The organism is Streptomyces sp. NPDC060035 (assembly GCF_042736635.1).
GTDB lineage: Bacteria > Actinomycetota > Actinomycetes > Streptomycetales > Streptomycetaceae > Streptomyces.
Genome location: NZ_JBHWVO010000007.1, coordinates 229,200 through 286,870, shown reverse-complemented (window position 1 = coordinate 286,870; position 57,671 = coordinate 229,200). Strand labels below are relative to the sequence as shown.

42 protein-coding genes and 2 tRNA genes (2 of these 44 cut by a window edge) are annotated in these 57,671 nt (G+C 69.1%); 33 read left to right on the top strand and 11 right to left on the bottom strand.

Annotated features, from left to right (window positions below; all coding sequences use genetic code 11):
• Positions 1-331: the 3' portion of a hypothetical protein gene (locus ACFWBQ_RS14365; RefSeq protein ID WP_385487644.1), read on the top strand. The gene continues 122 nt to the left of window position 1, outside the view; the window shows 331 of its 453 coding nt (coding positions 123-453); its start codon lies off the left edge, out of view; its stop codon occupies positions 329-331.
• Between the two features lie 80 nt (positions 332-411).
• On the opposite strand, the gene ACFWBQ_RS14360 is transcribed toward ACFWBQ_RS14365, so the two are convergent.
• Positions 412-2,475 (bottom strand): N-acetylmuramoyl-L-alanine amidase, encoded by a 2,064-nt coding sequence (locus tag ACFWBQ_RS14360; protein ID WP_385487779.1) that lies wholly within the window; start codon positions 2,473-2,475, stop codon positions 412-414.
• Positions 2,476-3,280: 805 nt separating this feature from the next.
• On the opposite strand from ACFWBQ_RS14360, the gene ACFWBQ_RS14355 reads away from it, so the two are divergent.
• Together ACFWBQ_RS14355 and ACFWBQ_RS14350 are read left to right on the top strand one after the other, a co-directional pair.
• A complete protein-coding gene (locus tag ACFWBQ_RS14355; RefSeq protein ID WP_385487642.1) occupies positions 3,281-4,030 on the top strand; it encodes a hypothetical protein in 750 nt (249 codons plus the stop codon).
• Positions 4,031-4,110: 80 nt separating this feature from the next.
• Positions 4,111-4,647: a hypothetical protein gene (locus tag ACFWBQ_RS14350; protein ID WP_385487640.1), complete on the top strand. Its 537-nt coding sequence runs from the start codon at positions 4,111-4,113 to the stop codon at positions 4,645-4,647.
• Positions 4,648-4,751: 104 nt separating this feature from the next.
• On the opposite strand, the gene ACFWBQ_RS14345 is transcribed toward ACFWBQ_RS14350, so the two are convergent.
• On the bottom strand, positions 4,752-8,129 hold the full coding sequence (locus ACFWBQ_RS14345) for a BTAD domain-containing putative transcriptional regulator (protein WP_385487638.1): 3,378 nt from the start codon (positions 8,127-8,129) through the stop codon (positions 4,752-4,754).
• A 627-nt stretch (positions 8,130-8,756) separates the two neighbouring features.
• Between ACFWBQ_RS14345 and ACFWBQ_RS14340 the strand changes: the two genes are divergently transcribed.
• From ACFWBQ_RS14340 to ACFWBQ_RS14330, 3 genes are read left to right on the top strand one after another with little or no spacing between them, the layout of a single operon-like run.
• Positions 8,757-9,056, top strand: coding sequence for a trypco2 family protein (locus ACFWBQ_RS14340; RefSeq protein ID WP_385487636.1), 300 nt, complete (start codon positions 8,757-8,759; stop codon positions 9,054-9,056).
• On the top strand, positions 9,053-11,845 hold the full coding sequence (locus ACFWBQ_RS14335; RefSeq protein WP_385487634.1) for a trypsin-like peptidase domain-containing protein: 2,793 nt from the start codon (positions 9,053-9,055) through the stop codon (positions 11,843-11,845). The genes ACFWBQ_RS14340 and ACFWBQ_RS14335 overlap by 4 nt, the downstream gene beginning before the upstream one ends.
• A complete protein-coding gene (locus ACFWBQ_RS14330) occupies positions 11,835-13,019 on the top strand; it encodes a DUF6801 domain-containing protein (protein WP_385487632.1) in 1,185 nt (394 codons plus the stop codon). The genes ACFWBQ_RS14335 and ACFWBQ_RS14330 overlap by 11 nt, the downstream gene beginning before the upstream one ends.
• A gap of 439 nt (positions 13,020-13,458) precedes the next feature.
• Here the strand turns inward: ACFWBQ_RS14330 and ACFWBQ_RS14325 are convergent, their stop codons facing one another.
• The gene (locus tag ACFWBQ_RS14325) at positions 13,459-16,680 is read right to left on the bottom strand and encodes an FG-GAP-like repeat-containing protein (RefSeq protein WP_385487630.1); all 3,222 of its coding nucleotides are present in this window, start codon (positions 16,678-16,680) and stop codon (positions 13,459-13,461) included.
• A 271-nt stretch (positions 16,681-16,951) separates the two neighbouring features.
• On the opposite strand from ACFWBQ_RS14325, the gene ACFWBQ_RS14320 reads away from it, so the two are divergent.
• Together ACFWBQ_RS14320 and ACFWBQ_RS14315 are read left to right on the top strand one after the other, a co-directional pair.
• Positions 16,952-17,137 (top strand): hypothetical protein, encoded by a 186-nt coding sequence (locus tag ACFWBQ_RS14320; protein WP_385487628.1) that lies wholly within the window; start codon positions 16,952-16,954, stop codon positions 17,135-17,137.
• Positions 17,138-17,196: 59 nt separating this feature from the next.
• Complete coding sequence (locus tag ACFWBQ_RS14315) at positions 17,197-17,913, top strand: carbon-nitrogen hydrolase family protein (protein ID WP_385487626.1); 717 nt, start codon at positions 17,197-17,199, stop codon at positions 17,911-17,913.
• A gap of 169 nt (positions 17,914-18,082) precedes the next feature.
• On the opposite strand, the gene ACFWBQ_RS14310 is transcribed toward ACFWBQ_RS14315, so the two are convergent.
• The gene (locus ACFWBQ_RS14310; RefSeq protein WP_385487624.1) at positions 18,083-19,549 is read right to left on the bottom strand and encodes an MFS transporter; all 1,467 of its coding nucleotides are present in this window, start codon (positions 19,547-19,549) and stop codon (positions 18,083-18,085) included.
• 180 nt (positions 19,550-19,729) lie between these two features.
• Here ACFWBQ_RS14310 and ACFWBQ_RS14305 point away from each other — a divergent pair, with 180 nt between their 5' ends.
• The 7 genes from ACFWBQ_RS14305 (at position 19,730) to ACFWBQ_RS14275 (ending at position 28,356) form a co-directional block, all read left to right on the top strand.
• Entirely contained in the window at positions 19,730-20,719 is a 990-nt protein-coding gene (locus tag ACFWBQ_RS14305; RefSeq protein WP_385487622.1) for a LysR family transcriptional regulator, read from the top strand.
• 307 nt (positions 20,720-21,026) lie between these two features.
• Complete coding sequence (locus ACFWBQ_RS14300; protein WP_385487620.1) at positions 21,027-23,333, top strand: rhamnogalacturonan lyase; 2,307 nt, start codon at positions 21,027-21,029, stop codon at positions 23,331-23,333.
• A 1,047-nt stretch (positions 23,334-24,380) separates the two neighbouring features.
• Entirely contained in the window at positions 24,381-25,112 is a 732-nt protein-coding gene (locus ACFWBQ_RS14295) for a ferritin-like domain-containing protein (RefSeq protein WP_385487618.1), read from the top strand.
• A 517-nt stretch (positions 25,113-25,629) separates the two neighbouring features.
• Positions 25,630-26,442 (top strand): hypothetical protein, encoded by an 813-nt coding sequence (locus ACFWBQ_RS14290; protein ID WP_385487616.1) that lies wholly within the window; start codon positions 25,630-25,632, stop codon positions 26,440-26,442.
• A 311-nt stretch (positions 26,443-26,753) separates the two neighbouring features.
• Positions 26,754-26,863: transfer RNA gene (locus ACFWBQ_RS14285), tRNA-Ser, on the top strand.
• Positions 26,864-27,012: 149 nt separating this feature from the next.
• Positions 27,013-27,429 carry a hypothetical protein gene (locus tag ACFWBQ_RS14280; RefSeq protein WP_385487614.1) on the top strand — a complete coding sequence of 139 codons (417 nt, stop codon included), beginning with the start codon at positions 27,013-27,015 and terminating at the stop codon, positions 27,427-27,429.
• A gap of 96 nt (positions 27,430-27,525) precedes the next feature.
• Positions 27,526-28,356 carry a tyrosine-type recombinase/integrase gene (locus ACFWBQ_RS14275; RefSeq protein ID WP_385487777.1) on the top strand — a complete coding sequence of 277 codons (831 nt, stop codon included), beginning with the start codon at positions 27,526-27,528 and terminating at the stop codon, positions 28,354-28,356.
• Positions 28,357-28,435: 79 nt separating this feature from the next.
• Here the strand turns inward: ACFWBQ_RS14275 and ACFWBQ_RS14270 are convergent.
• Positions 28,436-28,508: transfer RNA gene (locus ACFWBQ_RS14270), tRNA-Arg, on the bottom strand.
• 285 nt (positions 28,509-28,793) lie between these two features.
• On the opposite strand from ACFWBQ_RS14270, the gene ACFWBQ_RS14265 reads away from it, so the two are divergent.
• The 10 genes from ACFWBQ_RS14265 to ACFWBQ_RS14220 all read left to right on the top strand — a co-directional run bounded on the left by ACFWBQ_RS14265 (position 28,794) and on the right by ACFWBQ_RS14220 (position 41,941).
• On the top strand, positions 28,794-29,243 hold the full coding sequence (locus tag ACFWBQ_RS14265; protein ID WP_385487612.1) for a phosphotransferase family protein: 450 nt from the start codon (positions 28,794-28,796) through the stop codon (positions 29,241-29,243).
• 18 nt (positions 29,244-29,261) lie between these two features.
• Positions 29,262-29,465, top strand: a complete 204-nt coding sequence (locus tag ACFWBQ_RS14260; RefSeq protein WP_385487610.1) for a hypothetical protein — start codon at positions 29,262-29,264, stop codon at positions 29,463-29,465.
• Between the two features lie 498 nt (positions 29,466-29,963).
• Positions 29,964-30,182 (top strand): FxSxx-COOH cyclophane-containing RiPP peptide, encoded by a 219-nt coding sequence (fxsA, locus tag ACFWBQ_RS14255; protein WP_385487608.1) that lies wholly within the window; start codon positions 29,964-29,966, stop codon positions 30,180-30,182.
• Positions 30,179-31,399: an FxsB family cyclophane-forming radical SAM/SPASM peptide maturase gene (locus tag ACFWBQ_RS14250; protein ID WP_385487606.1), complete on the top strand. Its 1,221-nt coding sequence runs from the start codon at positions 30,179-30,181 to the stop codon at positions 31,397-31,399. The genes fxsA and ACFWBQ_RS14250 overlap by 4 nt, the downstream gene beginning before the upstream one ends.
• An 8-nt stretch (positions 31,400-31,407) precedes the next feature.
• Positions 31,408-32,469 carry an aKG-HExxH-type peptide beta-hydroxylase gene (locus ACFWBQ_RS14245; RefSeq protein ID WP_385487604.1) on the top strand — a complete coding sequence of 354 codons (1,062 nt, stop codon included), beginning with the start codon at positions 31,408-31,410 and terminating at the stop codon, positions 32,467-32,469.
• Positions 32,470-32,642: 173 nt separating this feature from the next.
• Complete coding sequence (locus ACFWBQ_RS14240; RefSeq protein WP_385487602.1) at positions 32,643-34,007, top strand: TIR-like protein FxsC; 1,365 nt, start codon at positions 32,643-32,645, stop codon at positions 34,005-34,007.
• Positions 34,004-38,224 carry an FxSxx-COOH system tetratricopeptide repeat protein gene (gene fxsT, locus ACFWBQ_RS14235; protein ID WP_385487600.1) on the top strand — a complete coding sequence of 1,407 codons (4,221 nt, stop codon included), beginning with the start codon at positions 34,004-34,006 and terminating at the stop codon, positions 38,222-38,224. Before ACFWBQ_RS14240 ends, fxsT begins: the two co-directional genes overlap by 4 nt.
• Before the next feature lie 102 nt (positions 38,225-38,326).
• Positions 38,327-38,953: an RNA polymerase sigma factor gene (locus ACFWBQ_RS14230; RefSeq protein ID WP_385487598.1), complete on the top strand. Its 627-nt coding sequence runs from the start codon at positions 38,327-38,329 to the stop codon at positions 38,951-38,953.
• The gene (locus ACFWBQ_RS14225; RefSeq protein ID WP_385487596.1) at positions 38,950-40,086 is read left to right on the top strand and encodes a CU044_5270 family protein; all 1,137 of its coding nucleotides are present in this window, start codon (positions 38,950-38,952) and stop codon (positions 40,084-40,086) included. The genes ACFWBQ_RS14230 and ACFWBQ_RS14225 overlap by 4 nt, the downstream gene beginning before the upstream one ends.
• A gap of 106 nt (positions 40,087-40,192) precedes the next feature.
• The gene (locus tag ACFWBQ_RS14220; RefSeq protein ID WP_385487775.1) at positions 40,193-41,941 is read left to right on the top strand and encodes a class I adenylate-forming enzyme family protein; all 1,749 of its coding nucleotides are present in this window, start codon (positions 40,193-40,195) and stop codon (positions 41,939-41,941) included.
• A 12-nt stretch (positions 41,942-41,953) separates the two neighbouring features.
• Here ACFWBQ_RS14220 and ACFWBQ_RS14215 read toward each other — a convergent pair whose 3' ends face one another.
• A complete protein-coding gene (locus tag ACFWBQ_RS14215; RefSeq protein ID WP_385487594.1) occupies positions 41,954-43,231 on the bottom strand; it encodes a M6 family metalloprotease domain-containing protein in 1,278 nt (425 codons plus the stop codon).
• 304 nt (positions 43,232-43,535) lie between these two features.
• Here ACFWBQ_RS14215 and ACFWBQ_RS14210 point away from each other — a divergent pair, with 304 nt between their 5' ends.
• Complete coding sequence (locus ACFWBQ_RS14210) at positions 43,536-44,153, top strand: TetR/AcrR family transcriptional regulator (protein WP_385487773.1); 618 nt, start codon at positions 43,536-43,538, stop codon at positions 44,151-44,153.
• Between the two features lie 206 nt (positions 44,154-44,359).
• Entirely contained in the window at positions 44,360-45,892 is a 1,533-nt protein-coding gene (locus tag ACFWBQ_RS14205; protein ID WP_385487592.1) for an MFS transporter, read from the top strand.
• A 73-nt stretch (positions 45,893-45,965) separates the two neighbouring features.
• Here ACFWBQ_RS14205 and ACFWBQ_RS14200 read toward each other — a convergent pair whose 3' ends face one another.
• A complete protein-coding gene (locus ACFWBQ_RS14200) occupies positions 45,966-46,478 on the bottom strand; it encodes a MarR family winged helix-turn-helix transcriptional regulator (protein ID WP_385487590.1) in 513 nt (170 codons plus the stop codon).
• Positions 46,479-46,646: 168 nt separating this feature from the next.
• On the opposite strand from ACFWBQ_RS14200, the gene ACFWBQ_RS14195 reads away from it, so the two are divergent.
• The gene (locus ACFWBQ_RS14195; protein WP_385487588.1) at positions 46,647-47,429 is read left to right on the top strand and encodes a dioxygenase; all 783 of its coding nucleotides are present in this window, start codon (positions 46,647-46,649) and stop codon (positions 47,427-47,429) included.
• Here the strand turns inward: ACFWBQ_RS14195 and ACFWBQ_RS14190 are convergent.
• Positions 47,377-47,958, bottom strand: coding sequence for a GNAT family N-acetyltransferase (locus ACFWBQ_RS14190; RefSeq protein ID WP_385487586.1), 582 nt, complete (start codon positions 47,956-47,958; stop codon positions 47,377-47,379). The genes ACFWBQ_RS14195 and ACFWBQ_RS14190 overlap by 53 nt on opposite strands.
• Positions 47,959-48,105: 147 nt before the next feature.
• Here ACFWBQ_RS14190 and ACFWBQ_RS14185 point away from each other — a divergent pair, with 147 nt between their 5' ends.
• The gene (locus ACFWBQ_RS14185; protein ID WP_385487584.1) at positions 48,106-49,107 is read left to right on the top strand and encodes a sigma-70 family RNA polymerase sigma factor; all 1,002 of its coding nucleotides are present in this window, start codon (positions 48,106-48,108) and stop codon (positions 49,105-49,107) included.
• Between the two features lie 114 nt (positions 49,108-49,221).
• On the opposite strand, the gene ACFWBQ_RS14180 is transcribed toward ACFWBQ_RS14185, so the two are convergent.
• Entirely contained in the window at positions 49,222-50,211 is a 990-nt protein-coding gene (locus ACFWBQ_RS14180) for a helix-turn-helix transcriptional regulator (RefSeq protein ID WP_385487582.1), read from the bottom strand.
• A 61-nt stretch (positions 50,212-50,272) separates the two neighbouring features.
• On the opposite strand from ACFWBQ_RS14180, the gene ACFWBQ_RS14175 reads away from it, so the two are divergent.
• Positions 50,273-51,829: an MFS transporter gene (locus ACFWBQ_RS14175; protein WP_385487580.1), complete on the top strand. Its 1,557-nt coding sequence runs from the start codon at positions 50,273-50,275 to the stop codon at positions 51,827-51,829.
• A gap of 105 nt (positions 51,830-51,934) precedes the next feature.
• Here ACFWBQ_RS14175 and ACFWBQ_RS14170 read toward each other — a convergent pair whose 3' ends face one another.
• Positions 51,935-52,681 carry a DUF6227 family protein gene (locus ACFWBQ_RS14170; protein ID WP_385487578.1) on the bottom strand — a complete coding sequence of 249 codons (747 nt, stop codon included), beginning with the start codon at positions 52,679-52,681 and terminating at the stop codon, positions 51,935-51,937.
• Between the two features lie 122 nt (positions 52,682-52,803).
• On the bottom strand, positions 52,804-53,859 hold the full coding sequence (locus ACFWBQ_RS14165; RefSeq protein ID WP_385487576.1) for a P1 family peptidase: 1,056 nt from the start codon (positions 53,857-53,859) through the stop codon (positions 52,804-52,806).
• A gap of 179 nt (positions 53,860-54,038) precedes the next feature.
• Between ACFWBQ_RS14165 and ACFWBQ_RS14160 the strand changes: the two genes are divergently transcribed.
• The 3 genes in view from ACFWBQ_RS14160 to ACFWBQ_RS14150 are tightly spaced (at most 6 nt apart) and all read left to right on the top strand, a layout consistent with a single transcriptional unit that may run on beyond the window.
• The gene (locus tag ACFWBQ_RS14160) at positions 54,039-55,199 is read left to right on the top strand and encodes an MFS transporter (RefSeq protein ID WP_385487574.1); all 1,161 of its coding nucleotides are present in this window, start codon (positions 54,039-54,041) and stop codon (positions 55,197-55,199) included.
• Positions 55,196-57,520, top strand: a complete 2,325-nt coding sequence (locus ACFWBQ_RS14155; RefSeq protein WP_385487572.1) for a molybdopterin oxidoreductase family protein — start codon at positions 55,196-55,198, stop codon at positions 57,518-57,520. The genes ACFWBQ_RS14160 and ACFWBQ_RS14155 overlap by 4 nt, the downstream gene beginning before the upstream one ends.
• 6 nt (positions 57,521-57,526) lie before the next feature.
• On the top strand, positions 57,527-57,671 hold the 5' portion of the coding sequence (locus ACFWBQ_RS14150) for a 4Fe-4S dicluster domain-containing protein (RefSeq protein ID WP_385487570.1). It continues 458 nt past the right edge of the window; 145 of the gene's 603 nt are visible here — the first part of the coding sequence; it begins with the start codon at positions 57,527-57,529; its stop codon lies beyond the right edge, outside the window.

The window sequence follows — 57,671 nt, the reverse complement described above, 5'->3', positions numbered from 1 at the left end:
GCTCGTCGGGGGTGGCGGCAACAGCGTGGGCGGCTACGGCGTACGGGTGCTGGACGCGTACGAGACGGACCCCGACGTGTGGCGGACCCGGTTGATCCAGGTGCTGACAGGTTCCGGGGTGCAGGCGGACGAGGCGATCCTCGCGGCGGCCCGCGCCGTGCTCCGCGCGGAGCGCCCGACAGGGCACATCGGCGTGGACACCTGCGGCGCCCAGGGGTTGCCGGCCGGGGACGGCACCACACGGCGCAGCGAAAGGCCGGGGCCCGGCGCCCCGTCCGCTCACGCACCGGTCACGCGAACGGCCCCGGACGAGGAGTCCGAGGCCGCATAGAGCGCCTCCCTGAGGGAGAGATCAGAAATCCCAGGTCAGCGGCTTACTGCGACGTGCCCCGGGCGGGATTCGAGTCGGCGCTATTTGAGGTAGACGAGGCCGTCGGTGGTGATGGCGGGACGACCGGATGTGCCGACCACGACGATCTTGATGGTGTGTTTGGCACTGGCGGTCCAGCTCTTGGCCCAGATCGCGTCGCGGTACTTGGTGGTGGCGGACTTGAGGTCGACGGTGGCGGCCTTGACACCGTCGACGTAGACGTACGCCTGGCCGGAGGTGGAGGCACGGGAGACCACCCAGGCCGCCGACCTGCCGGTGAAGGTCCAGGTCAGGCTCGCGTTCTTGGTGGAGCTGGAGTAGGACCTGCCGCCCAGGTAGCTGGTGGAGGACTTGGCGGTCCAGGTGCCGGACCTGGCGGCGGAGGTTTCCTGCAGGATCACCGGGGTGCCCGTGGCGGTGGCGGTCGCGGTGTTGCCGGCCCGGTCGTAGGCCGTCATGGTCCAGGCGGTCGCCACTGCGGACTTCGCGGTGTGGGCGGCGCTGTAGGTGGTCGGGCCGTACGTCCTGGCCACGGGGGCGGTCAGCCGTACCTCCTTCAGCGCGGCGCTGTCGGCTGCCTTCCAGCTCAGGGTGAGCGGGACGGCGGTGGTGCTGACGGTGCCGGTGCGCAGGGAGAGGGAGGGCTTGGCCGTGAAGGTGGGGACGGTGGTCTCCGCGACCACGGTCGCGGCCGCTGTCGTGGCGGTCTTGCCGGACTGGTGGACCGCGCGGACGGCGACCTTGTGGGTGCCCACGGTGAGGGTCGCCTTGGCGGAGGTCGCGGTGCCGGCAGCGGTGGTGGCCACCTTGCCGTCGACGAGCAGCTCGTACTTCGAGATCAGTGAAGCCGGTGTGGTGGCCGACCAGTTCACGGTGACGGAGGCCTTGGTGTAGTACGTCGTCCCGGACAGGCCGGCGCCGGTGACGGACTTGATCGCCAGACCCGTGACTGGGCCGGCCGCATAGGAGCGGATCGTGGCGAGTTGGGTGTAGAAGGCGTTGCCGGGGCACTGGGTGTTGTAACCGTCCCGGTGACCGTGGATGACCGGGAAGGTCAGCTGAGCGCCCTTGGCCCAGGTCTTGCCGAAGAAGTTGACGCCGCTGTCGCCCGCGGTGAGTGTGGTCGTACCGGCCGGGTTCACGCCGTACTGGCCGAGCTTCCACGCGGCGATACGGGCCACCGAGACCATCGCGGCCTGCGGCGGGGCCGCGTCGGTGTAGGTGCCGAGTACGGAGATGCCCGTCGTCTCGGCGTTGAATCCGTAGGCGTGCGCGCCCATCACGGGCCGGTCGATGCCGCCCTTGCGGCCCTCGTAGATCTTGCCGCACTTGTCGACGAGGAAGTTGTAGCCGACGTCTTTCCAGCCGAGCTGCTTCACGTGGTAGGCGTAGATGCCGCGCACGACCGCCGGACCCTGCTCACAGGTGTAGGTGTTGGACTCGGCGGTGTGGTGCACCACCACAGCCTTTATCGTGCCGCCGGGCAGGTAGCCCGGCTCCTCCGGACTGATCGACTCGTCCGCACCCCAGCCGGCGCGGGAAGTGACCGGCGGCTGCGGCGCGGTGGACGGCGGCGCGGGCGGCACCGTCACCGTCGGCGTGGGGCTCACCGTTTCGGACGGGGAGCCGGACGGCGACGGTGAGCTGCCGGGCGTCTCGGACGCGGCCGGCGGCTCGCTCACGGAAGGTTCGGCGGGCGGCTCACTGCTCGCGGGATCCGTGGGCGCGGTCGGGCTCTGCGTCGGCTCACCGGAGTCCGACGGCGAGTCGGTGGGCAGGGGATCATCGGTCTCCTCGACGGCGAACGCCGCAGGTTCCATGCCGGTGACCTTGCCGCTTCCGGGGTCGACCATGTCCAGACGCAGACCCTTGGGAAGCTTGGCCGATGTCGATCCGTCCCCCGCACGTACGCGGACCTCGACACCATCGGAGGAGCCGACCCAGGCGGGCTCGGTACCGCCACGCGCCGCACCGCTCTCGCCCTGACCGCTGTCACCGTCCAGCCGCAGCCAACGCGACCACTGGCCCGAACGCGCCCCGCGCGTACGGACCTCGACCGCACCGGTGACATGCGCCCCGGGATCGGTCCACGTCACGCCCAGCATGCTGAACGGCTCGGTGTCGCGCTTCGGGAGCGACGCGCCGCTCGAGTCGGCCTCCAGGTCCGCCGACCTCACCTGCGTCTCAGGAGGGCCGCTCCGGGGCGCCTCGGCCCCGGAGTCCATGCCGGTTATTCCCTGGAGCACCAGCACTCCGGACACGCCGACCGCCACAGCGGCAGCCGTACCCCATACATGACGCTGCTTCACGCAGCTCCCACCCCTCAGCTCACCCCATGAAGTGGGCCGATCTTCACAACCGGCTCAGCGGCGTGGCTCAGGCCCGCGAGGAATCTATCTGTCCCGGGCCCGCTGCCGCCATGGATGAGAGCAAGGCTGTGGTGCCATCCGTGGGGTTGCAACAGACTTTTCCCCAAGCCCGTCGATGCACACTTCATGATTGATATGGATAAACAGTGCAATCCATTGAGTTGGATGTGGGTGGGATCACATGGAGCGTGAGGTACTCCGATATGCGAGCTCGAGTCCTCTTGCCGTGGTGGTGGATCCTTTCTCGCCTCGCTACATTCACGACAGCATCACGGATGTGATGCCGATGAGCAGGTGGGAGCGAGCGGAATCGAGGATGGTTCCTGGACCCGCGCCGACGCGGCGAGATCCGTACCGCCCGCCCCGTGCTGTGGACCCGAATCCCGGCCTCCTCGGCTTCCCCGGGATCATCGGCCGAGCGCTCGGCGTGCCGTCGTGCGGCCACTGGAACAGGATCGTTACCCCTTGCCTCTCCTCCGGCGCGACCTGCTCCGGCTAGGTTCGCGACGCATCTCACGGGCGAACTCCAGGAGGACACGGCATGCGGCTCGGACGCGGCGTCATCACAGGCATGACCACCGCGGCCCTGTTTCTCGTCACGGCCACCGGCTGCGACGATCCGGACGCATCGCAGAGCCGCCCCATGCCCGCCGCGCCCCCCGTTGCCGTTCCGGCTCCCTCGTCGACACCGGGGCGAAGCGGCTCCGCCGAGCCTTCGGCGTCCCCTTCGCCGAGCGCCGAGCGTACGGCCGGCAGCAGCGCGCCCAGCTCACCTGGTCCGCCGCGCACGGTCGCCACCGTGGCTCCTTCCTCCGTACCGACGTTCCTCTCCATGGCCGTGGCCACGACCGGCGGCAGAATCGGACTCGTGCGTGGCGGAAACGCTCAAGAACTGACGCTCACCCTCCGCAACGGCAACAGCCGTGCGTACGACCACCTGCGCCTGGTCTTCCAGATGGAGATCCTCGTGGACGGAACCCCGGGCGCCGAACGCCCTCCGCAGGACGGATTCACGCTGGAGCGGTGGGACGGCGCGACAGGCACATGGCGCCGCGAGGAGCTGCGGATCGCCAACGACGCACTGCCCTACAGCTCGTACGCCGGCGGATTCCGCCTGGCCCGGGACGCCGAGCGAACCGAGCGCTACCGCCTGCGCGCGCTGGACGCCGGGCCGACCGGAAGCACCCCCCTGATGGTGAACCTGATCGACACCGGCGCACCCGAGGGAGCACCGCTCCACCGGGTACGCCCCGCGTCCTTCATCGTCCCCCACACCACGCGCCGGGACTGATCGCGACTGCCCGACGCGGACGGCGCCAAGGGGTGGGGCCGGGAGGGCTCCGAGGTGTCCGCTCGTGCACACCTCACGCTGTGGGGGCTCCGGATGATCGGGGTGTCGCCCTGACCTACGATCCTGTCCGCATCGACCGCCGGTCGTGCCTGTGTCCCGCGGAAGTGTTGGGGTGGCGCGTGTTGCGTTCCTACCGGGCAGTCCTGGCCCTCGTTCCCGTCGCCTTCGCCCTCGTCGCATGTGGCAGGCCGGCCTTCGCGCCGGTCCCTGACGGCAAGCCGGCCGAGCTGCCCCGATCCCGGACAGCGAGCACCTGGGGCGACGGCACGGGCGGCAGGCTGGAGCTGAAGCCGGATGGAACGTTCACTGCCGATGACGTCTGCGGTAATGACGACATCTCTGCCTACGGGCCGGAGAACGAACCCAGGTCGGGATCGGGTACCTGGTACGACGACGGCTGGGAGGGACAGAGCACCGTCACGGTGTCGTTCGAAGCCGACGGGGGGACCTCCGCGTACGAGGCCCTGAGAGACGGCAGGACACTGAAGCTCTGGACTTACGTGGGTGACCCCGACGAAGGCGCTGCGCTCTGTATTTTGACCCAGGGGAAAGGCTGAATCGGCCCCTGACCGGCGACTCGGTCGGGGCCACCTCTGTTCCGGTACCCCTGGAGTGACCGTCCTTCCCGGAGCGGGGCGGTGACAGGCGCCTTATGCAAACGTCACCAGTCGAGGTTTTTGTACCCCTCCGCCGGCACACCCACATCCGAGAGGATGTCCAACGCCTGCTGCCTCATGGGTTCAGCGGCTGCGGCGTCGGTCTTCCGCAGGGTGCGGGCGAGTGTCACGAGGGTGCGGGCTTCGCCGAGTCGGTGGCCGGTCTCACGGTGGATGGCCAGTGCCTCCCGGCCGAGAGAGACGGCTGTGGCATACGCCGACTCGGATTCCACTGTGCCGCACAGGACGGTCAGGGCCTGCCCCTCCACCACTCGGAAGCCGTACTCACGTGCCAGGCGCAGCGCCTGCTCGGCATGGCGGCGGGCCTCGTCGTGGTGGCCCACCTGTCGGTGTGTGAGGGAAAGCCCCAGGAGGCTGTCCGCCTCTGCCCGTCTGAATCTCGCCTTCCGGGCCAGGGCGAGGGCTTGTGTGTCAGCCTCAAGGGATCGGTCGAAGTGGGCCAGATTTCGGTGGGCAGCCGCGAGCGTGTTGAGGATGCCGGACTGAATCCAGGGCCGTCCCGGGTACTTGAACATGGCGAAGGCACGCTCTGCTTGTATCAACGCCTCGTCGTGGTGGCCGAGTTCGATATTGATCTTCGCGACGGCATCGAGCATCATCGCGCGGCCGTTGCGGTATCCGGCCCTCTCGTCAGCGGTCACCTTGGGATCGAGGACGTCGAGGCCGTCGGCGAGACGGCCGAGTTCCCAGTAGACCGCGCCCAGAATCTGCAGCGCCAGGCTGTCGTCCCACCAGCCGACCTCCGCATTGCGGCTGATGACCAGTTCGAGGTGATCCGCAGCGTCGCCCAGTCGGCCCAGATCCCGGGAGACCATACCGAGTCCGAGCAGCCCGAACGCTTCAAGGTAACGGTTGCTGGTTTCACTGGTGATCCGCAAGCCGGCGGTGAGGCGCTCGTGCGCACTGTCGAGGCGCGCCGTGCTCCATTCCACGCAGCCTCCGACGCCGAGAGCCGCAGCCTCCCCCGCCGGCCAACCGAGCTCCCGACTGATGTCCAGTACGCGTGTGTTGCAATCCGTCGCCTGCTCGGCATGTCCCCAGTCCCACTGGATCACTCCAAGGTGGTGGTGCATGGCTGCCTGGCCGAACAGGTCGCCTTCGGCGGTGGCCGCGTCCAGTGCCGTCTGTGCGGTGGCCTGCCAGGTCGCCCGCGGCAGATGGAGCCAGAAGTAGCCGAACAGTGCGCCGGTCAGGTGCCAGGCGACGGGGCGGGGGCCGTGGCGGCCGGCATGGTTGATGACCGCGAGCAGATTGGCCCGCTCCGCATCCAGCCACTGCGCGCCTCCGGCAGTGGCCGGCAGGCCCGGGTGATCGCCGGGGCCGAAGTCGCTGGGCAGCTCCGGGAAGAGCCAGGTCCCCGCGACGGCGCGAGTGGCGTTCAGGTACCAGATCAGGACGCGGTTCAACGCGGCGTCACGATCCTCCGCGCCTTCCTCCGCCTGCGCCCGCTCCTGTGCGTATGCGCGAAGGAGATCGTGGAATCGGTATCGGCCGACCGTCACCGGCTCGATCAGGTGCGCGGCGGCCAAGGCACTGAGCAGGCGTCGGGCCTGCAGCGGCGGTGTGTCCAGGAGGGCTGACGCGACCTCTGCGGTGAACTCCGGTCCGGGGAACAGGCCCAGCAGGCGGAACAGCCGGCGTGCGGCAGGCGTCAGAACTCGGTACGACACGGAAAAGGCCGCCCGCAAAGGGGAGTTGTCGTCTCCGTCCGGCTCCAGTGCCTCCAGCCGGTTTCCCTCGGACATCTCGGTGACCAGGTCGGCCAGGCGCAGGCCCGGATCGCCCGCCAGCCTGGCGGCGGCCACGCGCAGCGCCAGCGGAAGGCTGCCGCACAGCCGGATCAGTTCGTCGACTGCAGGCGGTTCGGCGGAGAGCCGGTCCGCACCGAGTGCCTTGCTCAGCAGCGCCCGGGCCTCGGCCGGCAGGAGGAGATCCAACGGCAGGGCGTGCGCCCCGTCGCGGGCGACGAGATCCCCGAGCCGGTTGCGACTGGTGACGACGACACAGCAGGACGGACTGCCCGGGAGCAGCGGACGTACCTGCTCGGCCGAAGCCGCGTTGTCCAGCAGGACGAGGAGGCGTCGGCCCGCCAGCAGGGTCCGGTACACGCGGCCTTGGGTCTCGTGGTTCGCGGGGATCTCCGATGCCGCGAGCCCCAGGCTCCGCAGCAGCAGCGCAAGGGCCTCCCCGGGCTCGAGGGGCTGCCGGTCGTGGTCGAAACCGTGCAGGTTCACGTAGAGCTGGCCGTCCGGGAAGCGGTCCCGCACCTGGTGTGCCCAGTGCACGGCCAGCGCGGTCTTGCCGATGCCGGCGGCGCCGTCGATGGCGGAGATGACCACTGTGTTCGACGGCCCTCGGTCCTGCGCGGGTGGAAGCAGCGTGTGGAGCCTGGCGAGTTCGCCGGTGCGGCCGACGAATCCTGCTGCACTATGAGGCAGTTCGGCAGGCGCGGGCGGAGTGATGTCGCGGGGCGGATGGGCGGGCTGTCTCGGTGGTCCCGGTCGCATCAGCACGGACGCTGCCGGATCATCGCGGAGAACGAGCTTGGAGAGTTTCTGCCCGGGAGGAGCTGCCGGACGGAGGAGGTAGGCGTCGTCCTGACGCAGCATCGCTTCGTACACCCGACGGAGCTCCTCGCCGGGATCGACACCGAGTTCGTCACGCAGCCGTACGCGCATGTCTTCATAGGTGTGCAGTGCTTGCGCCTGACGTTCGCAGCCGTACAGGGCACGCATACGCAAGGCCAGCAGCGACTCGTCGTAACGGTCGGTCGCGGACAGGCTGGCAAGGTCGTCGAGGGCGTCGCCGAACCGGCGCAGCAGAACCAGGCACTTGAGCCGCTCCAGCCGGAGCGTTCGTCGTCGCTCCCACAACCGCTGCCGCTCGTCCTGCGCGAACGGTCCCGGCAGGTTGGCCAAGGGCTCTCCTCGGAACAGTTCGAGTGCTACGGACAACTGGTCCGTTGCGGTGGCCAGGTCGCCGGACGCCATGGTGCGCATCGCTTGATCGCCCTGCTCGGCCAGGTCTGCCGTATCGAGCCTGACCTCCTCGGCTGCGAAGCGGTACCAGCCTTTGCCGCTGCGGATCATCGACTCCGCCGGCTGGGTGCCTTCCGTGTCGAGCGCCCTGCGCAGCGAGTTGACGTGAGTCGGCAGCACCTTGCGACCCCCTGCGGGTGGCTCCGGCCCCCACACCGCGTCGAGCAGTTGCTCGTGGCTCACCGCAGCCCCCTGATGGAGCAGCAACGCGGCCAGCACGGCCTGGCGCTTGACAGGCCCCAGATCCAGTGGTGTTCCGCCCCGCCAGGCTCGTAACGGCCCGAGCACTGCGACCCGAAGTCTCTGAGGAGGTCCGCTGTCCATCTAGAAGCCCTCGCTTCCGCACATCATCGGAATTTCATCGGAGGTGCAGCGTGTCCCGTCATGGTTGCCGAGACACGACTGAGAACCACTGAGAAGGAGGAGACCGGCATCGACCATCTCCAAGGGCGTCCGGTCGCGGTCCTCAGAGACAAGAGAAGTTCGCGGCTGCTACGGAACGACCGTCTTCGTAGCCGCTGTCGCACAGTTGACAGGAAGTATGACGTGACAGAGGTGAAGTTGGTGACCGATGAGTTCGTCCCGGGAGCGTTGGCCGGACTCATCGGCCCGTGTTCGGTTCCGCACAGGGCCTCTGCCTCCGTGGACAAGAGCGCGTCGGCGAACGTCTTGACCATCGCGCGCAGCCGATGGGGACGCGTTGCGGTGAGATTGTCTCCCGCAGGGGCATGCAGGGGCACGCTGTCCGGTGCGGTTATCGTGCCGATCTCGTTCAGAGACCTGGTCGCCCTGAAGGTCAGCTGGTGGCCGTTCGGCTGTGCGGGCCTCCTCCCGATGCCGGCACAAACCCCCGGATCAGGTCGAACCCATTCACCACTGCTCGGGACGCAACCGAGGCCGCGTGCGTCTGCAGTCCTATGTGACCCGTATGACCGACAAGGGGGGCGTGGTGTGATCGAGTTGGCACGTGTGATCAGGGATCTACGGGAGGAGCTGGAGCGGGCGATCGTTGCCGCGGAGGGCGAGGCGCTGCGCTTCGAGCTGGGGTCGATCGAGTTGGAGCTGTCCGTCGCGCTGGAGCGATCCGGTCGAGCGGGGGCGAAAGTCCGGTTCTGGGTGGTGGAGTCCGGTGCGGACGCGGCGGTGAGCACCACCTCGACCCAGCGCATCTCACTGGCGTTGCAGCCGACCCTGGCAGGGGCGAACAACCCACCGTTCATCTCCGGCCGCGCCGACGCACACGAGCAGTGAGTACCGCTGTGGGCAGGGCGGTCGAGCCGCATGGGCTCGAGCGTCGGCGGGCCGTCCAGGTCATCACCACGCGGGCCTCGGGCGCGGGAGTGCGTGGGTCGGGTTACCAGGTGGCCGGGGACATGGTGCTCACGGCCGCGCATGTGGTGTGCGACGCGACGACGGTTCAGGTGCGTTTTCTCACCAAGGACGGAACGCGGGAGTTGCACGGCAAGACGGTCTGGGCGAGCCCCGCCTCGGATATCGCGCTGATCAGCATGGTGGACGACTTGAGCGCCGGCTTTCTTTCCGCTGCCGAGGTTCCGCCGGTGCGGTTCGCCCGCATCTCGCAGACGGTGGACTGCGAAGCGCTGGGATTCCCAAGGTTCAGGCTGCGCGCAGGTACCGCGTCGTCGGACCGCAGTGCGCCCGTGTCGTACCGGGATTCTCACCACGCGCGCGGTGACACCACCCCGTTGTCGAACCAGCGCGAGGGCAGTCTGGAGATCACCCTGAAGTCTTCCCCGGAGTACGACCCCGAGCCGGGACGTTCCCCTTGGGAGGGCATGTCGGGGGCCCCGGTGTGGAGCGGCGGGTACGTGATCGGGGTCATCACCAAGCATCATCGATCCGACGGGCTCAGCACGCTCGCGGCAAGCCCGGTGGACGGCTGGTACGAACACCTGGCTCCGGACGAGATCAACGAGCTGAGCTCGCTGATCGGTCTGCCGACGCATCCTGACCAACTCGAGCAGCTTCCTCGCTCATCGCCGCTCCCGGGCGGCGCGCCGGACTTGCGGGAGGCGGCCGAGCGACTCGCCTCCAGGGTGGCCGCACAATGGCGGAAGGAGGAGCGGCGGCGGAATGTGCACGACCCGTTCCCGCTCCCCGTGCGCTTCCGGAACGCCGACACGTGCCTGTTCGATCACTGGGCCAAGATCCGCAATGCCTCACCTGGGGCGGATCCGGGGCCGCTTGACTTGGCCGGCTGCCTCGACCAGATCGTGAAGGTGTACCGGTTCATCCCGTCCCGTCGGCTGGTGGTGCTCGGTGCGGCCGGGTCGGGCAAGACGATCCTGACTCTGCGCTTCGTCCTCGACTGGCTGGACGACCCTGCCCCTGACGACCCCGTACCGGTGATCTTCAGCCTGGGATCATGGGACCCGACCACCATCACACTGCGCGACTGGATGTGCCACCAGCTGGTGCGCGACTACGGCCTCGCAGCTCCAGCCGCGCACGGAGGGAATCTGGCCGGTGCCCTGGTCGACACGGGCCGGATCCTGCCTGTTCTGGACGGGTTCGACGAGATCGCAAGCGGCCTGCGGCGTACAGCGCTCGGAGAGCTCGACCGCACCACCACCCCGCTGCTCCTCACCAGCCGCCCCCAGGAATACGCCGAGGCCGTGGAGAACCACCCACTCCCCAAGGCCGCCATCGTCGAGCTGGACGACCTCACCGTGGAGGACATCACCGACTACCTGCCCCTCACCAGCAGTCCCGGCCCAGATGGCGGGCTGCACAACACCGTGTGGGAACCCGTCCTGGACGAACTGCGCAAACATCGGCGCAGCCCGGGAGCAGAGAACGTCGCCACGGCGCTCACCACTCCGCTGATGGTCGCCATGGCCCGCACCATCTACAGCAACGCACCCGGGGGCAAACCGGCAGATCTCCTGGTCACCACCACGTTCGCAACCCCCGAAGCCCTGCAGCATCATTTCCTGGCAGCGTTCACCCCTGCCGCCTACAAACCGTCGCCGGCCGACAGCGACAGCGGCACCGGCGGTCGCCGCCGGCGGCACTGGAACCCTGACCGGGCCCAGCACTGGCTCGGTTACCTCGCCGCGCACCTGGACCAACTCGGCAGAGCGCGCACGGGCGTCCCCGAACGTGACCTCGCCTGGTGGCAACTGGGCACAACGCTGCGCCGCTCTTCGCGCATGCTCGTGATCGGGTTCCTGGCCGCACTGGCCCTCGGGGTGACGACCGCGGTCGGAAACGTGCCCGCGGACTTGGTCGCAACATCGCTCGGGCTCAAGTTCTCGCTCGTGCGGGGGATCGTGGTCGGGCTCCTGCACGGGCTCGTGAACGGACTGTTCTTCGGGATCGTGTACGGGTTCTTCTCCAGGGATGCGACAGAGCCGTCACGCGTACGCATACAGGTCTTCGGTAGGGCCAGGGGGAGACGCTCGAGGTTCCTCCCCAGATTCAAACTCGGACTCATGTGCGGGGTCTCGGCCGCGCTCGTGATTCTGTTCCTGGACAGGGTCGTGGTCGAGTCGATGGGGCTCGCGGACGGGCTCGACGGCGGGCTCGTGGGGGGCCTCGTGTTCGTGCCGGGGCTCGGGCTCGGGGTCGGGTCGGTGCTCGGACTCATGTCGTGGCTGGAAGTTCCCATCGACATCAGATCTGGCGTCAGTTCCTCTGCGCTGCTGAGCCAGGACCGCAGAAACGTGGTCTTCTACCTGCTTGTGTGGGCGCTCGTGTTCGGGACGGGGGCCGGATTCGCCAACGGGCTCACGACCGGGCCTGTGTGGGGGATTTTGGTCGGGCTCGCCTTCGGGATAGAAGCTGCGTTCGGGGGTGGGCTCGCCTATGGGCTCAGCTTTACCGCTTGGGGGCAATGGGTGGCCCTCGCACGAATTTGGCTGCCGCTCACAGGGCAATTGCCCTGGCGGCTGATCTCTTTTCTCGATGATGCATGCGAGCGAGATGTGTTGCGTCAGTCCGGAGCGGTCTACCAATTCCGTCACGCTCAACTCCAAGATCACCTGACCCAGGTATTCCTGGCTCGCCGTGACCAGTGACCTGTGGATTCCCGCCGAGTCGCATGCTGCGGCCGGCAGGAACCTGATCGCAGCCCATGCCGCCCCCGCCGACGTCGTCCCCGGATCGCCACCTTGGACGGCCACTACCGTCCTCACCCCGGGCATCGACGGCCCCGTCACGCCGGTGATGAGCGGCCAATTCGGGACAGACTTATTCCTCTTATTGCTGCAGCACGTAAATTCATCCGAGAGATCCAAACACCCTGACGGGGGCCAAATGAGAACTGGCAAGCAAATGCAGAACCTGCCTGAGCGACGCGGGTTGGCCCGTGCTGTCCTGAGCGGTCCGGTGGTGCGTAGCTCCATTCGGTTGGCGACGGCTGTAGCGGTTGCGTGCGGAATCGTGGGATTTCCAGGAGCCGGACCCGCCGCAGCGGACCCGGTGTCGCTCACACTCCGGTACACATGCACATCTCAGTTGATCGAGAATCTGCCTGTCACGGTGAGGATTGACTCGGATGTCCCGAAGTCGGCCGCGGTCGGCGAGCCCACCGCGGAATTTGTGGTCAGCGCGGCGGTGCCGGTGGACGCGGACGCCACGAAGATGCTGGGCAGGATCGGCGTGAAGAGCGTCGAGGGCACGATGGACGCGAAGGCCCGCGTGGCCGCCCCGGAGGGGGACGTCGACGTGAAATTTCCGGGCAATGTGAAGGCCGACATGCCGGCGTCCGGGGCGTTTCACGTCAAGGTGACCGGCTCCGCGCCGACGCTCACCTTCAGGCAGCCGGGCAGCGCAAAAATCACCGTCGGCGGCCTCGTGGCGCATCTCACCCCGAGGGACGCGAGTGGCGACGTGACGTTCCCGGGCAGGATCCACGCACGGTGCAAGCTGGACGCAGGGCAGAACAACGTCATGGCGTCGTTTCATATCACTGGGACCAGGACGACGGCCGGCGCGTCCACTTCCGGGACTACGGGCACCACCGATACGGCCGCCTCCGGCACATCGGCCGCCTCCGGCGTATCGGCAGCCGATGAGACCGCGTCAGGTGCCACAGCGGCCAAGCCGATGGGCGCGCTCTCCCAGACCGGAGCAGGCGCCGGCCCGTGGCTGCTCGGCGGCGCCGGCGTGCTGCTGGCCGCCGGCGCAGGCGCGATCTTCGCCGCACGCCGAACCCGTACGGATGATGACGCCGAGACCTCAGCAGTCTGATTCAAGCTCAGCACGGCCAGGGGGGGGGCGGTGGCCTGATCCGGCGGCGGGCCGCCGATGGAGGAAGTAGGCGTCGGCCTGCTGCTTGAGGCACGACTCGCACACGTGAACAGGTCGCGCTGTTCGTCCCACTGGACCGGACCGAGCCGGATTACCGGCACTTTCGTGCGTTCGTACCCGAGCCGGCAGTCGTCCGTGACGCACTGTCGCTCCATGGAGCGACTCGTTTCGTGCTCGGCCACTCCTCCAGCACCATCCAGGACGCGTGCACGAGCCTGCTGCCCGGGGCGGATCTGGAGATCGCCGAGGCCGCAGCCCGGCTCGTACCGCGCGCGACCTTCGAGAACCCCGGGCGTTCCCCGCGGTTTCCCATGGGGCGTGGGAACGCGCGTAGGGCACCCCGGACGTACGTCCGGGGTGCCCTCTACGCCTTGGTGCCCTACCGCACGCTGGTGAAGTTCTTCCAGCCGGTGCCGATCTTGACTCCTGCGCCGATGGCCCCCGTGCCGTTGCCGGCGTACCGGTAGAGGTCGCCGCCCGTGGTGCGGCCCAGGATGTCGTCCTTGCCGTCGCCCGTGAGGTCGCCGATGCCGACGAAGTCGGCCATGCCGCCCCAGCCGGAACCGATTTTCACACCGGCGCCTACGGTGCCCTTGCCGGTGCCGTAGTACCGGTAGAGGTCGCCGTTGGTGGTGCGGGCGACGAGGTCGGCGTGCTTGTCGCCGTTGAGGTCACCCGCGCCGACGATGGTGAGGGACTTCCAGCTGGTGCCGATCCTGCCGGTACGGGTGAAGCCGCCGCTGCCGGTGCCCGCGTACAGGTACAGGTCGCCGGTCGCGGTCTGCCGGGCCACCAGGTCCGGGATGCCGTCGCCGGTGAGGTCGCCCGAGTAGGTCAGGCCGTCGAAGGGCGTCCAGCCGCTGCCGATCTTCTTGTGCGGGGCGTCCGGGGTGACGACCTTGCCGCGCTCGGGGGAGTAGCGGTACAGGAAGCCGTCCTTGTCGGTGACCAGGGTGTCGTTGGCGCCGTCGCCTTCGAGGTCGCCGAAGGGGACGAGGGTGGAGGTGGTGGGCCAGGTACCGCCGTCGGCCTTCGCCGACACCTTGCCGGAGGCGTTGCCCTGGTAGACGAGCAGGGAGCCGTTGGTGCCACGGGCGTAGAGGTCCGGGTAGCCGTCATCGCCGACATAGTCGCGGCGCACGGCGGCACCGCCGGTCACCGTCACCGTCCCGAGGACGGAAAGGTCCGCCTGGACACCGTCGGCGGGCTTCGCGGTCAGGGTCCAGGTGTAGGCACCGTTCGGGACGTACCTCCCGGCCATGTCCTTGCCGTTCCACGACGGCGCGACCAGCCCCCGTGCCTCCCCGTCGGCGAACGTCAGTACGGTCTCCCCGGTCGCCTTGTTCTTCAGCGTCAGCGCCCACGACGCCGCCGGCTTCGACAGCCACCAACGCGGCTTCCAGTCACCGGCCTTGAGGTCCGCGACAGCGGGCGTGTCGGCGTCGATGACGGCGATCTGGGAGGCCGGAACGCCGGACGGGACGATCCGCACCCGGCGATCCGCGCCCGTGTAGGCGATGTGGCCGCCGAAGCGGTCGACGGTCCATCCGGAACGCCGCCCGGTCCGGTCACCGAGCTCGGCAGCGGTGGCGACCACCCGCTGGGGCAGGTCGGCCTCCTTGTCACTGACCGGGAGTCCGTTGTGCAGGTCGACGAGGGTGAGGCCGGCCGCGTCCGAGCGGCGGACCAGGTAGCCGTCGCCGAGGAGCGTCTCGTCGGATCCGAGCTTGAGGGAACGCTTGGCCTGCCGGTCGTAGACGCCGGCGCCCTTGAAGTCGTGCCAGTAGTTGCTGCACCGCCAGTACACCCAACGGCCCACGGCCTGCAGGTCACTGGGGACGCAACCCGGGTCGAAGGACTCACCGGCGGCACCGGTCGACAGGTTCCTCGCCGCCACCCCGGTCGGCACGCCCGAGCTGGTGTCGTCCCACCGGCCGAGGGCGCTCCACAGCGTGTTGCCCCAGACGGAGGCCGCGACCGGCTCCCGGTTCAGGAGCACGCTCCCGGTGTCGGCGTCCTTGAAGTGGAGGATCGCCTGCTTACCGCCCGACGCCTGGTTCACCACACCGAACCGGCCCGAGAGGTCGACGAGTTGCGGGCTGCTGAGCCCGGAGGTCACCCTCGGGCCCCACGGGGCGGCGCGGTTCCGGTAGAGCATGGTGACGTCCTGCTCGGTCGCGGCCTTGCGGCCGTGATGCCCGTCGCCGCTCGCGAACATGGTCACGCAATAGGTGCCCTCGGTGGAGTTGCAACCGTCTTCGTCCCGGCCGGAGACGAGGCCGTCGACGGTCGAGTTCAGCTCCTCCGGGCGGCCGGAGGTCGCCAGCCAGGTGCTCCGATAGCCGCCGATGTAGGTGTGGGGGCTGTAGTACTGCGCGTCGTCGGCCGTGGTGAGGATGCCGCTGCCCAGCGAGATGCCGGCCGGCTTGGCCTCCCGGTCCTCTATGTCCGCCAGGCGCTTGCGGGTGACGGTGCCGTCCGTGGCGGGGGTGAAGAGGTAGTACCCCCAGTCGAGTGCGCCGTAGGTGGTGTTCTCCTCCGCGCCGGCCACCAGGAGCGAGCCGTCGGGCGTGCGGTGCACCGAGGGGGAGGCGACGGCCAGCAGGGACTTCCAGCTTCCCGTGGCGTCGCGCAGGACGAGATCGTTGCCCCGGTACTCGTTGTCACCGGGGTTGGGCGGGGTCACGGTGACGAAGTCGTCGCCGAAGGGCCGGACGACGTCGTTGTACGAGGCCACGTCCCGCAGGTCGACGGTGGTCGGCTCCGCGTCCAGGTCGTCACGGCGGTACACCTGGGCGGCGTCGCCGGACGGGGCGCCGAGGTGGAAGACGGTGTCGCGGTCGAAGGAGACGCTCTCGCCCTGCGTGGAGAGCGCCTTCACGCTGCCGGTGGCGAGGTCGACGACCCACCACCCCTGGGACATCGTGGTGTCTTCCCACTTGATGCCGCGGACAGCGACGGACCGGGCGTCGCCCTCGCTGATGGAAAGGTCCCACCCCTCCGGTAGGCCCTCCAGTTTCCGGTCCTGCACCTCGCCGCCCTCCAGGCGCAGGAGGTGCAGACCCGTAGCGGCCTTCTCGGCACCGGTCCGGGTGATGACGGTGTCGCCGTAGGTCGAGACGTACGTGTGGCCCTCCGGGATCGGGACCGTGGTCGCCGGCCCGCTGCCGATCCCCTGCTGAAGTGTCACGTGCGGGGTCGGGGAGTCCGTGTAGAGGGCGACGGTGTCGGAGCCATGGCCGAAGTCCGACGGGTACTGGGCGAAGCGGAACTCGTCCACGTCGTAGGCGAGCGGCTCGGGCAGCCGGTGGTCGAGGATGGTCGTCGCACCGGTGGCGTAGTCGGTCCAGCGGAGGCGGTCGTCACCCTCCTGGGCGGTGAGGAATCCGGTCTCGCCGGCGTTCAGGACGATGGTGGCGCGGGGCACGAAGCGTGCGCCCGGACTGATGACGACGGGATCGGCGGACGCGCCGCGGGTCTCGGCGGCGGCCGTCCCCGCAGCGGTGCCTATTCCGGCGGTCACGGTAAGCGTGACGGTGAGAGCGATACGGCCGAGCGCGCGCTGCCGGCGCGTGGCCCGTCTGTTCAGCGGACGAATCACGAAAAAGCCCCTCCCCAAGGTGAGCGACGCAGGGGGGGCGCATATGGAACCGCCGCTCGTCCCCGCGCGCGAGGGCGACAGTACCAGGAGGGATCATCACACGACATCCAGTTTCGAACCTGTTCAAAGGCTGGCCGCGGTCCGTCCGCGTCGGGCCACTTACCCCTGCTCGACCGCGAGGGCAAAGGGCCCGGTTCGCAGAGGTCGGCCCCGCCGGCCATCCCGCGGCTACGGGGCCGTCGAACGAGGCTGGGTTTTCGGGATCCGTGAGGTGAAGAACATCGCGAGGAGAGCGGCGAAGGCGAGGATGGTGAGTGCGGCGCGCAGACCGTCGATCCTGGCGTCGGCGTGGACGTTCGAGTTGCGGCGCGACGAGAGGGATGAGCTGGAGCTCTACTTCTTCCTCGGCGACCCCGACTCCCGCAGTACATACGTCCTGACGCGAGAGCAGTCCTAGTCCACGCACCCGGGGAGGGGGCGGCACCCCGGCCGGTCGCCGCAACCTAGGGTGCTCGTGTGACACACGAAGGGGAGTGCAGGGTGAAGAAGTCGTTGAGCATCGCGGTGGCACAGCCGAGGTGCACGGCTCACGATGTGGCGGCCAATGCGGTGGCCCACGCGGAGGCCGTTCGAGCGGCGGAAGCGCGGGTGGTGGTGTTCCCCGAGATGTCGCTGACGGGATACGAGCTGGACGCGGCGCCGATTGCCCCGGACGACGAACGGCTCGCTCCGATCTTCGCCGCGTGCGCCGAGACCGGCACGCTCGCCCTGGTCGGCGCGCCTGTACCGGGCCCGCACATCGCCACTTTGGCTGTGGAGGGAGACGGCGCGTACGTGGCGTATGCGAAGGTCCACCTGCACGGCAGCGAGGTTCTCCGCTTCGTGCCCGGCGAGCCCGCCGTGGTCGAGGTGGACGGGTGGCGGCTGGGGCTTGCCATCTGCCGCGACACCGGCATCCCGGAGCACGCCGCGAAGACGGCCGCGCTGGGCATCGACGGCTACGCAGCCGGGGTCATCCACGCCGATCACGAGGCCGAGCTCCTCGATGAACGCGCGCGTCGGGTAGCCGCGGACCACGGCGTGTGGGTCGCCACGGCGGCCTTCGCGGGCCCGACCGGCGGCGGCTTCGACCGCACGTCCGGCCGCTCGGGCATCTGGTCCGCCGACGGGGAGCTGATAGCGCAGGCGGACACCGCTCCCGACGGGATCGCGCGGGTGGTCTTCACCAGGTAGGAAGACCCCGGACCATGATCGGTCCGGGGTCTTGTCGTGTGTGTGCCGACTGTGATCACCGCGGCGTACTCGATGTCGCGTACGTAGCTGCAGACGGTGTCCGCCAGGCCGGAGAAGCTCGACTCCGGTGGGCGGGCACGCGGGTACTCCTTCGCCGTGCGGACGGACGTCAGTGGGCGGTGGGGAGTTCGGGCGTGCGGTCGTCGGCCGGCCGTTCACCCCTACCGATCACCTGGCTGCCGACAGGCCGGCGGGAGCGCACTCGGAAGGCGCTGATGAGCGTTGCGAGGAGGGCCGCGGCGAGCGGCACCCACAGTGCCGCCCGGTAGCCGTCGAGCACCGCGGCGGGTGAATCCGACACGGTGGCAGCCACGTTGACAGTCGCCGCTGCCGAGAGTCCCAGTGCCGCACCGAATTGGAACGAGGTGTAGAGCAGCCCGCCGGCCAGACCCTGTTCCTCCTCCTTGACACCTTCGGTCGCGACGATGGTGAGCGGGCCGTAGGCCAGCGCGAAAGCGATGCCGAGCAGCAGCAGGCTCGGGAGCATGGCCAGGTAGGTCCAGTCGGCGCCGACCGGCAGGAACAGGGCGTACGACAAGGAAGCGAGGATCAGTCCACCGAGGATCAGTTTGGCGTTGCCGAAGCGCGCGACGAGCCTGGGCACGAGGGTCGGCGAGAGGATTGCGTCGACCCCGATGACGATCATCGCGAGGCTGGTCTCCGGAGTGGACCAGCCGCGCAGCTCCTGGAGGTAGAGAACGATCAGGAACTGGAAGCCGAAGAAGCTCGCGGAGAAGAGCAGTCCGGCGGCGTTGGCGCGCACCAGAGCGCCGTTGCGGAAGATGCCGAGGCGGACCAGGGGCGCTGCCGAGCGACGTTCGACGGTGGTGAACGCGGCGAGGGCGGCGAGGCCGGCCCCGAGCGTGCCGAGGGTCCGGACGAGCGACGTGTGGCCGGCGCGTTCGACGCCGAGGACCAGGAGCAGAATGGCCGCGGTGATGGTGAGGCCGCCGGTGAGGTCGAGGCTCTGGCCGGCGCGGTCGGGCCGCGGCGACTTAGGGACGAAGGCGAGCGCGGCGAGCAGGATCAGGGCCGAGAGCACGACTGGGGCGAAGAACACCCAGCGCCAGTCGACCGCGGCGAGCAGGCCACCCACGACCAGTCCGATGGAGAATCCGCCCGCTGCGGTGCCGGAGTAGAAGAGCAGGGCCTTGTTGCGCTGCGGGCCCTCCTCGAAGCCGGTGGTGATGATGGACAGTCCTGCCGGGGTCATGAAGGCGGCCGCGACTCCGGTGACGAATCGGGCCGTGACCAGCATCCAGCCCTCGGTGGCGAATCCGCCGAATCCGGAGAAGACCAGGAAGACCGCGAGCCACAGGACGAACATCTGGCGCCGCCCGAAGAGATCGGCGGCACGTCCGCCGACCAGCATGAAGCCGCCGTATCCGAGGACGTAGGCGCTCATGACCCACTGCAACGAGCCGGTGGACAGTCCGAGATCTGCACGGATGGAGGGCAGGGCCACATTGAGCATGGCCACATCGACGCCCTCCAGGAAGATCGCGCCGCACAGGACGAGCAGCACGCCCCAGTCGCGGGCGGTGAGCGGGGTGAGGGCTGCCTTCTGCGCATTCACGTCAGTTCAACTCCTGAGTCGCGGGCGGTGATGAAGGGGGGTGGCGCTGCGGGCCGGAACGATCAATGGGACTTTCGTGGGCGGCTCACTCACCCTCCACCGGGCAGCTGGCCGGAACAACGGCGAAGAGCTCGACGTTCGTTCAGTCAGGCTTACCGATCCGGTTCACCGGGGGATTTGATGGAACGCGATGAAGTCGAGTGCTTTCTGCTGCTCGCCCAGGAGCTTCACTTCGGCCGCACGGCCGACCGGATGCGGCTCTCCCGGGCCCGGGTGAGCCAGCTGGTGCAGCGCCTGGAACGGCGCGTCGGCGCACCGTTGTTCGTACGTACCAGCCGCCGTGTCGCCCTCACCTCTCTGGGCAAGCAGCTGCGTACGGACCTGGAACCGCACCACCGCGCGATGGAGGCTGCCCTCGCCCGTGCCGCAGCCACCGCGCGCGGCATCGACAGCGTGCTGCACGTCGGGTTCTCCAACCCGCTTACCGGCGAGATCGTGCTCAAGGCGACGGAGGCGCTGCGGGCCAGCCACCCCGGACTCGCCGTGGAGATATGCGAGGTCCCGCTGTCCGATCCGTACGGGCAGCTGCGCAGGGGGGAATTCGACGTCCAGCTCCAGGAGTTCCCCGTGCGGGAGAGCGATCTGGGCGGCGGCCCGGTGCTGATCGCCGAGGAGCGCGTCCTCGCCGTCCCATCGGCTCACCCGCTGGGCGCGCGGGATTCGGTGTCCATGGAGGACCTGGCCGACATACCCCTGCTCATGATCGAGGGCGAGCTGCCGGACTACTGGCTGGAGCAGCACGTCCCCTCACACACACCGGGCGGACAGCCGATCGCGCGCGGGCCGGCGGTGACCCATATGCAGGAGGCGCTTATGCTGGTCGCGGGCGGCAGAGGCGCACTGTTCGCAGCCGCGCACGCGATGTCGTACCACGCGCGGCCGGGCGTCGCGTACCTTCCCTTCGTCGATGCGGAACCTGTCGGATACGGCCTGGTGTGGCGGGCCGGGGACGACACCGGTGCGGTGGAGGCTTTCGCCGGAGCGGCCCGCAAGGTGGCGCGGGAGGTGACGCAGGGCGTCCGTGGACTGCGTGCTGCCGACCGACGGCTCATCGAGGACCACAACGGCACAGGTGACCCCAGGCCCGCGAAGCGGCAGGCGCTGGTATAGCGGTCCGGCGATTGCCCAGCCGCTCGCGGCCGACCTCGGGGACGCGGAACTGCTCGGGCTGAACCTGCGGGACGGCCATCCGCGCCGGGCGGCGGTCGCGGTATCCGTGGGCTGGGGAGCACTGTCCCCGGCCGGGCTGCTGCCGCCCGGCGAACGGTGACCGCGGCCCGGCACCTGCGGCAGACCGCTCCCGATCGCGGTGCGAAGTCTTGACGGGCGCCCGGCGCCCTCGTACTGTCGCGCCTGGTCAGAATTGAAACGACTCAATGAAACGAATCAACGCCCCCCCGGCAGAAGAGAGTTGTCGATGAAGACACGGAGATGGGCCGTCGCGCTACTGGCGGGGGTACTGACCATCGGCATGGGAGCGGACGCGCAGGCAGGCCAGTCCGGTCGGGCGGGGCCGGCCGGGCAGGGGGCAGAGGGCGCGCAACTGGAGCGGCTGGACCGGGGGCTGGTCGCCGTCTCCAGCGCCGAAGGAGTGTTCCTGAGCTGGAGGTTGCTCGGCTCGGAGGCCACCGGGCACACCGATACCGGCCTGGACGGCGCCGACTTCCGGGTCTACCGTGACGGCAGGCCGATAGCGACCGTTACCGACAGCACCAACTACCTGGACCGGGAAGGTGCTTCCGACGCCGAGTACCGCGTCGCCGCCATCGTCGACGGCCGGGAGGCCCGGCGCAGCGACCCGGTCTCACCGTGGGCCGACGGGTACTACGACCTGCCGCTGCGCAAGCCCGCCGACGGCGTCACGCCCGCGGGCGAGGCGTACACCTACTCCGCCAACGACATGAGCGTCGGCGATGTGGATGGCGACGGCCAGTACGAGTACGTCGTCAAGTGGGACCCGTCCAACTCCAAGGACGTCTCCCAGGTCGGGTACACCGGCCGTACCTATATCGACACCTACCGCCTCGACGGCACGCTGCTGAACCGTATCGACCTGGGCCTTAACATCCGGGCGGGCGCTCATTACACCCAGTTCCTGGTCTACGACTTCGACGGCGACGGCCGCTCGGAGATGATGTTCAAGACCGCCCCCGGCACCAAGAGCATCCGCTACCGCGAGGACGGCAGCGTCGCCTCCGAGCGGTACATCACCATGCCCCGTGCCGACGTCAAGGCCGGGTACGCCCACACCGACGACTACCGCCTGAGCGCGGCCGGTTACTACGACCATCTGGTCGGGATGTTCCGCGGCTGGCACGAACACCCCGAGGTCGCCGCCGGCAACTGGCCCGCAACCCTGGAGTCGGCGTTCGGCATCGAGGACCGTTACGCCTACCCGCTCTCCCAGGCGGACGCCGAGGCACTGGCGGACCACTTCATCGATGTCTACGCGCCCAGCCGCAGCACCAGAAACAATCTCCGCGCCTTCGAGGGGTTCATCCTTGACGGGCCCGAGTACCTGACCGTCTTCGACGGCGCCACGGGTCGCGAGCTGGACACCGTCCGCTACGAGCCCGGCCGGCACGACGACGGGCTGATGTGGGGCGACTACGCCATGAGCCGGATCGAGCCGGGCAACCGGGTCGACCGTTTCCTGTCCGGCGTCGCCTACCTCGACGGCCGGCACCCCTCGGCGGTGCTCGCCCGCGGCTACTACACCCGCACCACCATGGTTGCCTACCGCTGGGACGGCCGCAGCCTGCGCAAGGACTGGGACGTGGACAGCGGCTTCGCCCCGATGTCCAACCCGTTCAACGACTCACCGCACGGCGTCGACGGCACCGACCCGGAGTTCGGCACCCTTACCACCCAGGGCTTCCACTCCCTCAGCGCCGCCGACGTGGATGGCGACGGCCGCCAGGAGATCGTCTACGGCTCGGCCTCCATCGACGACGACGGCAGCCTGCTCTACAGCTCCAAGGACACCATGCCGCCCCAGAGCTCGGCACCCGGCCAGAACGCACGCCTCGGCCACGGCGACGCCATGCACGTGACCGACATCGACCCCAACCGCCCCGGTATGGAGATCTATACCGTGCACGAGGGCGGCACCTGGGCGCCCTATGGCTACGCGCTGCGTGACGCCGCGACCGGCGAGGTGGTGTACGGCGCGTACAGCGGCCGGGACACCGGACGCGGCATGGTCGGCGATGTGGACCCGAGTCACCCGGGCCTTGAGACCTGGGCCTCGATGCCGGGCGGCTTGGACGGCTCCGGGCTGTGGACGGCGGCCGGCGAACCGGTCGGAACGGCCACCCCCGGCACCAACATGAGCATCAGGTGGGCCGGCGATCTGACCACCCAGCTGGTCGACGGCTCGGGCGATGCCACGCCCACGGTGAACGACTGGCGGCGCGGCACCGTGCTGACCGCCACGGACACCAGGACCAACAACGGCACCAAGGGCAACCCCTCGCTGGTGGCCGACGTCTTCGGCGACTGGCGCGAGGAGATGCTGGTGCGCACGGCGGACAGCTCGGCGATCCGGATGTACCTCAGCACCGAGGTCACCGGGCACAAGATGTACACGCTGATGCACGACGCCCAGTACCGCGCCGAGGTGGCGCGGCAGCAGACCGCGTACAACCAGCCGGCGTACCCGGGCTTCTACCTGGCCTCGGACACCGACTGGTCCGAGGTCCCGCTGCCGGGCCATCGGCGCTGAACCGGCGGTACGGCGGGATTGAGCCGCTGAAGCACGGAGAACCGCGCGTCACAGCCGTAGCCGCCTCACCCGGCGGCTACGGCTCCTCCGTTCTCGTAGCGCAGCGCGCCGACCTTGCCCGGACGCATTGTGTTGACTGGAGCGGTCAGCTCGCCACGTACGAGCGTGTCGACGTCCACGCGGACCGACTGGGTGATGTGTGCCTGAGCCGTGCTTGAGGAGCTGCTCCTCAATCATCGAACATGGCAGGGTGTGCTGGGGCAGCGAGGCCCGGTGTGAGGACTGCCACGACGGGTGGTGCGAGCAGGACAGCGGCGCCGTGACTCCCGAATACATCCGACAGGCCCTGCTGCAGGCTCACGGCTCGGCCCAGCTCCGGCCATTGGGAGAAGCACCGAATCCCGTCTCGGTCCTGAAGGCTCTGCGCGAAGCGCAGGAGCTGCTCCTAGGAGAGGCCCGCGCACGCGCCGCTCAACTCGCGCGTCCGGTCTCTTGGCACGCCCGTGGAGACGGAGTTCCTGGCCCCCATCTTCAGAGACGAGCCGTCGCGGTGGTGGTCGATCTTCGTACCGAGTGACGGCCTTCGCCACTCCCGGTCAGAACGACAAGTCGGCCTGGTCCTCAGCAGAACGCGATCAGTCACCTGGACCGGATGCCAGCTGTGGATGTCAGAAGGGCCCCACCTCCGAAAATCCGGAGGTGGGGCCCTTCTGAACTGGTGCCCCCGGCAGGATTCGAACCTGCGACACCCGCTTGAGGAGTTCGATCAACGGAGCGCGTGGGCTGCTCGTAGTCGTGTTCCAGGGCGGTTGCTGATCCACTCATGACCACCCGGATCCATCATTGTCCGACGACGTTGATGTCAGCCGCTGATGTCAACGTGCGCTGGGAAGTGGCCGTTCACGAGGGGACCGGCAGACCTCTCGTTCGGCGCGCGCGTGAATCTGTGAACTGTGGGCGCCTGGCAGCCGTGGAACGGTTTGGTATCCGCCTGCGTCGTCCCTCTGCGGGGCACGGTGGTTGTGTTCCGGAGAGGGGGGGGACCGGGTGCATACGGGTGGCTTCGCCAAGTGGACAAGGCGGTTCGAGGACGAGCGCGAGCGCAGGTGTGGCCTGGGTGATCCGGACTGGGGGCAAAGCGCGATGCTGCATCCGGCGGTGTGGGCCAGCATCCAGCGCTTCCAGGTCGGCGAGGACGGTGACGGTGCCAATCTCGTCCGCAAGGCGGACCAGGCCGATGACGCCGACTACGGGCAGGCGGTCCGGCTCTTCATCGCCGAGGAACAGAACCATGCTCGTCTGCTTGCTCGGCTGCTGGCTGCGGGTGGCATGCCGACCTTGACTGGGCACTGGAGCGACGCCGTCTTCGTACGGCTGCGGCGTCTCATGGGCTTGCGCATGGAGCTGCTGGTGCTGATGATCGCGGAAGTAGTGGCGCTGCGTTATTACCGGGCGCTGCGCGATGGCACCGACGACTCGCTCACTGCGGACGTGGCGGGGCGGATCCTGTCCGACGAGCAGCGCCACGTCCCGTTCCACTGCGAGCGACTGCACGCCTCCCTGGCGGAGCTGCCCCGTACAATGCGCCGCCCCGTGATGGCCCTGTGGCGACTTCTTCTGCTCGCGGTCTCTCTCGTCGTCGCCGCCGACCACAGTCCGGCGCTGCGCCAACTCGACATCGGGCGCCTGCGATTCGTGATCGATGTCATGACCTCGTCCCGGGCGGTGGTCTCCGCAGTGCTGGTGCACCGCCCAGATGCATGGACGAGCGCGGGCTGACACCAGACAGCTGCACCGCTTCCTACAACCTCTTTAGGAGCGAGGTGGGGCTAGTTGGGGCCTGACTTGCGGTATTCCGACTACGACAGGCGCGAGCTGTTTGCGCTGTTCGAGACCGCAGTTCCCCGTGACTTCCCGTCCGTTCTGGCGCGGTTGTGGCACGACTACGGTTCAGTCCTGACGCGCGAGCTTGATCGTGTCTCGTATCCTCCGCCAGCACCTCACCGGGCACGAAGTCGAAGGGCCCCACCGTGAGGTGGGGCCCTTCGACGTTGTCCACAGGTTGCCGGCCGCCTTGCACTCTCGCAGCGACGAGCGTTGCTCCGCCGGGCATTGCACTACCGCACACAAGCCTGCGCCAAAGCCGCCAAGTGTAGTCAGCCTAAATGTTGCGATCATTCAGCCCAAGTCGTAGGTTCGAATAACCAGTTGCAATGTATCATCACGGAGTGATCACAACCGTTGTCGCCACTACTCCCTCATCACTTGCGAAATCCAGCACACAGGGAGAGACGCAATGCCTGAATTCAACAATGACCCAGTCATCAGTAAGGATGAGGATCATATCCCCATCGAAGGACACTCCAAAGGCACAGGCGTACTGGGAAAGAGTTCAACCTGGTGGGGCATCGTTGGCGCGTCAACCAGCGAGGAACACGGCGGCGGGGTGCTCGGAGAAGCAAACGGCCCTGGAGTTGCCGGGGTAAGCAAGACATGGCACGGCGTACACGGGGAAACGTCCAGCGTAACAGGCGGCGCCGGGGTGCACGGGATAGGCAAGAGCGGCGCGCCCGCCGGGCTCTTCGAGGGCAGGGTGAATATCCAAGGATCACTGGACGTCAAGACTTCCGTGCAAACGTACGCCATCAATGCGACGACCGGAAAGTTCACAGGGGTTGTGGATTGCGTCAGAGTCAACGAGAGCGGAGGCGACTACGCGGAGACTTTCGGGTCCGGAGATAACGCTGAACCCGGAACGGTGCTCGTCATTGACGATGGCGGCCTGCTGACGCCGTGCCACACGGAATACGACACACGCGCAACCGGGGTTGTATCGGGCGCTGGCGGGCTGTCGCCCGGCAGCATCATGCAGAGTCAGATCAACGCATCACATCAAGTGACAGTGGCGCTAGCCGGGCAGGTATACGCCAAGGTGGATGCCCGTTACGGGGCCATCTCTGTAGGCGATTTGCTCACCACCTCGCCAACCGAGGGGTTCGCCAGGCGAGTAGATGATCGCGGCCGTGCAGTTGGCGCGATCATCGGCAAGGCGTTGTCGTCGATGAGCAGCGGAACGGGACTGGTTCGGATGCTGGTGCTGCCTTGCTGAGGTGAACACCATCCTTACGGTGCGGACGCCATTCTTTGGCCCACCCTTCCCGCGGTCCCCAAGGACCCGGATACAGCCGTCCGACCACCTCGGCCATGGACCGCTCGTTGTCCTGGTCTTGTCCAGTGCGCTGACGGCCGCCACCGTTCACCTCCATGCGCGCACTTCGACTGACTGCCGCCTGACCCTCCACGGACGCCCCCGTACGGTCACGCGGACAGTTGGAAAGCGGGTTGGTGGAGCAGCCGCCGTCAGGAGCCGCGAGCCTTGTCACGGGCCATGTGTGGGCCAGGGCGGACGCCCCAAAGGCTGCGGAGGTCGTAAGGCCAGGTCAGGGGATCGCGGCAGGCCAAGGCGGCACGGTCTTGAAAACCGTCGTCGCAGCGATGTGACCGTGGGTTCAAATCCCACACCCACCGCAGATGAACGGCCCCTGACCAGGTATCCCGGTCGGGGCCCTTCTCGTGAGCGTTGCCCGTCAGTGACCGTGGCTCCCCGCTGTTTCCCGACCGAACGGGCACGCAAGGGGCACGTCACCGGCTTGTTGGGCGGCTCGGCTAACCTGCGCGAGTGCGCGCCGAAGAGATTTCCACTTGGATCGCCGACCGCGGTGCTTTGATCAGTACAGTCGAGCTCGCTGCGGCGTTCGACGCCTATCTCTGCACCCTCCCCTGGGCGGGGCAAGGCATCGACTGGCGGGGGCTACCGGGCCGGACCCTCGCGCTCGATGGCGTCTCAGACGACGAGGCAGTGCGTTGGGCGAGAGCAACGCCGATGGGAACTCATGACCACGTCCTGGTGATCGACTCTGCAACCGAACCCGGTGTCATCTGTGCTTTCGACGATGCCGTGCGTGACTTCGAGCTGCTGTCGAATCGCCCAGAGCTCTACATGTGCGGCCTGGACCTGTCCGGCGAATCCCCCGAGCCGACGTTTAAGCACTTCATCGAGCGTCGCTCATTCATGACCCTCAACGCGAAGCTGTGAGGTACCGAGGCAAGCCAGACCCTTGTGTCTAGCTAGTTGAGGCTCCTGGCCACGTACGACAAGTACGAAGCGCACGTCCGGCTGTACCTGGTGCCAATGCTCGGAGGGAAGCGGCTGGAGTCGCTCGGTGTCGCTGATGTCCGGCGCTTCCTCGTCCAGCTGGAGAACAAGACCACCGCGGCTACTGCCAAGGAATCGCACCGGGTTCTGCGCACCGCCCTCACTGCGGCCTGTCGGGAAGAACTGATCACTAGGAACGTAGCCAGCCTCGTTGAACCACCCCGGGCAAAGTCGAGAGAGCTGAGCCCTTGGTCCCTGGACGAGACCCTGAACTTCCTGGCTGCGGCGCGCAAGGATCCGCTCTACGCCGCGTTCGTCCTCGCCATCACCATGGGTCTGCGGCGCGGGGAACTGGTCGGGCTTCGTTGGACTGACGTGGACCTGGACAACCGAGTCCTCTACGTCCGCCAGCAGACCCAGCGGCGGCGCGGTGTTCTCTACGACGACGATCCCAAGGGGCGACGCCGACGGGCTGTGCCGCTCCCGGCCATGTGCATCGCGCCCCTTCGCTGGCACAGGATGCGACAGGTTGCCGCCAAGGCTCGAGCGGGGGAGTCGTGGCAGGAAGGCGGGCATGTCTTCGTCACTCGGACCGGTCGCCCGGTGGAGCCGCGGAACGTCTACCGCTCCTTCACCCGCGTTGCCGAATCCGCCGGCCTCCGAGTGATCCGCCTGCACGATGCCCGGCACGGCTGCGCCACGATCCTCACCGCGGCCGGGGTGGCTCCTCGCGTTGTGATGGAGATCCTCGGGCACAGCCAGATCAGCGTCACGATGGATGTGTACACCCACGTCGTCCAGGACACGCAGCGCGAGGCGATCAGCCACATGGACCGGCTGCTCAAGAGGCGGCCCGGCCGTGAGTGACCGACACCGTTGATGTCAGCTGTGGATGTCAGAAGGGCCCCAACTCCGAAAATCCGGAGCTGGGGCCCTTCTGAACCGGTGCCCCCGGCAGGATTCGAACCTGCGACACCCGCTTTAGGAGAGCGGTGCTCTATCCCCTGAGCTACGAAGGCGGGGATCCGTCGGAAAGCGTACTCAAAACCCGGTGTGGTGGCCGATGGGTTTCAGGTCAGCATGCCGACAGGTTTGCGGTGGCCTGACCCATGAGGCTGGGCCACCGCCGACAGTGTAGCGGGTGGGGTGACGTCGGTCCCTCGGGTTCGAGATCGCGAGCCCATGGTGTGTGAGCTGGGGTGCTGCCGGCCGACGGATGACGGTGCGGGACTGCCGAGCCCGCGGCGTCAGGCGCCGAGGACGAAGCTGATCGTCGCTCCTGCCCTGTGACTGATGATCGGTGGATGCGTCCGTTGAAGCATGGCTACACCAACCACACTCTCGGCGACGGAGTCGTCGTGGAGAAGGCCTATCAGGGTCCTGATGCCGAGCTCAGGCGTGATCGCGAGTACGAGCTGCTGACCTGGCTCCAGGGGCTGTTGCCCGTGCCGCCGGAACGGGCGGCGGGCGCGGGCGCTCTTACGCTCGGGTTCGTGACCGGTGTCCCCGGCCCGGAGCTGCTGGATGCCGGTCACGCTGCGGCGGTACTGGAGAGCTGCGGGGGCCTGCTGCGCCGCATCCATGAGACCGCGCCGAGCGGACCGGCAGTGGGCGAGCCCGAGGCGGGCAAGGTGCTCGTGCACGGTGACTTCGGCCCCCACAACCTGCTGCTCGACCCCCTGACCTTCCAGGTCACCGCGGTGGTCGACTGGGAGTTCTCCCACCTCGGGAATCCGGTCGAGGACCTGGCCTGATGCGAGTGGGTCGTGCGCATGCACCATCCCGAGCACGGCCAGGCGCTCCCCCAGCTCTTCCATGCCTACAACGGTTCTGTGCCGGCCTGGCCGGCCCGCCGGGCCGCCATGCTCGCCAGGTGCGAGGTGCTGCGGCAGTTCTGCCACCGTTGGGAGCCGGACGGTCCGGGTGTGCGGCAGTGGCGGGAGCGCGCCGCCGTGACTGCGGGCTGGCAGGAGTAGGGCGGGCCAACGCCCCCAGCCACGCCCTCAGTCCCGGGCCCCAGCCCCCAGCCCCGAGCGCCGGCCCCCGGCCCAGCGGGAGCCCGGGTGTGCGGGATGCCCCGGGTCCCGGGAGTTCGTGCGCCGGTATCCGCGGGTCGGGGTGCGGCGGGATGGTTGGCAGAAGAGTGGGGTCCGTCTATTTTCGGTAATGCGGGAGGCGTAAAGCCATTCGGCCGCGTCCCCTGTCGAATGATTTGACCGGATCGAAAGAAATAACCACAAAAGAACCCTTGGGTCCGCTCAGGTTGTTCCGCCGCGCCCGGAGCGGGGTCCGTTCCGAGGGGTTGCCGAACGGACGCGCGGGCAGGGTCGAGGCTGGTCGGCGGGGTGTGTGGTGACGGGCGTTGGGCCGTCCGTGGTGGGTGTGAGTCGGGGTCGCCGAAGGGTGTGCCGATGGGTGTAAACGATCACTGACGCTGTGTTATATGCTCGCGCGAAAAGCGATGGCAGGGGAGCATGAAGTCAATCAATTCCGCCCCGCTGGTCTCGGTCCTGGCAGATGTCAGCGGGCTGAGTGACGCGGAGCTGGCCGAGCTGCCGGACACCGTATTCGCCGACATGGTGTCGCGGCTCAGGGAAGAAGTGCTCACCCCCTCCAGCGAGCCGGTGTCCGCCTTTACGTCGGCGCTCGACCCTGCGGCCGGGGAACGGGAGCGGACCCGCGAGCGGCCATGACGTTCCGTCAGTTCCTCCTCAAACTGCATACGCGCTGCAATTTGGCATGTACGTACTGTTACGTCTATGAGGCTGCTGATCAGAGCTGGCGGACGAAGCCACGGCGGATGGAACATTCCACGGTGCGGCAGGTGGCTGCCCGCATCGCCGACTACCGGCGGTCGCCGGGGGGCGGGGCCGGGGCGGAACGGGCCGGTGGGCCGATTTCGGTCATTCTGCACGGCGGTGAGCCCTTGCTCGTCGGGCACCGGCATCTCGACGGGACGCTGAAGATTCTGCGCGATGCGCTGGACGGCACCGGTGAGGTCGCCTGGGGGATGCAGACCAACGGGGTGCTGCTGGGCCAGGATCCGGAGCTGCTGCGGGTGCTGCGCCGGTACGGTGTGCGCGTCGGGGTCAGCCTCGACGGGACGGCCGCCGGGCATGACCGGTACAGGACGTTCGCAGACGGGCGAGGCAGCCACGGGGCCGTTGCCCGGGCGCTGCGGGTGCTCGGGGACGAGGCCAACCAGGAGCTCTTCAGCGGAGTGCTGTGCACCATCGATCTCGACGCCGACCCCGTGGAGACCTACGAGGCGCTGCTCGAGTTCTCGCCGCCGCGGATGGATCTCCTGCTGCCGCACGGCACATGGGACGTCCCCCCGCCGGGTCTTGCGGCGCGGCGCGTTCCACCGGGAAGGCCGCCGGGCCCGCAGGACGGCCCGGTGGCTACCCCGTATGCCGACTGGCTGTGTGCCGTCTTCGACCGCTGGTACGGGGCGCCCCGGCGTGAGACCGGGATCCGGCTCTTCGAGGAGCTGATCATGCTGCTGTTGGGCGGCCGGGCGAGCAGCGAGATGGTGGGCAACGGGCCGCTGGACCTCGTCGTCGTGGAGACGGACGGCTCGCTGGAGCTGGCCGACAGCCTGAAGGTGTCGTACGACGGGGCGGCGGCCACCCCGCTGGACGTGTTCCGTGATCCGTTCGCCGTGGCCGAGGCGCATCCGGCCTTCGACAGCCCGGGGCTGCCGCCGGTCTGCGCCTCCTGCCCGCTCGTGGGGGTCTGCGGCGGAGGGCTGTACGCGCACCGGTACAGCCATGGGCCTGGTGATCCGTTCGCACACCCCACGGTCTACTGCGCGGACATGGCCGCCCTGATCGGGCACATCCGGCCCAGGCTGGAGCGTGATCTGGCCGGGCTGAAGGAGCGTCGGCCGGCCGGTTCGGTGGCGCGGTGAAGGGGCCGGTGGCGGCGCCTGTACGGCATCTGATTCCGCGCGAGACCTTCCTGGCGCTGGCCCGGGGGCGGGGCGGTGCCTCTGCCGTGGCCGTTCTGCGGGCCGGGCAGTTGAGCAAGAGACGGCTGTTGCTGAGCGCGGTGCGCAGGGTCGCGGAGGAGCGCGCGCCGGGAGTGGTGCGGCAGTTGCGGCTGGCGGAGACGTACGACCGGATCGAGCAGGTGCGGCAGGAGTCCACGGAGCGGTGGGAGGCGGTGCTGCTCCATCCCTATCTGGATCTGTGGGCAGCCGCCGCGCTGCGCGCGCTGTACACGGAGACCGGCGGCAACGAGGTGGATCCTGCGCCGGCCGGGCTGGCTCGGCTACTGGATCCAGGCGGCCCGGTCCTCCGGGTGGAGTCGCGGGGGCGCTGCCTCGCCGTGCGGATCGACGACCGCGGACCGTACCGCGAGGCGCACGGTGACCCTGTGCCGGGGCCCCTCGACGGAGCAACGGTGCGCCGGTGGGAGGAACTTCTGTCCGATGCCTGGCAGTTGCTCGTCGAGCGGCATCCCTGGCACGCCGAGGCCGTCGGCGCCGGGGTGTCCACGCTGGTGCCGCTCCGGCCGAAGCCCGACGGCACAGCGGTGTCCTCGGTGGTACGGCGCGGTTACGGCGCCGTGGGCGTGTCCTTGCCTGCCGACGCCGAGCGGCTCGCGCTTGCGCTGGTCCATGAGTTCCTGCACATCCAGCTGGGCGCGCTCCTCGATCTCGTGCCGCTGCACGGGCCGGACTCGGGGGCGCGCTATCACGCGCCGTGGCGCACGGATCCGCGCCCTGTGGGGGCCCTGCTTCAGGGAACGTACGCGCATCTCGGGGTGTCGGACTTCTGGCGGGTGGAGCGGGGCAGGGACAACTGGCCCGGGCCGCTGACCCGGAGTTATGCCGATGGGCAGTACGGCCACTGGCGCGAACGGACCGCCGATGCTGCGCGAACCCTGCTGGAGAGTGGTGAACTCAACGTTGAGGGACAGCAGTTCGTCGGCGAGTTGAGTCGTACCATCAGCGACTGGGACAGGGATATGAGCTGAACCGGCAAACGGCCGGCTCCGTAACTGCGCTGCGTACCGTCGAGTTCTGGCCATAACGTGACCGTGGGCACAGTGTGGGTGGCCGTGGGCAATAACTGGCCGTTTCCGAGGGTATTCAGTTGGTGCCGGGGCACTGTGGGCCTGCGTTCAGCCGATCAAGTCGTGGGGGCGCGGTGGGGCCGTACTTCTTCCTTAGCTATGCCAGGACCGATGACCAGGACGCGTATGTGCGTCGGTTCTACGACGACTTATGTGCGCAGATCATGGAACTGGCCGGTAGCGCGGTCCGGTTGCCGGTCGGATTCCGGGACAACAGCTCGATCCGTATCGGTGAGCACTGGAGCGAGCGCCTGGAAAGCGTGCTGGGCGTCTGCCGTTCGATGGTGGCGCTCTACTCGCCCGACTATTTCCGCAGCGAGTGGTGCTCGCGCGAGGCCGGGGTGATGATGCGGCGCGCGAACCAGTACTTCGCGCGGACGCAGAAGGGTTCGTCGGCGCTGATCCCCGTACTGTGGCGCCCCGTCGACATACCGTCCGAGGTCGCGCACATCCAGTACGTCACCGACGGCTTCGGATCCTGGTACGCCGATGCCGGGCTGCAGCGGCTGCTCCAGAAGGATCCGGCGGGCGAGGACTACCGCAACGCCGTCCGGCTCGTCGCGCAGCGCGTGCTGTACGTCGCCGAGCGCGAGAAGCTGCCCGTGGCCGACGGCATCCGGCTGGCGCAGGAACCCCTGTCGTTCCCGCCGCGCACCGCACCCACCAGGCCGGGCAGCACCGTCCAGTTCTTCGTGGCCGCGGGCACGGCGGACACCCTGCCCGAGGAGCGCAGGAGCGCCCCGTACTACGGCCGTGCGGGACTCGACTGGAATCCGTACCACCCGCAGGAGGAGTATCCGATCTACCAGGTGGCGCAGCGCCTGGTGACGGCGCAGGGGTACGGGACCGCCTACCGGGAAGTGCGCACCGGGCTCACCCGGCAGCTCAATCAGGCATGGCGCGACGACCAGGTGTCGATCCTGCTGGTGGACGCGTGGAGCGCGCCGGTGTCGCCGTACCGCGAGCAGCTGGAGCAGTTCGACCGTACGGAACATCCCGCGACCGGCGTCCTCGTTCCCTGCCATCCCCGGGAGGAGAGCGAGCGGGGGGAGCTCTGGCTCGGGGTCACCGAGGTCTTCGAGCGGAAGTCGTCGCGCGGCACACAGGACAGGCAGTTCCAGGTCCGGGTCAGTGCCGCTGACTTCAAGCAGGCCCTGGGGCGGATGGTGTCCTCCGCGCAGAACAACCTGATACGAAAACGCCATGCCCCGGTGGCACCGGGTGCGGGTGAGCAGGGGGCGGTGTCCGTGCGCCCGATCCTGCGGGGGCCGAGCAGCGGGGCCGGCAGCATGCCGGGCGGCGCTCCGCCACGGGTTCCGGGGCCGGCCGGTGGGACACCGCAGGCTGGCCCTTCCGGTAATCGGCCGGCGAACCGGCCTCGCAGGCCCGGCGGGCACGGGCCGCTCGACTCTCGTGGTGACGGAGGCGCAGGGCGATGACCAGGGACGGTTCGGCGAGCGGGGATGCTTCGGGCGGCTGGGACGACGGCGACACGTTCGGGGGCGCGGAAGGGCTGCGGGTGGTGGGCACGCCCATGGGCTCCGGGGAGTTCGGGACTGCTTCCGGGGTGGCCGGAGCGGGGTCCGGAGCGAGCGGTGCCCACGTGCCGGCGGCGAGGTCCGGAGCGGCCGGCGTCCACGTGCCGGCGGCGAGGTCCGGAGCGGCCGGAGCAGCCGGTGCCGGCGAGCCCGGTGCCGGCGAGCCCGGCACCGTCGTGACGTTCTACTCGTTCAAGGGCGGTGTCGGCCGCACCATGGCTCTCGTCAACACCGCCTGGATCCTTGCGAGTAACGGCCTGCGTGTCCTGATCATCGACTGGGACCTGGAGGCGCCGGGACTCCACCGCTACTTCCATCCGCTGCTCGTCGACCCCGAGCTCGGCTCCACCAAGGGCGTCATCGACCTCATCCGCGACTACTCCATGCGAGCCTCCGGGCCAGGTCCCGAGCCCCTGCCCGGAGGGCGTGTCGACTGGGACCGTTGGTTCCGTGACCACTCCGATGTCGATGAGTGCATCGTCGGAGTGCGGATGGACTTCGCCGACGACGGGCAGCTCGACTTCCTGCCTGCGGGGCTCCAGAACGACGGATACTCCGCGGCCGTCTCCACGTTCGACTGGGACCACTTCTATACGCAGTTGCGGGGCGCCGAATTCCTCACGGCGCTGCGCGACGAGCTGAGCGAACGCTACGACTACGTCCTGATCGACAGCCGCACGGGACTGTCCGACACGGCCGGCATCTGCACGATCCTGCTGCCCGACATCGTCGTCGACTCCTTCACCCTGAGCGCCCAGTCGATCCAGGGTGCCGCAGCCGTCGCCGAGTCCGTGCGGGCCCAGGCCACGATGCGCCCCATCCGGATCCTGCCCGCCCCGATGCGCGTCGAGTACGCCGAGCAGAACAAGCTGGAGGCCGGGCGGGACCTGGCCCGCAGCAGGTTCCAGTCGTTCCTGGGCTCCATGACGCGCGAGGAGCGCGACCTGTACTGGGGCGACGTGGAGATCCCCTACCGGCCCTTCTTCGCGTACGAGGAGATACCCGCCCCCGTCGGTGACCGGCCCCACCAGGGCAACAGCCTGCTGGCCGCGTCCGAGCGGCTCACCGGCCGGATCACCGGCGGCCGGGTCACGAAGCAGCGCCCGATGCCGGAGACGATGAGGCGGGCCCTGCTCGCCTCGTACGAGCGGACCAAGGCGCCCGTCCCCTCCGACATCTTCCTCAGCTACGCGCCCGCGGACCGCATGTGGGCGGAGTGGATCGGCGCCCGGCTCACCGCGACCGGCTATCAGGTGGCCCTGAGCGGCTCGGCCGAGCACGCGGGCGCCGACACCATGACCGATGTACGGCTCGCCCTGGCCGGATCGGGCCGGATCGTGGTGCTGCTCTCGCCCGACTTCGTCCGGCTGCCGCACGCCCACGAGCTGTGGAAATCCGTCTCCTCCCGTGACCCGGCGGCCTCGCAGCGGATGCTGATCCCCATCCGGGTCCACGACGCCCCGCTGCCCGCTCCCTTCGCGGGTCTGGTCGCCGTGGACCTTGTCGAGCGGGATCAGGAAGAGGCGGAGCAGGCGCTGCTCGCGGCCGTGGGCCGACCGGACAACGCCGCGGCGGGCACCGTCCGGCCCTCCGGGAGGCCGGGGACCGACGAGGAGGGCGGACCGCGTTATCCCGGAGTCGTTCCCCGGGTCTGGCACGTGCCTTCGCGCAACCCCTCCTTCACCGGTCGTGCCGGGACGCTCGAGCAGATGCGCAACGGCTTCGCAGCGAGCGGGCTCCAGAGCGGGCCGCCGCAGGCCGTGTTCGGGCTCGGTGGAGTGGGCAAGACGCAGGTCGCCATCGAGTACGCCCACCGGTTCGCCGCCGACTACGACGCCGTCTGGTGGATCGCGGCCGGTCAGCCCGGACTCGTACGCCAGGAACTGGCCGCGCTGGCGGTCGAACTGGGACTGCCGTCGGGTGACGACGTGGCGACCACGGCAGCCTCCGTGCTGGAGGCGTTACGGCAGGGGCGGCCCTACCGGCGCTGGCTTCTGGTCTACGACAACGCCGAACGGCCCGAAGAGCTGGCCCCGTTGATCCCGGCCGGGCCCGGCCACGTCCTCGTGACCTCGCGCAACCGGGCCTGGGTGACAACGGCGGTCCAGGTGGAGGTTCATGTCTTCACCCGGGACGAGTCCGTGCGACTGCTCCGGCGGCAGAACCCGAATCTGACGGATACCGAGGCCGGACAGGTCGCCGAGGCGCTCGGCGACCTCCCGCTCGCCGTCGGGCAGGCGGCGGCCTGGCTGGAGCAGTCCGCGATGCCTGTGGAGACATATCTGCGGCTGCTGGAGACCCAGTTGACGCAGATGCTGGAACAGGAGCCACCCACCAGCTATCCGCGCTCGGCGGCGGCCACCTGGCTGCTGTCGCTCGCCGCGATGCGGGAGGCGACGCCCGCCGCCGCGCTGCTTCTGGAGATCTGCGCGTTCTTCGGCCCGGACCCGATTCCGATGTGGACGCTGTACGGCAGCCGTACGGCGGAACTGCTGGAGCAGTACGACGACCGTCTGGACGATCCGATGCGGATGGGCAGGCTGTTCACCGACATCAACCGTTACGGTCTCGCCCGCACCGACCAGGGCGACCGGACCATCAGCGTGCACCGGCTGGTGCAGGAGGTGCTGCGCTCCCAGGTGCCGCGCGAGCGGTGGGCCGAGATGCGCGCCCACGTGCACGCGATTCTGGCCGAGGCCAATCCCGGGTACGCCGAGGACCCCGCCTCCTGGGGACGGCACGCGGCACTGCTGCCGCACATGGCTCCGTCGCGGGCCTTCAACAGCAGGTCCGCGCGGGTACGCCGCTGGGTCGTCGACGCGGTCCGCTACCTGTGGCGGCGCTCCGATCACAGCGCGGCCCTGGAAACGGCCGATCGGGCGCTGGCCGAATGGGTCCGCGAATTCGGCGTGGGCGACTCCCTGGTCATCCTCATGCGTACCCAGAAGGCCAATGCGCTGAGGTCCGCCGGAAAGCTGGCGGAGGCACACGAACTGGGCCGGGAGGTGTGGCAGCAGGCCCGCGAGTCGCTGGGTGAGGACGACGAGTACACGCTGATCGCCGCCGGGAACCTCGGTGCCGACCTGCGCAGCACGGGGGCCTACACGCAGGCGCGGGAAATCGACCGCGAGACCTACCGGGTCAGTCAGCTGGTGCACGGTCCGCACGCTCCGCGGACCCTGAGCGCCGCGAACAACCTCGCGGTCTCCCTCTTCCTGTCCGGGGACCGGCAGGGCGCCCGTGATCTGGACAAGGTGGTGTACGAGTCCCGCCGCAAGGTGCTCGGAGCCACCCACCCGTACACGCTCACCTCCGCCAGCAACTACGCAAGGGACCTGCGCGAGACGGGGGCGCCGGACCAGGCGCTGAAGCTGCTCCAGGAGACGGTGGCGGTCTTCCGGGAGCGCACCGGCGACAACCACCCGGAAACGCTGAGTGCCGCCCGGAACCTCGCGGCGGTGCTGCGCCGGACCGGGCAGTACGAGGCGGCGCGGGCTCTCAGCACAGACATCTACGACACGTACATGAGAGTGCTCGGCCCCAACCATCCGGACACCCTCTCCGCGGCCACCAACCTGGCCTGTGCGCTGGTGGCCACGGGGGATGCGCAGGGAGCGCGGGCGCTCGCGCAGGACGCCCTGGACCGGCACCGCACCCAGCTCGGGGAGCGTCATCCGTTCGCGCTGGCCTGCGCCAACAACCTCGCCATCTACCTGCGGCTGACCGGGGCCCGGGACGCGGCGCTGGCCATGTCGCACAGGACCCTGCAGCAGTACCGGGAGGTTCTCGGCGGCGCCAATCCGTACACGCTGACGAGCATGATGAACCACGCCACCGATCTGGTCACCAACAACAGGACGGCCGAGGCGGTCGCACTGGAGCGCGAGGCGTACGCCGACTTCGTCCGCATCCTGTCCGCCGACCACTACGACGCGATCGGCTGCGCGTCGAACCTGGCGCTCGATCTGCGGGCGACCGGAGCGTCGGACGAGGCGACGGCGCTGCACCAGGACGCGCTGGAGCGGGCCGCGGCGACGATGGGGGCGGAACATCCCACCACGCTCGCGGTGCAGGCGTGGGCGAGACTCGACTCGGACATCGAGCCGCCCGCTCCCTGAGCCCGGACACTCCTGACCTCGGAGACCATCCGGCCGTGTCCTGTGATGCACGTCACAGGAACTGCGGGTCGTGGGCGGACAAGTCAGGAGGTGAACTACTCGATGCATGCCCGCATCCGCGCGGGGGACCCGGAGGCGTTCCGCGAGCTGTTCCGCGACCATGCCCAGCTCGTCTACCGGCACGCGGTGCGGACCACGGGGGACTGGGACGCGGCCGAGGACGTCGTGTCGCTGACCTTTCTGGAGGCCTGGCGGCTGCGCGCGAAACTACGGGACGAAGGTGACAGCCCGCGGCCCTGGCTGATGGGGATCGCGGTCAATGTGCTGCGCAACACGGGGCGCGCGGTCCGGCGGCACGAGAGAGCGCTGGCCAGACTGCCGCTGCGGGACGTGCTGCCCGACTTCGCTGACGAGTTGGTCGGGCGGATCACGGACTCGGAGGAACTGGCCGCGGCGAAGACCGCGTTGGGGCAGTTGCGCAGAGGAGAGCGCGAGGTGTTCGCGCTGTGCGTGTGGTCCGGGCTCGGTTACGCGGAGGCTGCCGAGGCGCTCGGGGTGCCTGTGGGCACGGTGCGCTCCCGTCTGTCACGGGCGAGAACCCGGCTGCGCAAGCTCACCGACGGGGAGTTGCGCCGCCGGCGGACAAAGAGGGAACCGGTCGGGACGGGCGGACAAGTACAGGGTGGCCGCGTCGATGCGGTCCGGTCGAACGAGGAGAGAAACCGATGAATCGCACCCCTTGGCGGCGGCGCCGGGAGCCGCTCGACCATGTGGAACCGGCGGCGCTGCTGCCGGCGCCAGGCGATCCGGTGCTTTCACGCGACCGCCTGACCACGCTCGAGGAGCACTTGATGAACGAGATCCGCCAGGCGCAGGACCGGAAGGCAGCCGAAGCGCAGCCGCAGACGGTGGCTCTTCTTCCGCCGCAGCCTCCCGAGCAGCCGCGCCGTACCGGCAGCCGTCGGCTCGCGTTGGCCGGGGCGGCCGTCGCGATCGCCGTGCTGGCCGGGGCGATCGGAGTCGCGCAGTTGACGGGGCAGGAGACCGTCGAAGCCGCCGGTCCGCCGGAAGGATCCGTTCCCGCTTCGGTGGTGCAGGTCGCGCAGGGCACGACGGAAGGGCTGAGCAGCACAGTCGACCGGATCTCCGGGGCGGCTGTGAAGGAGAAGCTCCCTGAGCCCCGGCCGGGGCAGTTCATCTACATCAGGAGCCAGGTCTCCTGGCTGTCGATCTCGGAGAACGCCGACACCGGGAAGAACGAGACCTATGTGCAGAAGCTCCATGCCCGCCAGGTCTGGCTGTCGCCGGACGGCCGCAGGGGCTGGCTGATCGAGCCGGGCAACGGCACCACGTCCGGGGCCGGAATGACTCTGGACGACGAGGGGGAGGCCCTGGAGCCGAGTATCGGTGCGCCCAGCTACGACTACCTCAAGACGCTGACCACCGACCCCGACGAGCTGCTGAGGAAGATCTACAAGGAAACGAAGGGGCAGGGCAACGGCCCCGACCAGCAGGCCTTCACCACGATCGGTGACCTGGTGATGGAGCAGGTGATGCCTGCGGAGCTGACATCCGCGTTGTACCGGGCCGCTGCGAAGATCCCTGGCGTCGTGGTGGTGGACGACACGACCGATGCGGTGGGGCGGCACGGTATCGCCATAGCCCGGACCGATGAGACCTCCGGCGACCGCACCGAGTGGATCTTCGACCCGAAGACCTTCAGCTATCTGGGGGAGCGCACAGTGCAGATGCGTGACGTGGAGGGGGTCGAGGCCGGCACGGTGACCGGGCACACGGCGATCACGGAGCGAGCGGTGGTCGACGCGATGAAGGAGCTCCCGGGGGCCAAGGGCAAGGTCTGATTCGAACGGGCGAGCAAGGACAGGGCGGGGCAGCCGTTTCTTGACGGGGGCGGGGTGCGGGCATAGCGTCGCCGGGTTGCTGAGACAGCGCTTGGAGAGGTCGTTCGTGCCGCACACCGGCCCCACCCCTTCCCCTTTGCCCACTCCTACTCCCGCCCACGATCCGGCCGCCCGTGCACGTGCCGAGGCGATGCTGACCGCACCCGGTGCTCCCTTTGCCGTGGTCCGTGCCGAGCACGGCCCCCTGGTCTACGCGAACGGGCCCCGCACACTGCGCGAGTTCGTGGAGACCACGTGGGCCTTCGGCGACCAGCCGTTCCTGATCGCGGGTGAACGGACCTGTTCGTACGCGGAGTTCTTCGCCGCCGCGTCCTCGCTGGCGCGGCGACTCTCCGAGACGTACGGGCTGAGCCCCGGCGACCGGGCTGTGGTCGCGATGCGCAATCACCCCGAGTGGCAGATCGCGTTCTGGGCGGTGCAGCTGGCCGGCCTGGTCGCCGTACCGCTCAACGCATGGTGGACGGAAGGGGAGTTCGGCTACGCCCTCGACGACTGCGAGCCGCGGGTGCTGCTGGTCGACGGGGAGCAGCTGCCGAAGGTGGCGGCCTGGGGGGAAAGGGCCGGGGCGCGCTTCGTCGTCTTCCATGACGAGGCCCTCGGAGGAGGGAGGCTGCCCGACGGGGCCGAGCGGTACGCGGACCTGCCCGACCCCGACCCGCTGGCCGCGCCTCCCGAGGTGGAGATCCGCCCGGAGGACGACGCCACGATCATCTACACCTCCGGCACCACGGGGCGGCCCAAGGGCGCCGTCGCCACTCAGCTCGCCCAGGCGGGTGCCGCTCTCAATCCGCGGTACCAGGCCGCGGCCTCCGCACTGGGCCGCGGGGTCATCCCGGGGCAGGGACCGGCCCCGGTCACCCTGATGACGTTCCCGTTCTTCCACGTCGCGGCGTTCACCAGCCTCTACGCGGCGATGGCCGCGGGCGGGACCCTCGTCCTGATGCGCAAGTGGGACGCCGATGAGGCGTTGCGGCTGATCCGTGAGCACGGGGTCACGCACTACGCCGGTGTACCGGCCACCGCGCTCCAGCTGATTGCCGGAGCGGACCGTGCGGGTGACGGTCTGGAGAGCCTGCAGATGCTGAACACGGGCGGGGCAGCGGCTCCGCCCGATCTGCTCGCGCAGCTCACCGCCCGGCACGGTGAGCGGATCGAGCCGCGCAACGGCTACGGCCTGACCGAGACCAGCGGGGGAGTGCTGGCCAATTTCGGCGCCTCGTACCGCGCCCACCCCGAGAGCGTCGGCACTCCGACGCCGGTCACCGAGGTGCGGATCGCCGGTGCGGCGGGGGAGGCACTCGAGGAGGGCGAGGTCGGCGAGCTGTGGCTGCGCGGTCAGTCCGTGGTCCGCGGCTACTGGCGCAACGCGGCGGCGACCCGCGAGGCGTTCAGCGGCGGCTGGTTCCGTACGGGGGATCTCGCGGTGGTCCGGGACGGGCGGGTCGCCGTGGTCGACCGGATCAAGGACATGGTGATCCGGGGCGGCGAGAACGTGTACTGCGTAGAGGTCGAGGCGGCCCTGCACGACCACCCCGATGTCGAGGACGCGGCGGTGCTCGGTGTTCCGCACCCGGTGCTGGGCGAGGAGGTCGCGGCTGTCGTCCGGCTGCGCCCGGGCGCCGAGGTCACCGTCGAGGAGCTGCGGGCACAGGTGGCCCGGAGTCTGGCCGGCTTCAAGGTCCCGGCCCATGTGCTGGTGACGCACGAACCGCTGCCCCGGAATCCGACCGGGAAGATCCTCAAGCGGGAGCTGCGGGAGACGGTCAGGGACCATGTGCGGGGGAGTGGGGGCTGAGCACCGCGGTTCTCAGGGCCGGGTGATCCGGACCTCGTAGTTTCCGTCGGCGTTCTTCGCGAGCACGGATATGCGTATGCCGTTGGGCCGGTCGGTGAAGGTCTCGCCGGGTTCGAACGGGGCGTCGGAGAGTTCGGCGTGGACATTGGGCTGCCGGGTACAGCCGCCACTGTCCTCGGTGCTGTCCGTGACGGACACGGGCCCCTGGCCGGTGTCGACGTCGGAGCTCACCTTGTAGATGAGGACTCCGGGCCTGCAGACCGCCTCGTCGTTGCCCGCCGGGGTGCGTACCTCCACCGCGTAGCCGGACTCGGCGCTCAGCGGTACGAAGGCCAGCTTGGGGCCGCCGGTCGTGGCCAGCGGGCCGAGGGTGTGCTCACTGGTGCCGGGCATGGCCGCGCAGCTGATCTGGCTGTTGCCGAGCCAGCCGAGCTTCCACTTGTGCCAGCCCAGGAGGTCGTTGTTGGCGCCCCAGTCCTCGGACATGACGTCCCAGTGGCCCACGGAGCCGCCGCCTTCCATCGTGTACAGGTCGGGCAGCCCGAAGACATGGCCGTTCTCGTGGGGCAGGACCCGGTAGCCGGTTTCCGCGTACGAGCCCGACCCGTCGTCCTGGCGGCTGTAGACGAAGGACGTGTTGGCGAGCGGGACTCCATCGGCGAGCGGGGCGTCGTCGTTGCCGGAGAACGTGACCGACAGGACGGTGTCCAGCGCGGAGGGGCCGGCATTCGGGGTGACCAGAACATTGACCAGGTCGTACGCGGAGAAGTCCACTTTCGGGTCCGCTGTGCTCACGAGGTCCTTGACGAGCTTGCGGTAGCCCGGTTCGTACGGCGAGCCCCGCTCTATTCCGTACTCGGAGAACGGCCGGGGCATCCGCAGCCAGTCCTTCACGGGGGCGTCGGGGACATAGGTGAGACGGCCGTAGGAACTGATGCGGAACCAGTCGGCGGTCTGCGGGAAGAATTCCGCGAGCCGGTCCGCGGCCGGCTCCGTCGCCTGCGCGTCCGGGAAGTCGATCATCAGGTTGAGGGCCTTGATCTCGCCCGTGGAGCGCGCGTATCCGGGGGGTGTCGGCATGCCCTCCGACATCTGCACGCCCATGGTGGCAGGGATCCGGCAAGGGGTGAGGCCCGTTCCCCGGGGTGCGGCCACCGGTCCCGCAGAGGCGCGGCTGGGGACCGGGAGCGTGGAGCTGGCCGATGCCACGGTCGCGATGACCAGGGCCGTTGCTCCGGAGAGGGCGATGGTGCGGCGGTACCTGCGTATCCGGTGGCGGGTCTGCTGCATAGGGCGCCTTCGGGGGGGTCCGCGGCAGTCGGCCGGCCCTGACTGCACTCTGGCGAACAGCCTGTGCCGGGTCCTGGGGGTCCGCTCGTTGGGTGCGCCGGTGGAGGGGTTTTTGCCTCATAGAATGGTGTGGCGCAGGTCACATTGATGGGGGAAATAACCGGGGATCCTTTCCCCGTTTGCACCTGTGTCCCCGCGAAACGGGGAAGCGGTCCCCGGTTAGTCCGAGGGGTCGCCCACACACCGAAAGGGAAGGGCCGCCGTCGTGGAGACCGACACCGCCGCCTGCGCCGCGCAGCGCCGTATGCCCCGTCCGCGGGCCGACGCACTGCGCAACCGGGAGCGGATCGTGGCGGCCGCCCGCGAGATGTTCGTCGAGTTCGGCCCGGACGTGCCGCTCGACGACGTCGCACGCCGGGCCGGGGTCGGCAACGCCACGCTCTACCGGAACTTCCCCGACCGGGCCGCGCTGACCCATGAGGTCGTCCTCGCGGTCACTTCCCGCACCACCGAGCGTGCCCAGGAGGCCGTCGCGGCGGAATCCGATCCGTTCGCCGCGCTCAGCCGCTTCGTGCACGCGGCGGCCGACGAACGGATCGGCGCACTGTGCCCGATGCTGTCGGGCGGCTTCGACAAGGACCATCCCGAACTGCTCGCCGCGCGCCGGCGCCTCGAAGAGGCCGTCGAAGGGCTCGTGTCGCGCGCCATGTCCGCAGGGCGGCTTCGTACCGACATCGCCGTCGGTGACGTACTCGTCGCCCTCTCCCAGCTCACCCGGCCGCTGCCAGGCATCGCCTGTCCGGACATCGACCGGTTCACCCACCGCCATCTCCAGCTCTTCCTGGACGGTCTGGAAGCTCCGGCCCGCTCCGAGCTGCCCGGATCGGCGGCGACCTTGGAGGACCTGCGCCGCAGGCACTGACGCCGACGGCACATCAGAGACTCAGCAGACTCACAGGGCCCCAGCGGCCGACAGAACACACAAGGAGCAGGTCGGGGCCTGACCAGCAGGTCCGACCGCCGGACCGGCGCGCCCTCTTCCCGCGTCGGCCGCCGGCTCGTTCCGCCGATCCCGAACCCTTCACGACGACTCTTCGCGTCCACGCGCGTCCTTAGGTGGCTACTTCCATGTCCAAAACGGCCGACACCCGGCTTCCGGATCCCAGTCGCTGGAAAGCACTGGCCTTCATCGCCGTCGCCCAGCTGATGGTCGTCCTCGACGCGACCATCGTGAACATCGCCCTGCCCTCCGCCCAGACGGACCTGGGCATTTCCGAGGGCAACAAGCAGTGGGTCATCACCGCCTACGCGCTCGCGTTCGGTGGACTCCTGCTCTTCGGTGGACGCATCGCCGACCTCTGGGGACGCAAGCGCACCTTCGTGGTCGGCCTGCTCGGCTTCGCCGCGGCCTCCGCGATCGGCGGCGCCGCCCAGGGCGAGGCGATGATGTTCGGCTCCCGTGCCCTGCAGGGCGCCTTCGGCGCGCTGCTCGCACCTGCCGCCCTGTCGCTCCTCGCGGTGATGTTCACCGACGCCAAGGAGCGCGCCAAGGCCTTCGGTATCTACGGGGCCATCGCCGGCGGCGGTGGCGCGGTCGGGCTGATCCTGGGCGGCTTCCTCACCGAGTACCTGAACTGGCGCTGGACGTTCTTCGTCAACATCCCCTTCGCGATCGTTGCCGCCGCAGGTGCCTACTTCGTCATCCGTGAGCCGGCCGGTGGCCGCAACCGCTCGCCGCTCGACATCCCCGGCGTCATCCTGTCCACGCTGGGCCTGGTCTCGCTGGTGTACGGCTTCACCCGCGCAGAGTCGGCCGGCTGGTCGGACTCGCTGACCATCGGCATGTTCGTCGCGGCCGCTGTGCTGCTCCTGGCGTTCGTCGTCACCGAGTCGCGCGTCAGGTCCCCGCTGCTGCCCCTGCGCGTCCTGATGGAGCGCAACCGCGGAGGCGTCTACCTCTCACTGGGCCTCGCCATCATCGCGATGTTCGGCCTCTTCCTCTTCCTGACGTACTACCTGCAGGTCGCGAAGGGCTACTCGCCGGTCAAGACCGGCTTCGCGTTCCTTCCGATGATCGCGGGCATGATCACCGGTTCCACGCAGATCGGCGCCCGGCTGATGACCCGGGTCCCGCCGCGGCTGCTGATGGGCCCCGGCTTCCTGATGGCCGCGATCGGCATGCTGCTGTTGACCCAGCTGGAGGTCGACTCCTCGTACGCGGGCGTCATCCTGCCGGGACAGCTGCTGCTCGGTCTGGGTATGGGTACGGCGTTCATGCCGGCCATGTCGCTGGCCACGCACGGCATCGAGCCGCGTGACGCAGGCGTGGCCTCCGCGATGGTGAACACCTCGCAGCAGGTCGGCGGCGCCATCGGTACGGCGCTGCTCAACACGATCGCGGCGGGTGCCACCACCGCGTACATCGCCGACCACGCCGCAGGTGCCTCCGACCCGAAGCTGCTGCAGCTTCAGGCCATGGTGAGCGGCTACGCCAGCGCGATCTGGTGGGCGGTCGGCATCCTCGCCACGGCCTCGGTGATCGCGGTGACGCTGATCAACACCGGGCGCCCGGGCACCGGAGCGACCGGTTCAGGAGACGGGTCGGTTGACCGTGCGGACGGCCTCGAGGACGAGCTCAAGATCCCGGTCGTCGCGCACTGAGCCGGCCCGGGCGTGACGGTGTGACGCCCGAAGCCGCCTGATATCCGTGCTGGTTCATCTGCCCTGGTTCCGCTCAGCGGAGCCAGGGCAGATCCGCGTCCGTGTCCTCCGGCTGCAGCCCGGTGGCGATGACCTGCATGATCTCGCCGAGGTTCTGCACCTGCTCGGGGGTGAGCCGGGCGAACATGGCCTGGCGCACGGCGTCGACATGGCCCGGTGCGGACCGCGCGAGCATTTCGTGGCCCTCGTCGGTGAGGACCGCGTTCTGGCCGCGCTTGTCCAAGGGGTGCTCCTCCCGGCGGACCCACCCGTTCCTCTCCAGCCGGGCGACGGCGTGCGAGAGCCGGGAGCGGGTGATCTTGGCGTCCTTGGCCAGCTCGGTCATCCGCTTCCGGCGCCGGGGAGCCTGGGAGAGCTGGACGAGCAGTCCGTAGTAGATGTGCGGCATGCCGGCATCGCGCTGCAGCTGGCGGTCGAGGTGATCCTCCAGGAGCGTGGTGGCGTGGAGATACGCGCGCCAGACGCCCTGCTCTTCGTCGCTGAGCCAACGAGGCCCACCGGTGGATGCCGTGGTCATGTACTTCACTGTACGACCTTTTCTTGAAAGTTGAACTAGATAGAGCTAAGGTCTGCCGGGATTGGAACTTGAAGATTCAAAGAAATGATCTGCCGAATCACCGGTGCCCGTGGCAGGCGTCCGTCCCTGGTGCCTGTAGATAACACATACCTTGATCGGCCGAGGAATGGGAGTGCCATGACTGACACCGCGGAACGCATGCCTGCCCTCTACCTCTCCCACGGCGCACCGCCGCTGGCCGACGACCCGGTCTGGCCCGGCGAGCTGGCCGCCTGGTCGGCGGGGCTGCCGCGCCCCAAGGCGATCCTGATGGTCTCCGCGCACTGGGAGGAGGCCCCGCTCGCCCTCGGGGCCACCGAGGCGGTGCCGCTCGTCTACGACTTCTGGGGTTTCCCGGAGCACTACTACCAGGTGCACTACGCGGCCCCGGGGGCCCCGGCGCTCGCGGACGACGTCCGCAAGCTCCTGCGCGGTGCGGGCACGCCGGTCCAGGACATCGCGGACCGCGGCCTCGACCATGGGGCGTACGTGCCGCTGGTGGAGATGTTCCCGAGCGCGGACATCCCCGTACTCCAGATCTCCATGCCGACCCTCGACCCGCAGAAGCTGATGGACATCGGGCGCAAGCTCGCTCCGCTGCGCGACCAGGGGGTGCTGATCGTCGGGAGCGGCTTCTTCACTCACAACCTGGCGGCGCTGCGGCACCCGGGGGGCGGTATCCCCGGATGGTCGGCGGAGTTCGACGACTGGGGGCACAGGGCGCTCCAGGCGCAGGACGTCGACTCGCTGCTGGACTTCGAGCGCAAGTCGCCGGCGGGCAAGCTGGCCCATCCGCGTACCGAGCACTTCGCGCCGCTGTTCGTGACGCTGGGTGCGGCGGAGGGCGAGCTCGATCAGGGGCGCAGCGTCATCGAGGGCTTCTGGATGGGTCTGGCGAAGCGCTCGGTTCAGTTCGGCTGAGCATCGGCTTCTCGTACCAGGACACGTCCCAGTAGCGCCCGAACTTGCGGCCCACCTCGGTGTACGTACCGACATGGCGGAAGCCGAAGGCGTCGTGCAGTCGTACCGACGGCTCGTTCGGCTGGGCGACGGCCGCGTAGGCGCGGTGGATGTCCTCGTCGGCCAGCGCCTCGAACAGGGCCTTGTAGAGGAGCGTGCCGATGCCGCGGCCCGTGGCGCCGGGGTCGCAGTAGACGCTCACCTCGACGGAGGTGCTGTACGCCGCCTTGGGGCGGTACGGGCTGCTGGTGGCATAGCCCAGGACCTTCGGCGCGTTGTCAGTGGTGAAGGCGTCCTGGGCAACCAGGAGGCGGTGCGGGCCGTCTTCAGGGTGGGAGCGCAGCCACGGCAGTCGCTGGTCCGGAGTGAACGTGGCCGTGTCGAACGTGAGCGCGGTCTCACGGACGTAATGGTTGTAGATGTCCGTGAGAACTTCCAGATCGGCTTCCGTGCCGGGCCTGACCTGCACTCCTGCCGGTATCCGTGACATCTGTCCTCCTGCTGGGGCCGACAGGGTACTGCATGATCGCGAAAGTGAATGGTCGCCGTGGGAATTCTGTCCGGATTCCAGTCGTTGTTTCCATCGGATGCAGGGCACCCGAAAAGGTGTCGCGACCTACTGAGTAAGGGAGCACGCATGGCAACCCGTGCCGTCGCCCGTCGTTCGTCCGCCACCACCGGCGGGACCAACCGGGCAAGCAGTGTTCGCGCCGTGGGCGGGGAGATCGCCGATCGCGACCTGGTCGGCATGTACCTGGACGAGATCGCTCGCACACCGCTGCTCGACGCCGCCAAGGAGGTCGAGCTCTCGCAGACGATCGAGGCGGGCGTCTACGCCCAGCAGATCCTCGACGGTGGGGTGGAGAGCAAGGCCGGCGGAGCGAAGCGCAAGGAGCTGGAGGCGCTGGTCGCCGAGGGCGAGCGCGCCAAGGACGTATTCATCCGTTCCAATCTCCGGCTCGTCGTTGCGGTGGCCCGGCGCTACCCCCGAGCGGGCCTGCCCCTGCTCGACCTGATCCAGGAGGGCAATGCGGGCCTGGTGCGCGCGGTCGAGAAGTTCGACTACGCCAAGGGCTTCAAGTTCTCCACGTATGCGACATGGTGGATCCGGCAGGCCATCACCCGCTCGATAGCCGACCAGTCCCGCACGATCCGGCTCCCCGTCCACCTCGTCGAGGAGCTCGGCCGGATCCGCCGGGTGCAGCGCGAATTCAACCGTGAGCACGGGCGCGACCCGGAGCACTCCGAGATTGCCGCCGAGCTGGACTCCAACGCCGAGCGCGTCGGCAACGTCCTGGACTGGGCCCGTGACCCGGTCAGCCTCAACATGTCCGTGGACGACAACGGTGACACGCAGTTCGGTGACCTGCTGGAGGACACCTCCGCGGTGTCGCCCGAGCAGTCCGTGATGACGCTGCTGCGCAGCGAGGAGCTCGAGGACCTGATCGGCAAGCTCGACAACCGCACCGCCTCCATCATCCGGATGCGGTACGGGATCGAGGACGGCCGTGAGCGGACCCTCACCGAAGTGGGCAAGCAGCACGGTCTGACGCGGGAGCGGATCCGCCAGATCGAGAAGCACGCACTACTCGAATTGAAGCGAATGGCTCACGACACGGGCTTTGACGCTGCGGCGTGAGCCATTAACCCGTAACCTCCCAATCAAGCCGGTTCGCACCGGCCCGACGACCGGTCGCATTCCGGTCCCATGAGCTGAGTCCCGGCGCCCACCCCCCCCGGCGCCGGGGCTCATTCATTTCTTCTCCGCCCCGGGCCCGGCCGAGGACGCCCGGGTCAGGCGGGCGCCCAGATCGCTCAGGTAGGCCACCAGCGACGGCGGCCCGTGCGCGGTGAACTCGCAGTCCACGAGAGCCAGCCGCAGAGCCACCCACTCCAGCGAGTCCGAGGAGACCGAGCGCAGCCGGCAACTGTGCTCACCGGTCGGCTCCGGAGCGCCGAGCGCCGTGGACAGCCGTGCCGTCACGAAGTCCGCCGGGGCCCTGAACGTCACGTCGATGCGCAGATCCGGCTGCATCCGGGACATCGACCGGGCGAAGAACTCCGCGGCGTCCCCGCCCTCGGTGGGCAGCTCGCGCGGGGTGAAACGGGCCCCCGTGGCGAACGGATCGCTCACCCGGTCCACCCGGAAGGTGCGCCAGTCCTCACGCTCCAGGTCGTAGGCCACGAGATACCAGCGGCTGCCCGTGCTCACCAGCCGGTACGGTTCGACCTGCCGTTTCGACGCGGTGCCGTCCCCGGAGCGGTAGGCAAAGCGCAGCCGCTCCTGCCCGGTGACCGTCGCCGCGATCGCCGTCAGCGTCTGCGGATCAATGGTGGATCCGTCGCCGCGGGTAAGGGGCACGGTGGCCTTCTGCAGGGAGGACACCCGGTGGCGCAGCCGTGAGGGAAGAACCTGCTCCAGCTTGGCCAGCGCCCGTACGGACGCCTCGTCGACGCCCTCGATGGCATGCCCGGCTCCGGCCCGCAGCCCCACCGCGATGGCCACGGCCTCCTCGTCGTCCAGCAGGAGCGGAGGCATGGCGGTGCCCGCGACCAGGCGGTAGCCGCCGATCGAGCCGCGCGACGCCTCGACCGGATAACCGAGGTCGCGGAGCCGGTCGATGTCACGGCGGATGGTGCGCGGGCTGACGTCGAGTCGCTCGGCCAGTTCGCTGCCCGGCCACTCGCGCGGTGTCTGGAGGAGCGACAGCAGATTCAGCAGTCGTGCCGGGGTATCGGTCATGGTTCCAGGATGCCGGTCCAACAGGACACGATCTGACCTAATGGGTCGGTAGTTTCTTCCTATGACTTCTTCCGAATCCCTGCCGTCCTCGGTGGCCGGCCCCGCAGCCGGCACGCCGCCGATGGCTCCGGCGGACCGGCGCCGCTGGCTCGCACTCGCCATCGTGATGACCGCCGCCTTCATGGACCTGGTCGATGTCACGATCGTCAACATCGCCATCCCGAGCATCACTCGGGACACCGGCGCCTCGTTCTCCTCGATCCAGTGGATCACCGCCGGATACGCCCTGGCCTTCGCGGCCGGCCTGATCACGGGCGGCCGGCTCGGGGACATCTACGGCCGCAAGCGGCTCTTCCTCATCGGCATCGGCGGCTTCACCATCGCCTCCGCCCTCTGCGGCTTCGCAGCGAACCCGGAGATGCTGGTCGCCTCCCGCATCCTGCAGGGCGGCATGGCCGCCCTGATGGTGCCGCAGGTGCTGTCGATCGTGCACGCCACCTTCCCGGCACACGAGCGCGGCAAGGTCTTCGGCCTCTTCGGTGCGATCGTCGGGCTCGGCGCGGTCTCAGGGCCGCTGCTGGGTGCGCTGCTCACCGAGTGGAATCTCTTCGGTCTGCAGTGGCGGCCGATCTTCCTGATCAACCTGCCGGTCGGTATCGCCGGACTCATCCTGGGGCGCAAGTTCATCAGTGAGTCCAAGGCGCCGAAGGCGCTCCGTCTCGACCTGGCCGGTGTGGCCCTGGTGACGCTGGGGCTGCTCATGCTGCTCTACCCGCTGACCCGCGGTCGCGACCTCGGCTGGCCGGTGTGGGGCCATGTGTCGATGGCCGCCAGCCTCCTGGTGTTCGCAGGGCTCGTCGCGTATGAACGCCAGAAGGCGCGCAGGGACGGCTCGCCGCTCATCGAACTGTCGTTGTTCAAGGTCAAGAGCTTCGCCGCAGGTGTCGCCGTGCAGCTGACCTTCGGTGTCGTCCTCGGCATCTTCTTCCTGGTCTGGACGCTCTACATGCAGATGGGGCTCGGCTGGAGTGCGCTGCGGGCCGGTGTGACCGGGATCCCGTTCTCGATCGCCGTCTCGGTCGCGGCCGGCATCTCCGTACAGAAGCTGGTGCCCCGCTTCGGCCGCAAGGTTCTCCAGACGGGCGCGCTGCTGATGATCGCCGGGCTGCTGCTCTACATCGGGGAGGCGGCGCGGTACGGCATGGGCATCACGGCCTGGCAGATGGCCGCACCCCTGGTGGTCATGGGTGTGGGGATGGGGCTGATCGTGGCTCCGCTGACGGACGCGGTGCTCTCCGAGGTACCGAAGGAGCACTCCGGATCGGCTTCCGGGCTCATCAACACGGTGCAGCAGATGGGTACGGCCCTGGGGCTCGGCCTCGTCTCGGTCGTCTTCTTCGGATCGATCAGCGACCGGCTGGCACCGGAAGCGGTGGGCCCGGCATTCGTGGACGCGTTCCAGCAGTCGCTGTGGTGGGTGGCCGGAGTGCTCGTGGTGATCTTCCTGGTGATGTTCGCCCTGCCGGCCAGGCCGCAGGTGCACGTCGAGGGCGGCGGTGAGCCGGTGGCCCCGACACCGGACGGCGGCATCTCCAAGGACCCCGCGCTGACGCGCTGATCCACTGACGACGCGCGGCTGCCCGTACTCCCCCGGCCCGGGGACGGACGGGCAGCCGCGCGTCGTGGATCCGTGCCGCTCGTCCGCGCTGCCCGCGAGCGCCGGTCAGCAGATTCGGGTGCGGCTCTCCATGGCCCGGCGTGCGGTGTCCTCGTCCCCGTACACCTCGCACATGTGGCGGCCGTCCGGCGTGGCCGTGTGCTCGACCTCCCACAGGCTCGTCTCGCTGCCGTCCAGGAGCAGGAAGGCGTGCTCGTAGAGCGTGAATCCGGCATCACGTCCCTCGATACGGCACTGGCGTCCGAAGATCTGTGTGATGTGGTGGGCAAAGGCGGCCCGGAGCAGCCCGGCCGTCCCGGCGCCCGGGTGGTCGCTGTTCTCCGCGCGGCGCAGGACACGGCGGGCGTGGTCCGCCGAATTGTCCGGGGCGTACATGCGGGGCAGGGGGACCGGGGGCGCCGCCATCAACAGGGTGAGGACCTCCAGATCCGACTGGAGGCTCTCGTCACCGAAGGCCGGGGTGTCCCAGAAGCTTCCGGCCAGCCGTGCGGCGGCGATCCGGGCATCGCCCTCGTCGTCGTACAGCTCGTGTCTGCGGGATGATCCGGTATCCCGGCTGCTGCCGTGAACCAGCTCCCACAGGGTCAGTGCGGTGCCGTCGGAGAGCAGGTAGGTGTGCCGGTAGGTCTCGCGGTGGAGTGCGGAACTGTGGTGGGACGAGTGCAGTGCGCTGCTGTGCGCCAGCGCCGTCCCGAGCCGGTCGATCGTGCTGTCGGACAGGTCGAAGGAGTTGAGGGCGCATCGCAGGAGTCGCTCGAGGTGCTGCTCGGTTGTCTCGTACGGATCGCTCAAGGTGCTGTCTCCAGGCCGTCGCCGCGCGTTACTCGATGCGTGCATAACGTAGTCCCTGGGTCTGACATCGTGACCGGGGTTCGCGAAAAACGTACCGCGCACGCAGAAAGTTCCCGGCTTGGTCAGGCAGTGCCGTAGAGGTCGCTGTACGAGGGGAAGGTGCCCCCCGGACCGTCGACGCCCCGGGCCGCGCGTACGGCCTTCACGATGGCGCGGGCCAGCGCGTCAGCGCCCGCTGCCAGGATGTCGTTCAGCTCGGCCACGGGCTCCTGGGGCAGTGGAAGCCGGCCGGTGGACAGGGCGAAAACGGTGTCCCCGTCGGTGAGCAGATGGACGGGCCGCACGGCGCGCGCCATTCCGTCGTGCGCCGTCCCCGCGAGCTTCTGCGCCTGGGCGCGGGTGAGAGCGGAGTCGGTGGCGACGACGGCGATCGTGGTGTTGAAGGGGCGTCCCCCCTTTGCCTCCCGGAGCTCCGCCAGCCGCAGACGGGCGGCCTCGTGGATTCCGGCCGCAGGGTGCACCGGGGGCTCGCCCGCGCCGTACTCCCCGTACAGCACCCCGGTCCGCGGATCGAGGACGGAGCCGGCCGCGTTCACCACGACCAGGGCTGCGACCGTGACCCCGGAGGCCAGCCGCACGCTCGCCGTGCCGACGCCTCCCTTGAGCTGCCCGGCCACCGCGCCCGTGCCCGCGCCCACCGTGCCCTCGGCGACCGCTGCCCCCGGCTCCGATGCCGCGGCTGCCTCCACCGCGGCGCGGCCGGTCGAGGCGTCGGGCCGGGCCCGCCAGTCACCGCCCCGGCCCAGGTCGAACAGGCAGGCGGCGGGCACGACCGGAACCACCTGGGCGGGGTCGGGGCCGACCCGGACGCCACGCCCCTGCTCCTCCAGCCAGGCCATCACCCCGGACGCGGCATCCAGCCCGTACGCGCTGCCGCCGGTGAGAACCACCGCGTCGACCCGCTGCACCAGATTGCGCGGATCGAGAGCGTCCGTCTCCCGGGTGCCCGGGCCGCCGCCGCGTACGTCGACGGCGGCAACGGCGCCGCCCTCGGGCGCCAGGACGACGGTGCTCCCGCTCAGCGCACCCTCGCCGGGCACCCGGGCATGGCCGACACGGATCCCGGCCACGTCCGTCAGCGCGTCCAGCGGTCCCAAGGGGCGCAGTTCCTCGGTCATTCCGGGCTCCTCGTGAGGTGCGGTGCTGCCGTGTCCCGGCGAACGTACAGGCGATCGTGAGGGAGCGGGAACGTGCGGTCGCCGCCGGGCCTGTGGGGCTGGGGCCACACGGGCGACTCACTCATCCTGCGGACGCCCATAACAGGACCAAGCGCACCATACGGTCCTACGGTGGCCGGGTGACCGAGCCACCAGAAGAGCCCGCCGCACCCGAGCAGTCCGACCCCGGTGCCCGCACCGGCTCTCCCGGCGGGACGGACGGCCGGAACCCGGGTCCCGCCTCCGCCGTCGCCGCGAAGGCCGCGGGCATCGTCCCGCGGTCCGTCAACGGCCGGGCCGCACTGGCGGGTGTCGTCGTCTCCGTCCTGCTGATCCTCGCGATCGTGCTCGGCAGCCGCCTGCTCCACAACTTCGACTCGGCTCTCCTCCCGTACGCCGTGGCAACCGTCTTCCTCGCCTTCGGCGTCGCCTACCGCTACACGGTCTGGATCTCCGCCCCCGGCGCACGCAGGCTCTTCACCCGCGGCTGGGGCAGTCTGTTCTCGGCCGAGAACTTCCGCAGGGCACCCACCGCCCTGCCGAAGATGATCGCGACCTACCTGGGCTTCCAGAAGTTCCTCGGTGCCCGGTCGCACGCCCGCTGGGCCGCCCACCAGCTGATCTTCTGGGGCTGCATCCTCGCCTCGCTGATCACCTTTCCGCTGACCTGGGGCTGGTTCACCTTCACCTCGGGCAGCGGCTCGGGCCCCGGCTACGAGATGCGTATCTGGGGCTTCAAGATCCTCGGCTTCGACTCGCTGAACATCCTCGGCTGGCTGATGTTCCACGGCCTCGACATCGCCGCCGTCATGGTCATCCCCGGAGCCGCCTACTTCCTCTGGCGCCGGATGAAGGACCGCGGCGCCATCACCGGTCAGCGCTTCGCGTACGACATGGTGCCGCTGCTCGCCCTGATCGTCATCTCCGTGACGGGCCTGCTGCTCACCTTCTCCTCGCTCTTCCTGCACGGCGGCGGCTACCAGTTCCTGGCGATCCTGCACATGGTGTCGGTGGTCTTCACCCTCATCTACATCCCGTTCGGGAAGTTCTTCCACATCGTGCAGCGGCCGGCGGCGGTCGGGATGCAGCTGTTCAAGTACACCGGCCGCGAGGACGACCAGGTCTTCGCCTGCCGCCGCTGCGAGGAACCCATCGACACCGGGCCGTACGTCGAGAACCTGCGCGGCACCATGCGCGACCTCGACCTCGGCTTCGACGCATGGGCCGAGTACTGCCCGCGCTGCAAGAGGGTGCTGCGGGGCAGCGCCTACCTCTCCCAGGTGAAGAAGGGCTTCAAGTGACCGCGGATCCACGCGCTGCCGACCGCCGCACGGTCGTGCCCCTCGACCCCTCCCTCGCACCGCCCGGCACCCGCGGCTTCCGGGACGCGGGAGGCATTCCGGCCGACCAGTGGCACGCCGACCAGGACGGCGAGACGCTCGTCCCCACCCACTGCTGCTTCTGCGGTGTCCAGTGCGGGATGTACCTGCGGGTGGACCGCGGCGGCAAGGTCTTCGGGGTCGAGCCCCGCAACCACGACATCAACCGGATGCGGCTCTGCCCCAAGGGCATCAACGCCTACCAGCAGGTCAACCACCCCGACCGGCTCACCGCCCCGCTCATGCGCCGATCGCGCGACGAGGACTTCCGCGAGGTCTCCTGGGACGAGGCGCTCGACTTCACCGTCTCCGAGATCAAGCGCATCCAGCAGGCCCACGGAAATGACGCTTTCGGGCTTCTCGGCGGCGCCAGCCTCTTCTCCGAGAAGACCTATCTCGTCGGCAAGTTCGCCCGGGTCGCGCTCAGGACCCGGCATGTCGACTACAACGGCCGCCTCTGCATGGTCAGCGCCGCGGGTGCCAACAAACTCGCCTTCGGTATCGACCGGGCCGGCAATCCCTTCTCCGACATCCTGCTCACCGACTGCCTGCTGATCGCCGGCTCCAACGTCGGCGAGTGCTTCCCCGTGCTGACCCAGTACGTCTGGGGAGCCCGGGACCGCGGCGCCACCCTGATCGTGATCGACCCGCGCGAGACAGCGATCGCCCGCACCGCCGACATCCATGTCGCGCTCAAGCCGGGCACCGACTCGGCCTACTTCAACTCCGTGCTCGGCGTGATCATCGCCGAAGGTCTCACCGACGAGACCTACCTCGCCGCCCACGCCACCGGCTGGGACGAGGTCCGGGCCAAGGCCGCGGAGTACCCGCCGTCCCGCGCCGCCGACATCTGCGGCATCCCCGAGGAGCAGATCGTCCAGGTGGCCCGAGCCTTCGCAAGGGCCCCCAAAGCAATGGCATGGCACGCCCGGGGCATCGAGCACCACTCGCAGGGCGTCGAGAACTGCCTCACCGTGATCAACCTGTGCGCCGCTACCGGCCACATCGGCAGACCCGGCGCCGGTTACGGCACCCTCACCGGGCAGGGCAACGGACAGGGCGGCCGCGAGCACGGCCAGAAGTCCGACCTCCTGCCCGGAGGACGCTCGATCCTCAATGAGGAACACCGGCGCCAGATCTGCGAGATCTGGGGCATCGAGGAATCCGAACTTCCGTCCGCCGGGACATCGATGATGGAAATGGTCTGGCAGATGCAGCGCCGCGAGATCCGCGGGCTGATCGGCATCTGCAACAACCCCTTCGTCTCCCTCCCCAACTACCGCGTGGTCAAGGAGGGCTACGACGCCACAGAGTTCCACGCCCAGTTCGACTTCTTCCTCTCCGAGACCGCTGCCAACGCGCATGTCGTCTTCCCCGTCACCACCTGGGCCGAGGACGAGGGGGTCATGGCCAATGCCGAAGCCCGTGTGGTCAAGCACAACAAGGCGCAGGACCCGCCCCCCGGTGTACGGACCGACACCTGGGTGATCTGCGAACTCGCCCGGCGCCTGGGCGCCGGCGACAAGTTCGCGTTCGCCGACTCCCGGGCGGTCTTCGACGAGCTGCGGACGGCCTCCGCCGGGACCGTCATCGACTACTACGGCATCACCTACGAACGGCTGGAGGAGACCGGCGGCATCGCCTGGCCGTGTCCCGCCACCGACCACCCGGGCACCCCACGCCTCTTCGAGGACGGTAGGACCTACCACCCCGACGGCAGGATCCATATGCAGGTCGTCGAATGGCACCCGCCGATGGACCCCTACGACGACGAGTACCCCATGTCGCTCACCACCGGACGCACCGTCGCCCACTTCCTCTCCGGCAACCAGACCCGCCGGCTGGGCGCCCTCGTCGAACAGACCCCGCGGCCCTGGGCCGAGATCCACCCCTCCCACGGCTTCCGCAACGGCGAACCCGTCCGCATCGTCACCCGGCGAGGCAGCGAAGTCTTCCCCGCACTGGTCACCGAGGCCATCCGCCCCGACACCGTCTTCATCCCGTACCACTGGCCGGTTCCGGCCTCGGCCAATGCGCTCACCATCGATGCCCTCGACCCCCGTTCCAAGATCCCTGAGTACAAGGTGTGCGCCTGCAGGATCGAGCACGCCGAAAAGATCGACGAGGTGCCCGCGCCCCCCGTCGCACCCGGCCATGTCGCCTACCCCGAGACCCAGGTGTCCCGGACCGACCCGCTGCCGCCCACGTCTCCGCAGGGCCGTGGCACCTCGGACAGGAGCTGAAGCCGCATGATGGGCAGAACGATCTTCATCGACCCGGGGCGTTGCATCGGCTGCCAGGCCTGTGTCTCCGCCTGCCGGGAATGCGACTCGCACCGCGGCAAGTCGATGATTCACCTCGACTACACCGACGAGGGCAACTCGGTCGCCTCCC

What these genes read in the sequence shown, in the direction of transcription:
- ACFWBQ_RS14360 (WP_385487779.1), bottom strand. Translation starts at nt 2,475, where the DNA reads ATGCTGGGCGTGACGTGGACCGATCCCGGGGCGCATGTCACCGGTGCG.
- ACFWBQ_RS14355 (WP_385487642.1), top strand. Translation starts at nt 3,281, where the DNA reads ATGCGGCTCGGACGCGGCGTCATCACAGGCATGACCACCGCGGCCCTG.
- ACFWBQ_RS14345 (WP_385487638.1), bottom strand. Translation starts at nt 8,129, where the DNA reads ATGGACAGCGGACCTCCTCAGAGACTTCGGGTCGCAGTGCTCGGGCCG.
- ACFWBQ_RS14305 (WP_385487622.1), top strand. Translation starts at nt 19,730, where the DNA reads ATGGAACGCGATGAAGTCGAGTGCTTTCTGCTGCTCGCCCAGGAGCTT.
- ACFWBQ_RS14300 (WP_385487620.1), top strand. Translation starts at nt 21,027, where the DNA reads ATGAAGACACGGAGATGGGCCGTCGCGCTACTGGCGGGGGTACTGACC.
- ACFWBQ_RS14290 (WP_385487616.1), top strand. Translation starts at nt 25,630, where the DNA reads ATGCCTGAATTCAACAATGACCCAGTCATCAGTAAGGATGAGGATCAT.
- ACFWBQ_RS14275 (WP_385487777.1), top strand. Translation starts at nt 27,526, where the DNA reads ATGCTCGGAGGGAAGCGGCTGGAGTCGCTCGGTGTCGCTGATGTCCGG.
- ACFWBQ_RS14265 (WP_385487612.1), top strand. Translation starts at nt 28,794, where the DNA reads ATGCGTCCGTTGAAGCATGGCTACACCAACCACACTCTCGGCGACGGA.
- ACFWBQ_RS14260 (WP_385487610.1), top strand. Translation starts at nt 29,262, where the DNA reads ATGCACCATCCCGAGCACGGCCAGGCGCTCCCCCAGCTCTTCCATGCC.
- fxsA (WP_385487608.1), top strand. Translation starts at nt 29,964, where the DNA reads ATGAAGTCAATCAATTCCGCCCCGCTGGTCTCGGTCCTGGCAGATGTC.
- ACFWBQ_RS14250 (WP_385487606.1), top strand. Translation starts at nt 30,179, where the DNA reads ATGACGTTCCGTCAGTTCCTCCTCAAACTGCATACGCGCTGCAATTTG.
- fxsT (WP_385487600.1), top strand. Translation starts at nt 34,004, where the DNA reads ATGACCAGGGACGGTTCGGCGAGCGGGGATGCTTCGGGCGGCTGGGAC.
- ACFWBQ_RS14230 (WP_385487598.1), top strand. Translation starts at nt 38,327, where the DNA reads ATGCATGCCCGCATCCGCGCGGGGGACCCGGAGGCGTTCCGCGAGCTG.
- ACFWBQ_RS14225 (WP_385487596.1), top strand. Translation starts at nt 38,950, where the DNA reads ATGAATCGCACCCCTTGGCGGCGGCGCCGGGAGCCGCTCGACCATGTG.
- ACFWBQ_RS14215 (WP_385487594.1), bottom strand. Translation starts at nt 43,231, where the DNA reads ATGCAGCAGACCCGCCACCGGATACGCAGGTACCGCCGCACCATCGCC.
- ACFWBQ_RS14210 (WP_385487773.1), top strand. Translation starts at nt 43,536, where the DNA reads ATGCCCCGTCCGCGGGCCGACGCACTGCGCAACCGGGAGCGGATCGTG.
- ACFWBQ_RS14205 (WP_385487592.1), top strand. Translation starts at nt 44,360, where the DNA reads ATGTCCAAAACGGCCGACACCCGGCTTCCGGATCCCAGTCGCTGGAAA.
- ACFWBQ_RS14195 (WP_385487588.1), top strand. Translation starts at nt 46,647, where the DNA reads ATGACTGACACCGCGGAACGCATGCCTGCCCTCTACCTCTCCCACGGC.
- ACFWBQ_RS14190 (WP_385487586.1), bottom strand. Translation starts at nt 47,958, where the DNA reads ATGTCACGGATACCGGCAGGAGTGCAGGTCAGGCCCGGCACGGAAGCC.
- ACFWBQ_RS14185 (WP_385487584.1), top strand. Translation starts at nt 48,106, where the DNA reads ATGGCAACCCGTGCCGTCGCCCGTCGTTCGTCCGCCACCACCGGCGGG.
- ACFWBQ_RS14180 (WP_385487582.1), bottom strand. Translation starts at nt 50,211, where the DNA reads ATGACCGATACCCCGGCACGACTGCTGAATCTGCTGTCGCTCCTCCAG.
- ACFWBQ_RS14175 (WP_385487580.1), top strand. Translation starts at nt 50,273, where the DNA reads ATGACTTCTTCCGAATCCCTGCCGTCCTCGGTGGCCGGCCCCGCAGCC.
- ACFWBQ_RS14165 (WP_385487576.1), bottom strand. Translation starts at nt 53,859, where the DNA reads ATGACCGAGGAACTGCGCCCCTTGGGACCGCTGGACGCGCTGACGGAC.